Here is a 57,671-nt window from a genome sequence, read left to right as displayed (position 1 = left end):
TTTCTGAAATTTCATGTTCTGCCACGAAATTTTCAATATTCTTTGTATCAAATGTGATGTGTGCCATTGTGCTTCAAACGCTATCCTTAGCTTAAAAAGTTGACCAACCACTGAGTTGTAGAAAGCAGTGTGTTTGTCCAGATTAGCGTATTTCCTCCTTATTCTTTTAAGCGCTTACAAGTTTATTCTATCACAATTTTGACGCAGCTGCGTCATCAATAATTAATGTGACATCGAGATGTTTCTGTAAAATTGAGGCAGGTACTTCCTCAGTTATAGGACCATTAATAGTTGCTGCAATTGCATCAGCTTTATTTTCTCCGTATGCTACTAAGAGAATTTTTTTTGCTGCCATTACTGATGCGATTCCCATTGATATGGCTTGCGTTGGTACCTTTGAAGGGTCCTCAAAAAAACGTGCATTGGCTTCAATTGTTGATGAAGTTAAATCGACAATATGAGTTGTTGAATCAAACGATGTTCCAGGTTCATTAAAACCAATGTGACCATTACGTCCAATACCTAACAACTGCAAGTCAATTGGGTGTTGAGAAAGGATTTGATCATAGTCATGTACCGCTTTATCACGATCTGCTTGTTTCCCATCTGGTACATAAGTTTGTTTGAAATCTTTTTTGTTAAACAAATGCTCATTCATGAAGTAACGATAACTTTGTGGGTCGTTACCATCTAAACCTAAATACTCATCTAAATTAACTGAAACCACATCAGAAAAATCTAAATCACTCGTTGCTAATTTATCATATAAAGCAATTGGCGAGGAGCCTGTTGCTAGTCCCAACACCTTAACACCATTCGCTAAAGCGTTTTGATAAATTTCAAATGATTTATTTGCGCCTTCTGCTGCATTTTTAACTTTAATAATTTGCATATCAGTACCACCTTTATTGGTCTATACCACTTTGGTCTATACCAATATAATAACACATTTATCTGGACTTTGAAAGTCAAATTTGAATGAACTTAATAAAAAGCAGTTCCAAAAAGGAACTGCTTTCATTAATCAAATATTGCTCGCCACGTGCGAACAAACCAATTTGTCCTATTGGTTTGTTCGGTAGCAACTAGTGGTATTGTTTGATTACTCTGTGTTGCATCTGTTAAATATTTAGCCCCCGCTAGGTTTACATGTGCATGCCCTAGCACATCTCCTTTTTTAACAGATTTTCCTTTAACTTTTGTTAATGTAGTTTCCGTTTTAGGTTTTATTTTATTATTGGCCCAAAACGTCTTACTTTTTGACATAACTACCGGCATTTGGTGCGTTTTCATTGTACGTAATTTAATCGTTTTCTGTCCCGCCAATTCATTACCTTTTGTGTAAGTTATAGGTACTTGGTGCTTTAACACATCGTTAACAATATTGATTGTAGATTGATAACGTTGAAGCACATCTGTATAGACACCTGCACCATTAACAACAGTAATAAATTCATGTCCATCTGCATCTTTAATCAGTCCTGTAAATGCAGCGCCTGATTCTGGTGTTGACCCAGTTTTTAAACCTTCGATGACCAATTGATTAGGATTAATTAAATTAGGTAAAACTTCTTTTTGCAATACTAAATAGTCTGTAGGTTCTTTTACGGTGTATTGTGGCGTTAATTTATATGAAATATACTGCATTTCTGACAGGGTCCTAATATTTGGATCCAATTGTACCAAGGTACGTGCCAAAACTGCTAATTGTTCAGCACTAGCCTCGTTCGCTGCTTCATCAGACGCATCTTTGACGCGATGACTAAAGGCATCTTTATTAACCTGTCCGGCAGAATTATACCATTTTGACCCTGTTAAATGCAATTCTGCTGCCCACTGTTTAAGTGCCCCTTGCATTGTCATACCTTTTGGTGTCATGTACTCACCCAAGGCAAAGGCCGCGTCATTAGCTGATAACTTAATCATCGCATTATATAATTCACGAACAGTTAGTGTATCACCTGCTTTAACTGCCAAATGCGAAAACAAATGACTATCTTGCTTAGATAAATCAGCTTTTTTTGTAATAGGGACTTTATCAGTCCACTTAATTTTTCCAGAATTAATGCCACGTAATACAGCATATGCTGTTAACATTTTTGATTGTGAGGCAATTTGTACCATTTTATCAGCATTTTTTTCTGCTAAAATCTGACCTGTCTGAGCATCGACAACAATTGCTGAAGTCACATTTTCTTGCAAAGCTAGCGGTTGTGCCGTATTGTCATTTGCTGAAATCATCACTATTCCTACTAAAAAAGTAATGATACTTGTCACAATAAAATTAATTTTTTTCATTTCCTGCCCCAATTTGTTTTAACGGTAATGTCATAATAACCGATGTTAATTCACTGTTTGATCTTGCAAATACTTCCCCATGATGTTGTTCAATGATGCCTTTAACAATTGCCAATCCCAATCCGGTACCACCGGTTTTGCTATTACGCGAACTTTCAACTCGATAAAAGCGATCAAAGATATCACCAATAGCATCACTTGAAATCGCGACACCATCATTGATGACATGAATTTCCACTTGTGATTCCTTGACTTGTGCTGTTAGTTTAATAAAAGTCGCACCATCACCATATTTGAAAGCATTGGTAATTAAATTCATTAATGCACGTGCCAATTTATCTGAATCACCTTCCAAAATAATTAATTCTGGATTTGTCATTTGTGTCAACTTGATATGTCTGTCTCTTGCTTCTAATTCATAACTCGCTAGCAATTGTGCAAATAAATCACCCAAGCTCAATGTCGTGATATTAAGAACAGCATCATGTGCCTGCGTTTTTGAGAATTCAAATAAATCCTCCACTAATACTTTCATCTGATTAGATTTATCATAAGCCGTATGAATATATTTATTTCGATCAGCAGCACTAATACTATCACCATTCATTTCAACAAGACCTAAATAACCAATAATTGCTGTTAATGGTGTACGTAAATCATGAGAAATATTCGTAATCATTTCATCTTTTGATCGTTCACTTTGACGCTCTTCCTCACGAATCTTGCGTGTATTTTGAGCAATTTGATTTGAAACATTAATCAGTGCTTGTGTTTTTGGAGCATATGGCGCATGCCAATCAATTGTCATATCTGAATTTTGGCTTGCTATCTGTCGCAAATCTCGAATTAATCGTATCAGGCTTTCAGATTGTCGCCATCTCAAATATTGCCAAAATAAAATACTCAAGTTCCCTATAATCAACACTAAAAAAGTTAACCACTGGGTCATAGGCAGCGATAAGGACCATTGTCCACGTAATACTATTATCCCCATGTTCACAACAAAAGTAAAAAGCAGCAGTAACAAAATCGTCACTACCGCAAAATAAATTTTTGTGCGATTACGTCTAAAAAAAACTACTAATCTCTTCATTTATTTTACTTCTATCTTGTACCCAACGCCCCACACTGTTTGAATGACTTGATCTCCACTAGTTGCTTCTTCAATTTTATCCCGAAGATGTGAGACATGAACCATAACTGTTTTAGCTGATACAACAGACTCTTGTTGCCACACACGTTCAAAAATATCATCTGCTGAAAAAACACGATTTGGATGTGAAGCCAATAGATATAAGATACCAAATTCTAGAGCAGTGAGATTGACCAAATCACCATCTGATGTTTTAACTTCATGACTATCTTTATTAATAATTAATGAGCCAATATCCAATACGTCAGGCGCCTGATCTTGCACTGCATTTTCTGCCCGACGCAACAATGAACGTACTCGTGCCATGACTTCTAAAGGATTAAAAGGCTTTGTCACATAATCATCTGCACCAGTAATTAGGCCTTGGATTTTATCCATATCACCCGATTTTGCTGATAACATTAAAATAGGAATCCGACTATCTTTACGAACAACCTTAACAACCTCTAAGCCATTCATATTAGGCATCATGACATCTAAAATCATTAGTGCAATGTCAGGATTAGTATTTAACTTAGAAATGGCTTCTTTCCCATCAGCTGCCATGACAGGATCATATCCTTCATTTTTGAGATAAATTTCGAGTAATTCAGCAATTTCAATATCATCATCTACAACTAATATTTTCATATCCGCACCCCTTATTTCTTATTCCGTGCTTCATCTAATCTTGCTTGTTGCGCTAATTGACTAATAGCGAAGAACCCACCCTTCAAACCAAAGCGCTGACGATTCCAGCGAAATGCTACAAAAGCTAAAATAGCTAGCGCCAGATAAACAACTGGTGGTAGAGTTGGGTTTAATGACTGTGGTAACAATCCTAAAACAGTAAAGCCAACAATCCAGGCGACAACGGCACCTAATAAATAGGCCCATCGGATCCATTTAGCCTCTTGCTTCTGAGCTGCCTTTGGATTAGGAGTTACCTTTAACATTACGCCAGTATATATTGTGCCACCAAGTAGTGCAATTAAGATTAATGACACAATACCACCACCTTGATTGTTCCCATTTTTTGAAAAGAACAAGGTAAACCCAAACACAACAGCAAATAACATAAAAATAACTAAAGTTGTGTCTAATGCTAGCGTCCAAAACTTAAATTCATGCATTCTTTTAGCGGTTTGTTTTGGGTCCAAATACTTTTGCGCTGCTTGAGTTGGTGTCCCAAATAGTTGTGCTGCTGTTTGCCCAGACTTTTGTGCTACACGCAGTTCATCTTCAATTTCTGCAATTATCTCTTCTATTTTTTCAGTAGATAATTTACTGTTTTGCAAAATTATCTTTTTAAAACGAAAAACAAAGTCCTCATTTTTCTTTGTTAGTGAGCGTTTTTCTTCTGACATGTCATCATTCCTCCGAGAATATGTACGCAGAATGTCTCTGCATTAATATATTATTTACAAATCAAATTACACGTTAAATCTAAATTCAATAATATCGCCATCATTAACAATATATTCTTTTCCTTCTGAACGTAGCTTGCCAGCCTCTTTTACCGCTTTAACGGATCCCATTTGATCTAGATCCTGGAAAGCGATTGTTTCAGCGCGAATAAATCCACGTTCAAAATCAGAGTGAATAACCCCCGCTGCTTGTGGTGCCTTCATACCAGCTTTAAACGTCCATGCTCTTGTTTCCTTACCACCAGCAGTGAAAAATGTTCGCAAGTCAAGTAAATGATATGCGGCGCGAATCAATTTATTTAGTCCTGGCTCTTCAACACCAGCCATTTCCAAAAATTCAGCCTTGTCTTCATCTGCCAGTTGTGCAATTTCTTCTTCAGCGCTTGCAGACAAACCAATCACGTCAGCACCTTCAGTAGCAGCAAAATCTTTAATGTCGTTAAAGTGCTTTGATGATTCTGGATCAGCCATGTCATCTTCGGCCAAATTAGCAACGTATAGTACTGGTTTAGCAGTTAACAAAAATAGTCCTTTAACAATTTTTTGATCATCTTCATTGAAATCAATCGTACGAACAGATTTTCCTGATTCAAGCACTGGTTTAATTTTTTCTAGCACGCCAAATTCAGCTTTAGCCTCTTTATCTGGTCCTTTAGCTGCACGAGCAACTTTCGCATATCGTTTCTCAATAGTCTCAAGATCGGCTAAAATCAATTCCGTATTAATTGTATCAATATCATCTAATGGATTAACAACACCGTTAACATGAATAATTTCATCGCCATCAAACGCACGAACTACATGAACAATAGCATTTACCTGACGAATATTTTCTAAAAATTTGTTACCTAAGCCTTCACCTTGTGAAGCCCCCTTAACAATACCCGCAATATCTGTAAATTCAAACGTTGTTGGCACGACCTTATCAGCAGGTTCAATTTCTTGTATACGTGCTAAACGATCGTCAGGTACTTCAACCATGCCAACATTTGGTTCGATTGTCGCAAATGGATAGTTCGCCATCTCCGCCCCTGCTTTAGTAATTGCATTAAATAATGTCGATTTACCAACGTTTGGTAAACCAACAATTCCAGCTGTAAGTGCCATGAATGTAAGTGTGACGGTGTCATTAGGACACCGGAGCACGTTTCCTTTCCTAATTAAAACTAACTAATCAGCCCTATCAGCTGATTTCAAAACTTTCTTCAAACGTTTATTGAAATCAAAACGAGGCATCATAATACCACGACCGCAATTGGTGCAGGTTAATTTAATATCTGCACCAACACGCGTAATTTCCCAAGCGTTTGACCCACAAGCATGTGGTTTTTTCATCTCAACAATATCATGTAAATGATAAACAAGTGGTTCTGCCATATTAATCCACCTCAATATCTATTAAACTTAAAATTCGACCCAAATCTTCATTAGATACATAATTAATTTCAATTTTACCGCTACCTTTTGATCCAGCGTTAACCTTAACCTTTGTACCAAATTTTTCCTCAAGTTGTGTTGCTAGTGCACTAATATATGGTGATACATGTTTTTCGTTTTTGTCTGTATCGCCATTGTTCATCTGTTTAATCAAAGCTTCTACTTGGCGAACATTTAGATCTCGTGCTACCACTAATTTCGCAACATGATCAATCTGATTTTTAGCTTTCAAACCAAGAAGTGCGCGGGCTTGACCCATAGATAGATCTTGGTTCTGCAACAGTTCTTGTACAGCGTCTGGTAATTTTAACAAACGAATCGCATTGGCAACCGTTGCCCGTTCTTTTCCGACTTTTTCAGCCACTTGTGCTTGTGTTAAATGTAATTGCGTCATTAATGATGCATAAGCTTGCGCTTCTTCAATGGCATCCAAATCATCACGCTGTAAATTTTCCACAAGCGCTATGGCTGCCATGGTATCATCATCAACATCGCGAACGATACCGCTAATTGTAGATGCATCTATCAATTGTGAAGCACGCACACGACGCTCACCAGCAATAATTTGATACTGATCACCATATTTGCGGACAATAATTGGCGTTAAGACGCCGTTTTCTTTAATGGAATGAGCTAATTCTTGTAACTTAACGTCATCAAAATGATGACGTGGTTGGAATGGATTTGCTTGAATTTTGTTTAAATCAAGTTTTTCAACACTTTCTGTGTCCGATGCTTTTTTTGTAACTGATTTTGTGTGTTCCAATGCCTGTTCAGTCACGTTGTTGGCATTAAATAACCCGCCAAGACCTTTTCCTAAACCACCTTTTTTATTTGCCATATTGTTTCAAGACCTCCTGAGCAAGTTCAGTATAAACTTGCGCGCCCAATGAACGTGGATCAAAATCAATGATTGCTTGACCATAAGATGGCGCTTCACTCAAACGAACTGAGCGTGGGATCACTGTCGTGTAAACCTTATCATTAAAGTACTGACGTACTTCTGATGATACTTGTTTTGCTAAATTGGTACGCGCATCATACATTGTTAACAAAATACCCGCAATGTCCAAATTATCATTAAATTGTTGTCGTACTAATTCAATAGTATTCAGTAACTGGCCCAGACCTTCTAACGCATAAAATTCAGTTTGTACTGGAATTAAAATTGCATCAGCGGCAGTAAACGCATTGACTGTTAACAAACCCAAAGCCGGTGGGTTATCAATCAATATAAAGTCGTAATCATCATAGACTGATGCGAGTGCATCCTTCAAACGATATTCACGTCGTTCATAACTAGCTAACTCAATTTCTGTACCAGAAAGTTGAATGGTGGCTGGTACTAAATCATAGTTGTCTGTTGGTACAATAACATCTCGTATAGGTGTTGAATCAACAATGACGTCATAGCTATCATGCTCTAATTCAGATTTATCCACACCAGAACCACTCGTTGCGTTCCCTTGTGCATCAATATCAACAAGTAACACACGTTGACCAGATTGTGCCAATGCTGCACCTAAATTAATACTTGTTGTGGTTTTCCCGACGCCACCTTTTTGGTTGGCTAGTGCAATTATTTGTGCCATTTGGTTTAGACGTCCTTTCTAAAAAACATGTTATGTTTACTTAATTAATCGGTTTTTTACTTGGTGTGCCCGCTTGTCTTGGATACTTTTTGGGTGTTTTTTTGTGTTTATCAACCATTTGAATATAACGTACATCACCATTTGGTAATTTAAATTCAAACGACTCACTGACTTCACCACCTAATACGGCTAATGCTTTTTGACCATCAGCCAGCTCTTGTTCAGCTGCTGAACCCTTCATTACTAAGAAACGACCGCCAATTTTTACAAATGGTAACGTATATTCAGCTAATACACTCGTACGGGCTACTGCGCGAGCAGTTGCATAATCAAAGCGTTCACGATAATGTGAATCTTGGCCAATATCTTCAGCACGTGCGTGTACAATTTCAACACCGGATAAATCTAGTGTTGTTACAACTTCTTGCAAAAAATTAACACGTTTTTGCAAGGCATCAACCATCGTAATTTTAATATTTGGGAAAACAATCTTTAACGGTAGTGAGGGAAACCCTGCGCCTGCACCAATATCAATTAAACTTTTATTAGCTAATTGCAAATTCTTTTCATAAAAAGCAATGGTTAGTGAATCATAAAAATGTTTTAAATAAACATCTGGCTGATTTGTAATAGCCGTCAAATTAACGTTCTCGTTCGTAGCAACCAGCATGTTAAAATATTGTTCAAATTGTTGAATTTGTTTTTTTGTTAAAATAATATCAGCTTCTTTTAAGGCTGAAATAAACTCGTCGACTGTCAATTTTTTGCTCCGTTTCAAGTTTGTGCAGCACGAAAAGCGCTAATTACAACTACTATTAGAATACCTGAAAAACCCTTAATTTTCAAGCATTCCAGCAATTATTGACCGATCATCTATTTTGGCTATTTCAAATGAATAATACGTATTAAATGTATCAACTTCAATTCCTGAATTTCTATTAAATATTATCGAACTTTTATTTATTAAGCAAAAAGCACCAACGTAGATTACGTTAGTGCTTTTTGCTTATCTTATGCCGTCGGTGGGAGTCGAACCCACACGGTGTTGCCACCACTGGATTTTGAGTCCAGCGCGTCTGCCAATTCCGCCACAACGGCATTATAATTGTTTTGCTATTTAACTTCATTAAACAACTATATTATAATATCAAAAAATCAGCTATCCGTCAATATGCTTTCATTCATTGGCTTAATGTTTTAGTATATGACCCACGTGTTTCAACGCATTATCCAATAATATCAAAACGTGCGAATCGCTCAAAGCATACAAAACTTCTCGCCCATTTTTCTGTGATTGCACTAATTCAGCCTCTCTTAAAACCATTAGCTGATGTGACACAGCAGATTGTTCCATATTTAAAGAATCAACGATTTCTGACACTGTACGTGGCCTGACACGTAATAATTCAAGAATCGTTAATCGTTGTTTATTACCTAAAATTTTAAAAATATGTTCCAATTCAATATTAATTTCTTTATTCATATTTATATTATAGCAGAGAAATTAAATGTTGGAAGGTACCTGCAACAAACATTATATATATTCCTAAAACCACATATATGATTAATTGCATCATATCGCCATATTTTTCAAAAAAATCATAAACTATTTTTAAATGCGTAACTTGGCGAGCAACAAATATAGTAACTGTTAAAACAACTGCAAACATGATTAAAATAATTGGTAAATATACAAAGTTAGTAGTTGCAAAATAAGGAATATACAATGCTAGATTATCCGCTCCACATGCTACTATTGTCAGCCATACAATATGAAAAATAATTTTTCCAATACCAATTTTGTCTAAATGCTCCGATATAGTTGCACTTTCATTTTTATTTGAAAAATAACCATAAATACCCATGATAACAGGAATAATTCCTAATAAACCAAGTACCCACTCTGACGGTACACGTTTCAAAAAGACAGCAATAACTATTGCAGTACCAATCAGTAGCAGATTACCTAAATATGCGCCAAATATTACTGCACGTGATTCCTCATTTGATCGATATTGTCCAAATACTAGCAACAACACAACAAAATAATCAGAACTAGTACCCAAATACGAAATAAAAGCGGTAAATAATGTTTGTAACATAATTCCTCCTTTTATTTTCGATCTCCTCAATATTATAGCATGCTGACATTTTCATATTTTATACTGGTTTAATCTAGTAACGCTATATTGTAAAAAATAATAAAACAACTGGTCTCAAACAATGATAAATTTCAGGAAGGTAGGACACTTAACACGTTCATATATTATCATTAGGCAATAAAAAAAGCCGTCCGAAGACGACCCATTTTTATTAATAACTCTTACGAGCAACCATTGATGAAATTCTAGCATGACGTGCAATATATGCAGCCTGTGAACCTAACGATTCCCAGAAACCATCACGTGAATGCGCACCAACAATAATGAAATCAGCATTAACTTTAGGTACAACATCTTGCAATAAGGCTTCTCCAGCCTTCGCACCATCTGCAAAAATAGTTACGACATGCTTAACCCCTTGAGACTCTGCATATGCTTTATACCGAGCTAAATTTGCTTCAATTTCTGCACGTTTTTCTTTGATAACACCTAAGTGTAGCGCATCAATCGCAGACAAATCACCCATTTCTAACACTGAAGCAATGATCAAATTAGCATCATCTTCATGTGCTTGATGAACGGCGTTTGTTAAGGCAAAGTAGCCTTGTTCAGACTCATCAACACCAACTACAATATTTTTAAATTGCATTGGTTCAATATCTAAGTTTAATTCACTCATAATTAATCTCCTTTAATAAATTATACTTACTAAATTATGATCCTGATAATTGTTGATAAATACTCATAATATTCAAAACTGTCAAGACGGTAAACGCAATCCAACCTATTATTGTTAACCACTTCGAATTAACAAATTCTTCACCCATAATTTTTTTAGACGAAGTAAAATAAATTAAAGGTGCCATGGTAAATGGTAAAGCAATTGAAAGGAAAACCTGTGATTGTACCATTAAGTCATCGAGTTTCCCCTCTGACCCACCATATATCAAAGTAAAGGCAACAACTGGAATCAAAGCTAAACCACGAGTAATAATACGACGTAACCACATTGGAATTCGTAAGTGCAAGAACCCTTCCATCACGATTTCACCAGTTAAGGTACCTGTAATTGTCGAATTTTGACCAGAGGCCAACAATGCAACAGCAAATAGTGTTGATAATAAAGGTGATGCTACAGCTCCAGCAATCGCATTATTGCCAAGCGCATCATACATCGCACCAAATGTGCCAACGTCATTAGCATGACCAAAGAACAATGCTGCTCCCAAAATTAAGAGTAATGAATTAATGACGAATGCCAATGACAATTGAATGTTTGAATCCCATGTCATAAAGCGGACCGCTTCCTTAATAGCTGATTTATCTTGACGATCAACTTTACGTGTTTGAGATATAGATGAGTGCAAGTATAAGTTATGTGGCATAACTGTAGCACCAATAATACCAAGTGTTAAGGTCAATTGTGACGAACCGCCACCAACGGGAACGTGACCACTCAATGTTTGCAACTGTGGTAAGTACCCACCAAACAATGATGATAATTGTGGGTTTGCCAAGATAACCAAATAAGCAAAAATTACCAAAATGGTGATAATCAGTGTCATGACAATAGCTTCAATCTTACGGAACCCAAACCTCATCAGTAATAGTAACAAAATAACATCAAATGCGGTAGTCATAACTGAAGCGATCATTGACCAACCAAATAGCAAATGCAAGGCAATCGCGCCTCCAATTACTTCAGCGATATCGGTTGCAATCAAAGCTAACTCGGTCATGATCCATAAGATAAAGCCACCGACTTTATTGGTACGATCTCGCGTAGCTTGGGCTAAATCTTCTTGCTTAACAATACCCAGTTTTCCAGCCATATGTTGCAGTATCATCGCAATGATACTCGAAATAAGTACAATCGATAATAATGTATACCGATACTGCGCACCACCGGCAACAGATGTTACCCAATTACCTGGATCCATATATCCCACGGCAACTAACGCGCCTGGACCTGAAAATGCCAACAATTTACGCCAAAATGACCCATCTCTTGGGGCTTCAATTGAGCTATTGACGTCACTCAAACTTAACCTATCACTCGCATCCTCAATGATGTGATGATCCGGTTTCTTTTTAGAATTATCCATTCTAATCTCTCCTTTAGATTTCTCCTCAGGACAAAAACAGCCGAATTTTGACTCAAATTCGTACCCAGTATTCACTTTTACGAGCTGTATGTGCTAAAATATTAGCCAAACACATACTTAAGTGCTAAATAAATTTCATAAAGGATTTCATTCAACTTTGTTGTTGAAAGCTTATGAAAGTTACCTAACTCGGCTATTGATGCCCTAGTACATAATTAATAATACACTTTTTTCTAAATTCGTCAACCACAAAAACACACAAAAATAATTGTGTTTTTATTCACTAATACCTTATGTTATAAAAATGATAAATAGATTTTGTTCTGTAAGCTTTTGTAAACGATTTCATGAGAATGCGGTAATTCTATGCCCTTTTAAATCGAATTACATATTTGATCAAAAACAGCTGTTTCAATTTGAATTGTCACATGATTAATATCAAAATCTTGTCGTAGTGTTTGAGATATATCTTCCAATAAAATTTGTGTATCAACATTATCCTTAACTGATAGATGTACTGTCAAGGCAACTTCTGTTGTTGATAATGGCCAAATATGCAAATCGTGTAAACGATTGACACCTTGATGTGACTGGAGATAATTTAATATTTTCTTTTCATCAATTTTTTCTGGCACACTATTTAATGCTAAATTAAATGTTTCTGCAATTACAGACCACGATGTAACCAAAATAATAACACCAATAATCATCGAGACAATCGCATCAATCACATGCCAACCTGTTAATTGAATTAGCAAACCAGCCACAATCACCCCAACGGAAACACCTGCATCAGCCAATAAATGAATATAAGCTGTTTTGGAATTTAAATCTTGGTCGTGGTGGTGCCCATGCTCATCAGGAGATCCACTAGCTTTAAATAACATTGCTGTAAAGAAATTAATGGCAATACCTACTGCTGCAACGATCATAATCATTGTACCGCTTGTCCGTACATTGCCCGGATTAATAAGATCACTTATCCCTTCATAAAAGATAGTGATCACAGCAAATATTAGTAAAACTGAATTAAAAATACTAGCTAAAATCGACACATTATGCCAACCGTATGTACGTTTACTCGTAGATTTTAATCCGAAAACAATCACTGCTAACCACGCAACGACCAAAGCTAACACATCACTCAAGTTATGAAAAGCATCGGCAAATAAAGCTGTCGAATGTGCTACTCTAGCAAAAACTAATTCGGTTAATACGAAAATGAGATTCAAAGAAATACCAATAATATACGGCATTTGTTTCATCTTTTGTTGTACCATCGTTCTTCCTCATATATCTTATTTTATTTATACGTCTAATATACCACTTTATATGAATTTTGTTTCATGTAATTTGTAAATAAAAAATCATCAATAGCTAACTATTAATGATTTCCTATAATTATTTTGACAAACCTGCAGAAATCTTATCCAAGTTCCACTTCATCATGCCGTAGTAAGTGTCTCCTGCTTGACCTTTCTTAGCTAATGAATCAGTATAAATCTTAGAATAGATTGGTAAGCCAGTTTCCTTTGATACTTTCTCCATCGTCTTAGGCGATACTGAACTTTCCAAAAACAATGATGGTACCTTTGTTGCACGGATTTTAGCTAATACATTTCGCATTTGTTCTGGTGTACCTTGTGACTCTGTATTGATTTCCCAGATGAAAGCTGGTGTAATACCGTAAGCAGCTGAGAAGTACTTGAATGCACCTTCAGATGTCACCAATAATTTCTTATTTTCAGGAATATTGTTGAATTTCGTCTTCGCTGACTTATCTAACTCAGATAATTTGTTAATATATGCCTTGGTACGTTGTTGATATGTTTTAGTATTATCAGGATCCTTGTCAATTAATATTTTTTCAATATTTTTAACATACTTAATACCGTTTTGTATATCTAACCAAGCATGAGGATCCAATTCATTTTCTTTTCCTTTGTCTGTTAAGTGCTTAGCTTGCACACCTTCTGAGACAGAAAATACTTCTTTATTATCGGCTTTACCAGCGTTTTGATACATTTTTTTAAACCAACCGGATCCGCCTGTCTCAAGATTTAACCCATTATGGAACAAAATATCGGCTTCTTGTGTGGCTTGAACATCTTGTGGTCGTGGTTCATATTCATGAGGATCTGTTCCGCGTGGCACAATCGTGTGCAGTGTTACTTTATCGCCAGCAATTTCTTCAACCATATTTCCTATAATTGAATTCGTGGCAACAACTTGAATCTTATCGTGTTGACTTGTTTTACCACCTTGGCTACTGTTAACAAACCAGAATACGCCACCCAAAATAACCGCCACTGCAATAATAATAATACCTAGACGTTTAATCATTTTATTCTCCGCTATTTTCTGCGCTATTGCGCTGGCTTTGATTTTATTTAATTCTCTTTTTGTTTAAATATAATGCCTTGCTTTGGTGAAAAAATAAATGTCACTAGGAAGAACATCGCTGCTGTAAGTACAATTGCTGGTCCTGAAGCCCAGTTAAACGTGAAACTGAAATACAAGCCAATAACTGATGAAATAACAGAGAATGTTGCTGCCAAAACCATCATGTGTGACAACCGATTTGTTAACAAAAACGCTGTTGCTGCTGGCGTAATCAACATGGCAACAATCAAAATAATTCCAACTGTCTGTAAAGCCGTTACTGTAACTAGTGTCAACATCAACATCAATGCATAATGCAACACTTGTGTTTTCAAACCATATGCTTTGGCAAAAGTATTATCAAACGAGGTAATGAGCAATTCTTTGTAAAAGATGACAACAAACAATAAAATGATAGCCAAGACAACAGCCGTTGTAACCAAATCACTGTCAGAAACAGCCAGCACATTACCAAACAAAATATGATGTAAATTCGTGGCGGATTCTGCTAATGAAATTAAAATAAATCCTAGAGCAAAAAACGCCGAGAAAACAATTCCAATTGCCGTATCATTTTTTAGCTTTGACTTCATTGTCACAACACCAATTAGTAAAGCAGCTAAAATTCCAAAAATCGATGCACCAACAAGTAGGTTAATTCCCAACATGTAGGCGACAGCAACACCTGGTAGCACTGCGTGAGAGATAGCATCCCCCATTAATGACATGCCTCTTAAAATAATAAAAGAACCAATTATGCCTGACATAATACCTACTAAAATAGAAGTAATTAAAGCTGTTTGTAGGAAGTTATATTTCATTAAACCATCAATAAATAATTCAATACTATGCATTTTCTGACTCCTTATCTGCGAATAATATCGTTGACAAGTCACCACTGAAAGCATTTGCGATGTTTTCTTTTGTAAAAACATCAGCTGTTGGACCGGCAGCAACAATCCCACGTTTGATAATCACAAGATTATCAAAATACGTCGTAACCTTATTTAAATCATGGTGCACAACAATAATTGTTTTTCCTGCTGCTTGCCAATGCTTCAATATTGCTATAATTTCAACTTCAGATTTCATGTCAATACCAACAAATGGCTCATCTAAGATGATGACATCGGCATTTTGCACAATAGCACGTGCTACGAAAACGCGTTGTAATTGTCCACCAGACAGTGCACCAATTTGTCGCTTAGTAAATTCTGAAAGTTTAACATCGGATAACGCTTTTGTTACCGCTTCATTTTCCTTTGCACCTGGCACACGAAATAGCCCTAAATTAGGGTAAGTCCCTGTCATGACAGTGTCAAATACATTAATTGGAAAACTCAAGTCAAGCGCTGCACGTTGTTCAACATACGCAACTCTCTTTAATTGTTTAGTCACTGGATTATCATCAAGTGTGACTTCTCCAGTCTGTTTACTGATTAAGCCTAACATCGCCTTAATCATTGTTGACTTACCAGCCCCATTAGGGCCAATAATACCCGTAATTTTACCTGGTTCAAACTGAATGGACAGATTCGTAAAGATCGGATTACCACCATAGGTAACCGTCATATCTCGGATATTTATCATTAGTTGTACTCTCCTAATGTCATTTGGCATTAATTCAAGTGCTTTTTAATTTAGAATGCTTTCAGCCAAAACTTTCTGATAACCAAAAAAGGCGCGTTTAAAATTCACAATCGAAATAAGTGCGTCGTAACATTTTATTTTTATATTGACTAACTATCATCTGGTTGTTTCTAGGCTGACACAACTAGATGATAATTACCAATATAGTTTGATATTACCATAATTTTTCTTTAATATCTATATTTTTTCTTATATTAGAACTATTCTATACATGAATCGGATATTAATTTTCATCTTAATTATAACTTAAGCTCGCTAAAAAAGGTGGTCGCATCACCAACAATTTGATTAATTTTAAAAGGTGTATCAATATATTCCAAATTGACTGACATGATATTTGCTTGTTGATTAGCATAGTTTAGTAAACCAGCAAATGGATATACTCGAAAACTTGTACCCACCACCACAATTAAATCAGCCTGTTGCACCCATAAAACAGATTTCTCTATATCAAAGGGCATTTCTTCGTAAAAAGTAATTCGTGGTCTTAATATTGCCCCATCAGAACGTGTCATTGATTGCAAATATGCTGTTACATCAGCCTGTTTATCATCGACAGGCGCATACACATCATATAATGAACCATGAAAACGAATAATACTGTCACTTTTGGGATGAGACTTCATATGCAAATCATCCACATTTTGTGTAATGATTTTAGCTTTATTTTGACGTGTCATCTCCGCCATTTTATCATGAATAATATTTGGCACCGCATCAGGGAAATACATATTATCAATCATAAACTGATATTGACGTTTTGGATCTTCCTGAAACGCTGTCGCTGACAGTAAATACTCTGGTCTCAAACTGACCCCATCATAAATACCTCCTTTCGAACGATAGTCAGGAATACCTGAACGTGTCGAAACACCAGCGCCTGTCATAAAGACAATATTTTTAGCATGATCAAACTGTGCTTGAATATCTGCTGTCACTAACATCTATTTCCCCTTTCATCATCCTGACACTACTATGACTTTAAATTATGACATACGTTCAATGTAAGGCAAGGCCATTTGTTTGAACAAATCGCCAACCTTCATTTTGTATAATGCCTTGAAAAATGTTGCCGAGTCTTGATTCTCTGGCCTTGTGATGACAAAACTATTTTGTGAATCTAACTGACTTAAGCCGACGTAAGCAGTTTTTTTAGTTTGGAAATCTGTCATTTCTGAGTGGAAAATTGTAAAAACTTGACTAACCGGCAAATCTAATTGTCGTTTTGATAGGACACTTGTTAATGTTACATACTCTTTGGCATTAACAGTTGGCTTCCCCCAAGCTTCTAATACCTCATCTACGCCTGAGAATAAAGCTGTAATTTGACGACGAATGTGGCGTGATTGCTTTAAATCAGCATTTAAAATTGGTGCTACCAGTTTTTTAGCAGCAGTAAAGGCTAATGGATACAAGTTAGCTAATTCACTAATATCTAAACCACTAATATCAGCAAATATCAGTGCATCTAATAAGACCAGCAAGCGCCAAAGGCTCTCATCATCTAATTCACCATTTTCCGGTGTTAATTCAGATTTAATACCGGAAAAATAAGCGGTTTTTGTTGTTGAAGTTAAAATCCCTTGCTTTAATAACTCGCGATATGTGATTGCGTGCACAACAACACGCTGCATACGAGTCGCAATTTGAATGAGCTGTTTGTCTAAATCATCATCCTTAAATGTTAACGAAAAAAAGACCTGCGGTGTTACACCATTAAAGGTCAGCAACATTTTTAGTAATTCATTGCCAAACATAAAATCGGTTTCTGTATCTTCTGCTAATTCAAGTAAAATACGGTCACCTAGCATTTCTTGTGAAACACGGTCTATATGTAATTCGCCAGCATCCTCGCCTGATACACGAGTTATCACCGTACCTGGGTACAACTGATTCACTTGATTGAGTAATTCTTTAATTTTGGGATTCATTTTCTTATCTCCGATAATAATTTTGATGCAATAGTAGTATCAACTTGCTTTAACTGATTTAATTTAGCAACCAGAATGGGTACTTCTGACATAGTTGCCCCAACTTGCAAAGCCAGTACACGATATTGCATACGCATGTGTCCACGTTGAATACCACCTGACGCAATAGCCTTTAGAGCAGCTAAGTTTTGTGCTAATCCTGTCGCTAAAATGATTGTACGTAGTTCATCAGCAGAAGTAATCTTCATGATATTTAACACATTTTTAGCCTGTGGCATGGCTGAAATAGCCCCGCCCACAGTACCAACAGAAATCGGCATAGACAACTCCCCAATCAGCTGGTCCTCTTGAATTGTCCATGAAGCTAATGCACGATATTGTCCGTCACGGCTAGCATAGGCGTGACCACTAGCTTCAACAGCACGCCAATCATTGCCCGTCGCCAATACAACTGCACCAATACCATTGAATAGGCCTTTATTTTCTGTTGTTGCACGATAAGGATCATTTTTTGCAAAGTGATTTAATGCTACTATCTTTTGTGCGACATCATGTCCACCCACACTATCAAATGTCATATTAACCTTTACAGTAACAATTTGTTCCAAAGCGTGATTACTTAAAATCACACCTATTAGATGTGTTTCAAATTTAGAAAAAGCGCTTATTTCTGCTTCTAAAATTGTATTGACAATATTAGCACCCATCGCATCTTGCGTATCAATTATAAAATCAACACTCACTTCTGTAGGTGATACTTGCCGTGTTGTAACTGATAATAAACCACCACCACGCTGATAAATTGTTGGTTTTGCTCGCTGGGCAATTGCTAGTAATTCATTTTGATGTGACAACACAAAATCATCTAGCACCGTAATCGGCATATCAACAAACATCATTTGCCCGATCATTGCCGTTCTTTTAGGTAACATTGCCTTAACACCGCCAACTGAATTGATCATTTTAGCACCATTATTAGCTGCTGCTATCACGCTTGGTTCTTCGATGGCCATTGGTACACTGACATGTTGCCCGTTAACTATAATATCATGCAACATCCCCATCGGCACACGAAAATCGCTGATATAGTTTTCAATAATTTGCGCATGCTGTGGTGTTCGATTTTCTTGAAATGCAGTCATTGTTTCTTGCTTTAAATTTAAAGACGCCAAACGTTCATCCGGCGTCAGTTCATAATATTTTTTAGTCATTTTTTAGTGTTTCTGAAATCAGTCCTTCACGCACACCACTTTCTGAAAAAATGACTTTAGGTGCGCTAATCATGTGCATTAAATTCAGCAAAGGTAATAAACCACTGATAATAATATCAGCACGTGATACTTCTAGACCTGCAACATGTTCCCTTTCTTGTCGTGTCATATGGCGGATATCATCAAAAATATTTTCAACCATCGTTACTGACATTTCATAACCGTGAATATGGTTGACTTCAGCCTCGCCTGAATACGTACGTGCCATACGCGCAAGTGAACGATTAGCGCCGCCCAATAAAATAACCGGATCACCAATTTGATGATTTAACCATGATAACGGTGCATATTGCTCACAAATATCCCGATTGGCCAAATTAATATCTACTTGATTAATCTCATTTGCTAAATTATATTTTTCCGATAAACTAACCGCACCAAATGGTAAGCTCACTTCAGCAGTACTTAGCCCATTGTTGACAGCAATGAGTTCCACAGAAGCGCCACCGGTATCTAAAATAACCGCGTTTTGTATCTTTAATGTTGCCATAACACCAAGATAATCATAGTGAGCTTCTTCTTCACCCGTTAAAATTTTAAAGTCAATGCCTACTTCAGATTTTACTCGTCTCAAAAAATCAGCTTGATTAGCTGCCATACGTACTGCTGCTGTCGTAATAGCACGTACTTCTGGATTATATGTTTGATAGCGTGATTGAAAATATTTCAGTACCGCAATCGTACGTACCATAGGTTCTTCCTTTAACATTAATTCAGGACCCATATATTGTGCAATACGTGTATCTTTTTTTTCACGGAGAACTTCCGTATATGTGCCGTCATCATTGAGTTGTTCGACCACCATACGTGCCGAATTACTACCAAGATCGACAATTACTAAATAGCTCATGTAAGATATCCTAGATGTTATTTATTTCTAGTATACCAAAAAAGCCTGAACTACGGGCAAAGAAACATGTTACAATATCATTATGAAAATTATTTATATTCTACTTGGCATAATCAGTTTCGCTGTCGGTACGATTGCAATTTGGATTCCCGGCCTACCAACTACTGGTTTTTACGTATTAACTGCCATTTTATGGTCAAAATCTTCTCATCGTCTTGAAGCATGGTTACACAAAAATAAATACTACATTAAATATGTTGATGAAGCCGTTTTTAATCGTAAATTATCTTTGCGCGGCAGAGTTGTCATCTACTTTATTACCGCTAGCATGATGTCCATCCCTTTTTTCACAACTAATATGCTCTGGTTGAAATTTGTATTGCCACTCACCTCATTAACACAAATTACTGCAATGGAAAGTTACTACCACGGTTATTTATGGCGCAATGGTATTCCGTTTACTCAAAACGTCAAACGTCCAGAGTTAAATGATTGATCCACAATAAATAAAAGCACCAACTATTTAAAATAGTTGGTGCTTTTATTTATTGTGGATCCAATGTTTCATTGATACCATTTAAATTGGTCTCAGCAATACCATATGATATTGCTGGTACAGCACCACCAAATTGTTTTCCTGTTGTCTTTGGCGCTAAATCCAATGACTGACGTAATTTATTGGTAACACGTTGCTTTTCTGTTTCCTTTACCATCTGATAGCTGATACCATTATACATATCGCCTGTACCTTGTATGTTATCAGAAACCTGATTTTTAGTTGCAGACATATATTTTTGTGCTACTTTAATCATCTCATTATAAGATAAATCAGTTTTAACATTTTTTGAAATAGACGCCATGAATTTAGCATTAAGCAGAGTTGACACACTAGCTGACTTTTTTAGTAGTGCTTTTAGAACCATTCGTTGTCGTAACTGACGACCGTAATCACCCTTTGGGTCATCATATCGCATACGAGAAAAGGACAATGCTGCATTACCATTCATAGTGGTATATGTTTTAAAATTTTTGCCATCTTTTGCATATTGAAAACGTTCTTGTCCCTTAACAAACTTGTATGTTGCGGGACTGACATCTTCATCAGCTGTATATGTGAAAGTTAGCGGTGATGCTACTTTTACACCGCCAACTTGGTCGATTAACTTTTCTAGCCCACCCATATTAACCAAAGCATAAAAATCTATTGGCACATTAAGATAGTTCTGTAAAGTCATCATTGCACCACCGACACCGGCAATTGGAAAGGCTGCATTTAATTTTTGAGGAAATGTATGCTCAGCGCCAACTACTGCAACCATAATATCACGTGGAATTGACATCATAGTAGTTTGTTTAGTTTTTGGATTGATCGTGATTAGCATCATCGAATCTGTTAATCCAGTTCGATCACGTTCAAGTGCACCAGTATCAGTACCCAGTACTAAAACTGAAAAAGGCTTACCATCTTTAACAACTTGTTTGACATCACGTGCCTTGGTAATTTTAGCACTTCGTTGCATATTATCAACCGAACGGTGCACATTACTCAACACTCTGCTAAAAACTATACCGCCAATAATCAGTGCAATAAGCAATATCACAAAAATCCAACGCCATATTTTCCTACGTTTACGCGGTTTTTGAGGCTTTTTGGGCCCTCGAGGTTGATTTTGGGTAGCTTTAATTTGTTCATGTCGCGCTCGGCGACTCATACTTTGGTTATCCATATTTCCCCCATTTAATAACAATAATTATACCATTAATTATTATATAGGTGAATAATATTAGACACGTCCGGTGATATGTTTTAACAAACGATATAATCTATATTTTAAAGGATGGACTGGTAAAATAAATCTACCAACTAACTGACGAGCATAGCCTGAAAATGCTGTTTTAAAGCGAAATACACCATCTGTGCCATCAAAGTGTCCCGATATACCATAAAAATTATAGTGGTCAATATTCCCAGCCACAGCTTTTTTAATCATTTCATGTTGAATTTGATAAGGACCATAATAATCCATATACTCTTCATAAGTCCCAGAATACAAATATGTCATTTCTTGAGGTTGTTGAATAAATAAAGCGCCAGCTATCACAACAGTTGGTCGCCCAGCTTTATTCATTTGTTCTGTGGCTTTAGCAATACGTTTAATATGTTGCTGCTTTTGATCATTAAATTCTGCAAACTGACGTTTAAACTTGTCTTGCAATGGATATTTAACAATCTTTTGCTGAATTTTATCTAGTTTTTGATTTAATTCTTGTATTTTTTCAGTTTCTTCAGAAATATATTTTTCAAAATTTAGTTCAGCAAACATAAACGTGGCATCATTACCATAAATATCATACAACATCTCATAAAATGATAAATCCTTATCATGATAATTAAGTCGCTTAGCTGTTGTGGCTGTTAATTTTTTAAAATCTGGTAAATCATTCTTGTCCAACTGACGTAACTGAATACCAAATTGTTTATTCTTTTTGAGATAGTACTGCACATTTTTAGTATACGATTTCAAAATAGATTTTTCGTCAGTCAGACCAGATATTGGTTTCACATATTCCCAGGCCGGTGAACTGTTTGTTGACATGCCAAATTCAAATGGTTGATGTTCAAACCCTTCCCGCGATAATTTCTTTAGAAACTCATCATTGGTTTCTTGCATAAATTGACCTGTATTATCAGTTTTAACATAAGTTACATTAGGTGCCCATTCTATGTACAAAATGCCATGTTTTTTCGCATACTTTTTTGCTTCTTTAACAAAAAAAGATAATAAATTGAGGTCGTTAAAATCTAACAAAGGCCCGCGATCAAATAGAAAAGCTTGACCAAAACGAGTGGACTCCGTTACAACCAATGAACCGGCAATTACTTGCTCATTTTCTTTGACACCTAGCAAGTAAGGATGATGTCCATTTTTTAGTAATAACTCATATTGCAAAATTGACTGTGTATAAGTACCTAATAGATGCTTTGATTCAAATGCTGCATATTCTTGTGGTGAAAGTTCTATAAACTGTAACGTCATAAAATTCAGTCCTCTATTACTATTATACAAAATAAAAAAAGCGTCGTATAGACGCTTCAGTAATTATTAATATTGACCGGCATTTGATTCGGCAACGATTGTACCGCCAACAATACCAAATCCTACTGATGTGGCGCGGGCATTTGCTACCCACATACGATGTCCAGGTGTGCCATTAGTTATCATATTGGTTTCGTTATACCATGCATCAATAACATTTCCGGCACCCCAACCAATGGCAACAACTTCGCCGTTTGTTGCGAAATGATTAGTTGGTAAGCCACCATTGGCAACAGCATTAACCGCACGTGACTGTGCGCGTGCTGACAATCCAGCATCCAATGTCACAGCACCTAAGCCAAGTGAAGCGCGCTTAGCGTTCAATGAGTTCAACATTGTTTGTGCTGCTGAAGAAGCAGGTGCTGCTTGTTGTGCTACTGTATTTACTGTAGTTGCTGTAGCTTTTGAAACTTGTTCTACTTGAACAGGTGCAGACTGTTTTGCTGCAACTGGTGCTTGCTTGTTTCCGCCATTGGCTTTATAAGCATTGTACTCAGCAGTTGTCATAAAGCCATCACGATTTGCATCAGCTGCAGAAATATAACTAACTTTTTCGGCTGCTGGTGCTGATGGTTGCGCACTAGCTGCTTTAACTGGTGTTGTGGCTGCTGGTGCACTTGATGTTGATGCAGCAGGTGTTGATGGTGCTGTGGCTGTTGGTGCACTTGATGTTGACGCAGCAGGTGTTGATGGTGTTGTGGCTGTTGGTGCACTTGATGTTGACGCAGCAGGTGTTGATGGTGTTGCGGCTGCTGGTGCACTTGATGTTGACGCAGCAGGTGTTGATGGTGTTGCGGCTGCTGGTGCACTTGATGTTGATGCAGTAGGTGTTGATGGTGTTGCGGCTGCTGGTGCACTTGATGTTGACGCAGCAGGTGTTGATGGTGTTGCGGCTGCTGGTGCACTTGATGTTGACGCAGCAGGTGTTGATGGTGTTGCGGCTGCTGGTGCACTTGATGTTGATGCAGTAGGTGTTGATGGTGTTGCGGCTGCTGGTGCACTTGATGTTGACGCAGCAGGTGTTGATGGTGTTGCGGCTGCTGGTGCACTTGATGTTGACGCAGCAGGTGTTGATGGTGTTGCGGCTGCTGGTGCAAGATTCAATGTTTGTCCAACCGCAATATAATTAACGTTAGAAATTGAATTAGCAGCAACTAATGCAGCAACAGTTGTTCCATTTGTTGCAGCAATATGATAAAGTGTGTCGCCTGACTTCACTTTATATGAACCAGAGTTAACTGTACTTTTTTGTGTTACAGCAACTTTATTTGATTTTGTAGTTGGTTGAACTTGTAATTGCTGTCCAACAAAAATCAAGTTTGGGTTTTTAATAGCATTAGCTTTTACTAAGTCTGCAACGGTGGTTCCCTTTGCAGCTGCAATTTTACTTAATGTATCCCCAGATTTAATAGTCATTGTATCAGCAGATACAGAAGCAACACCAGCGACAGTAAATGCACCAGCTGCAGTAACAACAGATTTGACAATAGTAGATGATTTCATAATATAGTTAACTCCTTAAAAGTACATTCACTCAGTAAATATTAAATACTAAAGTTGTTTGATATTTTTCTCGACATTGATTAGTTTACCAATATAATGTCACATGCATGTTTTACATAAGTTGCATTTTATTATCAAAATCCCGTTATAAACACAAATGCAACAAAATACGGGTTTTTATGACAAAAAGAATACAAATAGATGTCACTATCAAGTCAAAATACAGTACCAGTAAATGTAGGCAACCAATTTTTATTAAGCATTTGCATTTTGACACGTTTATCATTTGCATCAACTGCAATAAATTGTCCGCCACCAACATAAATACCAGTAGTATAAGGTTGCTCCGGTATACCCCAAAAAAGTAAATCACCCGGATTAGTATTTTCAATTGTGTTTAATTCATATACATCATATGTTAAATCAACCAAATCTGCAGACCATTTGCCAGATTTAACATGCGAATGAACATGGGTTGAATTAAAAATAAACGCAACAAACGCACCTGGAGAATAATATTTATTCCCTAACTGCGCTAGTGCTAAGTCTAACCAATTACTCGTCATAGACTTTTATTTATTAATATTGACCGGCATTTGATTCGGCAACAATTGTACCGCCAACAATACCAAATCCTACTGATGTGGCACGGGCGTTTGCTACCCACATACGATGTCCAGGTGTGCCATTCGTTGTCATATTCGTTTCGTTATACCATGCATCAATGACTTGTCCAGCACCAAAGTCAACGGCAACAACTTCACCATTAGTTGAAAAATGGTTGGTTGGAATACCACCATTAGCAACTGCATTTGCTGCGCGAGACTGTGCATGTGCTGACAATCCTGCATCCAACGTTACTGGTGCCAAACCTAATGAAGCGCGCTTAGCGTTCAATGAGTTCAACATTGTTTGTGCTGCTGAAGAGCTAGGTGCTGATGTATTATTTGTTGAAACTTGTGTAGGTGCAGATTGCTGTGTCGAAGTTTGTGCTTGTGTTGCTGCTGGTTGTACTGCAGTGGGCGCTTGTTTGTTGCCACCATTAGCTTGATAGGCACTGTACTCTGCAGCCGTCATGTAGCCATCATGGTTTGCATCCGCAGCTGCATTATAAGTTACATTTTCACTGACCTGTGCTGCTGGTTGTGCTGTGACTGTTTGTGCTTTTTCAGTTGCAGCTACTTGACCACCATTAGCTTGATAGGCATCATATTCAGCTGTTGTCATAAAGCCGTTTTTGTCTGTATCAGCAGCTGCGATATATGCTACTTTTTCAGTATCAGTAGAAACTGCAACTGGTGCTTGCTCTGTTGCTGTAACTGTTTCAGCAGTATTTTGATTTTTTGGTGCTTCTTTCAATGACAATTCTTGTCCAGTCAAAACAAAATCATGATTTGACAAGTTATTCAAAGATGTCAAGGTTGCAATACTGACACCTGTTGTTTCAGAAATCTTTGATAATGAATCACCAGCTTGAACAGTATACTTCGATCCATCAGCTGAAACAGAAGGTGCTTCTGGTGTTGAAATATTTAATTTTTGTCCAGCAATAATTAAATTCGTATCTGTAATACCGTTGGCTTTTGCTACGTCATCAACAGTTGTATTATTTTTTTGCGCAATGCTATTAAGTGTGTCACCAGACTGAACTTCAACTGAATCAGCTGAAACTGCTGCATGTCCGCCAACTGCAGCTGCGACACCAGCCGCTGCTGCTAATAATATTTTCTTCAAATTATGACTCATAAGATATAACTCCAAATAATTTAATTTTTATTATGTTTATTAATTTTTTGACTTGCTTTTATACAAATCTTAACAACATCATCAAGTATATCCATTTTTTATAACGCACATATTGTTTAGATTTCTCAATCGTATAACATTGTTACAAAAAAATTACAAAAAAAGGATTTACAAATCATTACACTTGTTCCATATTATAGTTCGAGCAAAATACTCCCATAAGTAAACCCTGCTCCAAAACCTGTTAGTAGCACTCTTTTTCCCGTTAAATCAGCAGTTTGATTGAGTTCATCAAAACCAATGGCAATCCCTGCAGATGATGTATTGCCATTGTAAACAACATTTCTCGAAAATTTCTCAAGAGGTTCATTTAATGCGGTTGCAATATACTCAATAAGCCTCAAATTAGCTTGATGCGGAATGAAATAATCAATATCTTTTGTTTCCAAGTCTTTATTAGCTAAAAATGCTTGAATATGTTCTGGAATCAACATGGTGACTTCGTCAAAAACATCTCGTCCAATTTGTGTAAATGCATCTGTTACTGGATAGTTATTTGCAGATAAAGTCGTCAACGGCGCAATTCTACCAGAATGAACAACTTCAGCATTACCAATGGTACACATTTGCTCGCCTTTAACCATATCAATTTGATCATCCGCACTGAGCACGACCGCACCAGCACCGTCACCAAAAAACACCGTACTTGTACGGTCTTTGAAATCCATCATTTTTGAATTGACTTCGGCTGCCACAACTAAAGCTTTGCGATAGGCACCTGAACGAATAAATTTATCGGCTGTACTTAAACCAAATATGAAACCTGCGCAAGCTGTCATAATATCATAAGCCCACGCATTTTTTGCTGATAAATTACGTTGTACAAGTGCTGCGGTTGAAGGTGCTAAACCGTCAGGAGTAAAGGTTGTCACAATGATTAAATCAAGTTCTTCTGGCTTAACCTGCGCTTTAGCTAACGCTATTTGTGCAGCTTTGGTCGCTAAATCACTGGTATTTTCACCTTTTAATGATATATGACGTGTCTTAATACCAGTGTGTGCCTGAATCCAAGCATCACTGGTGTCCATTATTTTAGCCAAATCATCATTGGTGACAACATCCTCAGGTACATAATGAGCACTTGATAAAATTTTAATTCCGGGCATATGCTGTCTCTTTCTAACTTATACTCATACCATTGTAGCGGATTTTAGTGATTACGCAAGTCATTTGCTAATTTCCGACTAAATTATATTACAGTAACAATTAATTAGTTGATACAAAAAATCGATCCAAAATGAACCGATTTTTAATCGTTACTTCGTATTTCTTAATGTATTTAACCGTTCTTCAGTAGCAGATAACTTGGCTTGCCAGTCAGATAACTTCTCTTTTTCAGCCGCCACGACTGCCTCTGGGGCACCATTAGTAAACTTTTTATTACTCAATTTACCGTCAGCACGTTTAACTTCATTTCTGAAATTATTAGCTTCGCCCTCAAGCCGTTTAATCTCATCATCAATGTCAATTAATTCTGCTAATGGGACATAGATTTCTGCGCCAGAAATAACTTGGGACATAGATAACTTAGGTGCTTCAATATGCGCATCAATTTGCAGTGATTTAGGATGAGCAAAACGATTGATGTATTCAGCATTATCATTAAAAATCTGAATCAAATTTTCATCAGATGTTTTAATCAATAAATCAATTGGTGTTGACATTGGTGCACCAGCTTCTGAACGAATATTTCGCACAGCAATAATCAAATTCTGCAATGATTTAAATGACATTTCTGCTTCTGGATCATCTAATTCATCGTGCACCATTGGATAACGGACGATAGCAAAATCAGCATTTTGGTCAACTTGATCTGGCATTTCTTGCCAAATAGCTTCTGTAACAAAAGGCATGATAGGTTGTAAGAGGCGAAGTGTTTGATCGAGGACATATGCCAAAGTCTGTTGGACTGGTGACTTATCACCGTCACTGTTCAACGTTTCTTTGGTCATTTCGATATACCAATCGGCAAAATCAGACCAAATGAAATTATACAGCTCGCGACCAGCTTCGCCAAATTCAAACTTGTCAAAGTTACGTGTCACGTTATCAACCGTTCGATTCAAACGAGACAATATCCACTTATCAGCCAGTGTTAATTTAGCAATATCAGGCAAAGTTGCTGGCGTGTTCTCATCCAAATTCATAATAACATAACGTGAAGCATTCCAAATTTTATTAATAAAGTTCCAAGCTGCGTCCATTTTGTCATAAGTAAAACGCACATCTTGTCCTGGAGTTGATCCTGTAGCCAAGAACCAACGCAAAGCATCAGCCCCATACTTTTCAATAACTTCCATTGGATCAACACCATTACCCAATGACTTAGACATCTTACGTCCTTCACCATCACGAATTAAGCCATGAATTAAGACATTTTTGAATGGTCGCTGTCCTGTGAATTCTTTTCCTTGAAACATCATACGTGCCACCCAGAAAAAGATAATATCATAACCAGTTACTAAAGTATTAGTTGGGTAATAACGTGCAAAATCCCCCGTCATATTTTCAGGCCAACCCATCGTTGAAAAAGGCCACAATGCTGATGAAAACCAAGTATCTAGAACATCTGGATCGCGCTCCCAACCCTCACCTTCAGGCGCTTTTGCGCCAACATATATTTCTTCCTCATCCGTTCCTTTATTCTTGTACCAAGCTGGAATTTGATGTCCCCACCACAATTGACGTGAGATCACCCAATCACGAATATTTTCCATCCAACGCGTAAACGTATCTTCAAATCGTGCAGGAACAAATTCAACTTTTTCATCATCAATTTTTTGCATATCCAAAATTTGTTTCGCCAATGGTTCCATTTTGACAAACCATTGGGTTGACAAGCGTGATTCAACAGGCACTCCTGTACGTTCAGAATGACCCACTGAATGAACAATCGGATCTACTTTGAGCATGAAATCTCCAGCTTCCAGATCTGCTACAATGGCTTTACGTGCTTCAAATCTTTCCATACCATCATATTTTCCAGCCTTATCATTTAGATGTCCATCCTCGGTCATCGTATTAATACGCTCTAAGTCATGACGATTCCCTACTTGGAAGTCATTAGGATCATGCGCTGGTGTGATTTTAACCATACCAGTTCCAAAATCTTTTTCAACATATTCATCAGCAATAATTGGGATTTCACGACCAACCAATGGTACCATTACTTTTTTACCAATGAGATCTTTATATCGTTCATCAGTTGGGTGAACCGCCACGGCCACATCACCAAACATTGTTTCTGGGCGTGTTGTTGCAATTTCAATATAATTTTTGCCATCAAAAGTGGTGCCATCAGTAAATGGATATTTCACATGATAGAATGCCCCTTCGTCATCTTGATAAATCACCTCAATATCTGACAGTGCAGTCCGTGCTTGTGGATCCCAATTAATAATATATTCGCCACGATAAATCAAATCTTTTTTATAGAGGTCAATGAATACTTTATTAACTGCTTTATTCAAACCCTCATCCAAAGTAAACCTTTCTCGATCAAAATCTAAAGAAAGGCCCATTTTCCCCCATTGCTGCTTGATTGTTGTAGCATATTCATTTTTCCAATCCCATACTTGTTCAACAAACTTCTCACGTCCTAGATCATAACGAGAGATACCTTCAGCACGCAAACGTTGCTCAACTTTGGCTTGCGTAGCAATACCTGCATGATCCATACCAGGCAACCACAAAACATCATAACCTTGCATCTTCTTTTGACGAATAATCATATCTTGTAACGTCGTATCCCAAGCATGTCCTAAATGTAACTTCCCTGTTACGTTTGGTGGCGGAATAACAATTGCATAGGGTTCAGGTTCGTTACCTTGAATGACCTTATTTGATTCTGGAGAAAATAATTTTTTTTCTTGCCAGCTATCATACCGTCCAGCTTCAACAGAAGTTGGTTCATATTTTGTAGTCATATTAATATCGCGCATATTACTCTCCTTTATTAATGGCTGTACAAAAAAATCGTCCTAAAAAAATTAATTAGGACGATTTTCACCGTGGTACCACCTGCATTGTTATTGATGTCAGTCATGCATATCAACAACCACTTTGTTTATTCACATTTTTAACACTTAGCAACCTTGGGCATTAACATCACTGATTCACAACACCATCAGCTCTCTTTAACATGCGCTTGCTTAATCCTCTAAGATAATGCTAATAATACTAGAAAATAGTATTTTCGTCAAGCCCTTCTATTTTATCCCTACACTAATGCGTAAAGCATGGGCCACCTGTTGCATTTCCTGCGAACTCGCGTTAATATGGGCAATTTTATCACGCAAACGACGTTTATCGATAGTCCTCACCTGTTCTGCCAAGATAACTGAATCTTTCTTCATACCACCCATATGTGCTGGTAATAAGATATGCGTTGGTAACTTAGGTTTAGATATTTGTGATGTAATTGAAGCAATAATTGTAGTTGGTGAATTAGCATTCCCCACATCATTTTGAATGATTAATACTGGACGAATGCCCGACTGCTCTGATCCAATTCCTTGTTTTAAATCTGCGTAAAAAATATCGCCACGCATGATTATTCGATGTTCATCTGTCATAAAATCTCACTTATTATGTACGCGCCTGAGCGCATTTATTCATATACTCTTGGTAATCTTGAACCAAATATCGTTACAATTTCATGTGGAATTGTGTCTGCATAATGGGCAAAATCTTCAATTGTAATTTCTTCATCACCATCACGCCCAATTAACGTGACTTCTTGACCAACTGGATATTGATGTGCCAACGTAATGACAATTTGATCCATGGTCACACGACCAATAACATGCTCAATATGTCCGTCAACTAGAACCTTCATGCCAGTCATACGACGTAAGTAACCATCCGCATAACCAATTGGCAAAGTAGCAACCCACTGAGGCACTTGCGCTGTATAGGTTGCACCATAACTAACTGACTCACCCGCTTGCAATTGATGTACGGATCCAATTTTTGACTTTAACGTTAATGCTGGTTTTAATGCCATTGGCAATGAGAGAAGTGGGGCACCAGGGTTAAAACCATACAACACTGAACCCACACGAATTGTATTTGTATCAATTTCTCTAGTATGCCAAAGTGCCGAACCAGAATTTGCTAAATGCCAAAATTTTCTAGGAATACCTACAGCCTGAACCCATTTATTAAATTTTTGAACTTGAGAATGATAGTAATTTTGGTTTCCATCATCTGCAGTCGCAAAATGTGTAAAGACACCTGAAAGCAATAATTTATCGTTGGCATTAATAAATTCGTATAAGCGCTTCAATTCAGACTCTGAATTAACTCCCATACGTCCCATACCTGTATCAACAGCTAACTGAAGCGCTAAATTTTCTCCCGCAGGAATCATTGAAACAGCTTCTTGCAGCCATTTTAATGTACCAACCGCAGGTTCCAATTGATTTGATACCATTACTGATACCTGTGACACATCCTGAACCCCTAACAAAATGATACGTACATCTTTATTAATAAAACTTTGACGTAACGTAACACCCTCATCAATTGTTGCCACAGCAAAATCATGAACGCCTACTTCATATAAGGCTTCAGAAACAGCTAAGTCACCATGCCCATAAGCATTTGCTTTGACCACACCAATTAATCTTTTAGCTCCAGTGTACTTTAACATAGTTTGTGCATTTTGCTTTATTGCATCTAGGTTGACTGTAATCCAAGAGGGTCGCGTCAATAATAAATCATTTTCTTTTATCATTATAATACTCCTCGTTTTGGGAAAATCTTCAAACTAATCTTTTCTAGCAAAGTGCGGCGTTCAATAATAACTACAGTATTAACTTGGTCACCACTATGCGTAATTGCCACATAAGTTTTATAAGGAAAATTTTTCACTCGTATAATGGGACGTCCGTTTTTTTCATTCAAAACTTCAATATCTTGCCACTTTACTTTTTCACCAATACCAAATCCAGTAGCTTTAGAAAAAGCTTCTTTTGCTGAAAATCGTCCCGCAACAAATTCGTGATAATGTTTTCCACGCCGTGTTGATGCTTGATCAATTTCTGATGCAGTTAAAATTGAGGTTAAAAACTTATTTTTTTGATCTACAATCTGCCCCACTCGACTAATAGATTCTATATCATTACCAATACCAATTATCATGTCTTTATTGTATCAAAATCTGGCACACTCACCAAATTTTTCTTGTTCTTTACTTTGGTCTACCTTTCCTAAAGTAATATTTAAATCTAAATGAACACCGTAAACCATTAATAAACTCAATAATTCTGTGAACGTTTTATTTTTATACCTAGCCATACCTTTTACCCCATTTATATTTGATAATCAAATTGTAAGATGCTTAAAAGTAAAAAACAATCATTTTGGCATAACTTGTCAATATAGTGGCATAATTGGTTTTAATAACCTGGCTGTTAATTAAAATTACATACTAAAATAAATAAAAGCACAATATCCGAAGATATTGTGCTTTCCTAATGCCGTTGGTGGGAGTCGAACCCACACGGTGTTGCCACCACTGGATTTTGAGTCCAGCGCGTCTGCCAATTCCGCCACAACGGCATATTAAAGCCAAATGGCTTATAGGGCGGTAGAAGGGGATCGAACCCTCGCATGCTGGATCCACAAACCAGTGTGTTAACCACTTCACCACTACCGCCATGGCAGGGATAGAGGGAATCGAACCCCCATCAACGGTTTTGGAGACCGCTATTCTACCGTTTAACTATATCCCTACAATCATAATAATCAGCCATGCTGATATAACATGGTAGGGAATTGCACCCCACTTAACACTGGCTGTTCATGTTCGTCAGTCATATAGCGGTCACAGCGGGGCTCGAACCCGCGATCTCCTGCGTGACAGGCAGGCGTCCTAACCAGCTAGACCATGCGACCAATGGACGCTACAGGGATCGAACCTGTGACCCCCTGCTTGTAAGGCAGGTGCTCTCCCAGCTGAGCTAAGCGTCCATAATGGAGAGGAAGGGATTCGAACCCTCGAAACAATTCCTTGTTTACATGGTTTCCAACCATGCTCCTTCGGCCAGACTCGGACACCTCTCCAAATCTTCCTAACTCTCTACTTCTCTGTTGTAACTTTCGCTACCTATGTACGGCACCGCATCTTCCTATCCTCGCAGCCAGCGATCCGGCAACTACTTTCGGCGTGATAGAGCTTAACTTCTGTGTTCGGGATGGGAACAGGTGTGTCCTCTATGCTATCAATACGACACCTTTGAGTTATTCACTCAAAACTAAATAGTATCAAATTCTTCCTTTAATTAAACCACTCATAATTGCTTTGTGTCTACATTCCTGTAAACTAGACTTTGGTTAAGTCCTCGACCGATTAGTACTAGTCCGCTTCATACATCACTGTACGTCCACTTCTAGCCTATCTACCTCATCATCTCTAAGGGGTCTTACTCTATAAATAGATGGGAAATCTCATCTCGAGGCGAGTTTCACACTTAGATGCTTTCAGCGTTTATCTCATCCAAACATAGCTACCCAGCAATGCTCCTGGCGGAACAACTGGTACACCAGCGGTTTGTTCACCCCGGTCCTCTCGTACTAAGGGCAACTCCTCTCAAATTTCCTGCGCCCGCGACGGATAGGGACCGAACTGTCTCACGACGTTCTGAACCCAGCTCGCGTACCGCTTTAATGGGCGAACAGCCCAACCCTTGGGACCGACTACAGCCCCAGGATGCGATGAGCCGACATCGAGGTGCCAAACCTCCCCGTCGATGTGGACTCTTGGGGGAGATGAGCCTGTTATCCCCAGGGTAGCTTTTATCCGTTGAGCGATGGCCCTTCCATGCGGAACCACCGGATCACTAAGTCCTACTTTCGTACCTGCTCGAGTTGTAGCTCTCACAGTCAAGCTTGCTTATGCCTTTACACGCTACGAATGATTTCCAACCATTCTGAGCAAACCTTTGAGCGCCTCCGTTACCTTTTAGGAGGCGACCGCCCCAGTCAAACTGCCCGCCAGACACTGTCCACGATCACGTTAAGTGACCAGTGTTAGAATGTTCATACAACGAGGGTAGTATCCCACCGTTCGACTCCAACTAGACTGGCGTCCAATTTTCTACGTCTCCTACCTATTCTGTACAAGCAGCACAAACATTCAATATCAAGCTACAGTAAAGCTCCATGGGGTCTTTCCGTCCTGTCGCGGGTAACCCGCATCTTCACGGGTATTTAAATTTCACCGAGTCCCTCGTTGAGACAGTGCCCAGATCGTTACGCCTTTCGTGCGGGTCGGAACTTACCCGACAAGGAATTTCGCTACCTTAGGACCGTTATAGTTACGGCCGCCGTTTACTGGGGCTTCAATTCGTACCTTCGCCGAAGCTAAGCACTCCTTTTAACCTTCCAGCACCGGGCAGGCGTCAGCCCCTATACTTCATCTTACGATTTTGCAGAAACCTGTGTTTTTGATAAACAGTCGCCTGGGCCTATTCACTGCGGCTCATGTTTTACCATGAGCACCCCTTCTCCCGAAGTTACGGGGTCATTTTGCCGAGTTCCTTAACGAGGGTTCTCTCGCTCACCTTAGTGTTCTCCACTCGACTACCTGTGTCGGTTTGCGGTACGGGCAGTGTAATACTTCCTAGAAGCTTTTCTCGGCAGTGTGACATCTCAGACTTCTCTACTTTATTTCGATCCGCATCACAGCTTGTTCTTGTAGATAAAAGCATTTCACTCTTATCAAAACTTACTGCTTGCACGTACATATCCATCAGTACGCTTCTGATAGCCTCCTGCGTCCCTCCATCGGTCAAACGCATTACTACTGGTACAGGAATCTCAACCTGTTATCCATCGACTACGCTTCTCAGCCTCGCCTTAGGTCCCGACTAACCCTGGGAGGACGAGCCTTCCCCAGGAAACCTTAGTCATTCGGTGGACAGGATTCTCACCTGTCTTTCGCTACTCATACCGGCATTCTCACTTGTAAGCGCTCCAGTAGTCCTTACAGTCTACCTTCATTGCCCTTACAACGCTCTCCTATCGCGTGCTTACGCACACCCGCAGTTTCGGTAATATGTTTAGCCCCGGTACATTTTCCGCGCAATGGCACTCGACTAGTGAGCTATTACGCACTCTTTAAATGTTGGCTGCTTCTAAGCCAACATCCTAGTTGTCTATGCACTATCACATCGTTTTCCACTTAACATATATTTAGGGACCTTAACTGGCGATCTGGGCTGTTCCCCTTTCGACGGTGGATCTTATCACTCATCGTCTGACTCCCATTCATACATATCTGGCATTCGGAGTTTATCAAACTTTGGTAACCCGAGATGGGCCCCTAGGCTTAACAGTGCTCTACCTCCAGTATGCTTATAATGAGGCTAGCCCTAAAGCTATTTCGGAGAGAACCAGCTATCTCCAAGTTCGTTTGGAATTTCACCGCTACCCACAGTTCATCCGAGCATTTTTTAACATGCACCGGTTCGGACCTCCAGTAAGTTTTACCTCACCTTCATCCTGACCATGGGTAGGTCACCTGGTTTCGGGTCTACAACATCGTACTATTCGCGCTATTCACACTCGCTTTCGCTACGGCTCCGGTCTTTTCTCCTTAACCTTGCACGATATCGTAACTCGCCGGTTCATTCTACAAAAGGCACGCCATCACCCATTAACGGGCTCTGACTTCTTGTAGGCGTCGTGGTTTCAGGAACTATTTCACTCCCCTTCCGGGGTGCTTTTCACCTTTCCCTCACGGTACTGGTTCACTATCGGTCACTAGGGAGTATTTAGCCTTACGGGATGGTCCCCGCAGATTCCGACCGGATTTCACGTGTCCGGCCGTACTCAGGATCCTGAAAAGAGTGTGCTTTATTTCGCTTACGGGGCTATCACCCTCTATAGCCAAGCTTCCCAACTTGTTCTGCTATAAAACACTTTTGTAACTCTTATATATCAGTCCTACAACCCCAGAATGCAAGCACTCTGGTTTGGGCTCTTCCCCGTTCGCTCGCCGCTACTTAGGGAATCGATTTTTCTTTCTGCTCCTGCTGCTAATGAGATGTTTCAGTTCACAGCGTATTCCGTCTCATATCCTATATATTCAGATATGGACAACTCTTTGCGAGTTGGGTTTCCCCATTCGGAAATCTCTGGGTCATAGCGTACTTACCGCTCACCAAAGCTTATCGTAGTTAGTTACGTCCTTCATCGGCTCCTAGTGCCAAGGCATCCACCACGCGCCCTTATTAACTTAACCTATACAACCGAAGTTGTGGTTCAAGTTTATGAGTTGGTCGTTTTTCAGACCTGCGATTAAACCGTTCTTTTTAAAGAACTTTTTTGTGTTGTTTCTCGGTTCAATTTATAATTAAAAATTATTAAAAGAATTTGTTACTATTCAGTTTTCAATGTACAACCACGACAACTGCTGCCAGTTGCCTATGGAGAATAGCGGGATCGAACCGCTGACCCCCTGCTTGCAAAGCAGGTGCTCTCCCAGCTGAGCTAATTCCCCATAGGTTCATCTTTGACCATGATACCTATAACAGTACCACACTCAAAACTAAACAAAACTTTGAACGTTACGAACTTGACACTGAAGTCACTGTCGTTTTCCGATTATCCTTAGAAAGGAGGTGATCCAGCCGCAGGTTCTCCTACGGCTACCTTGTTACGACTTCACCCCAGTCATCTGTCCTGCCTTAGACGGTTCCCTCCTTACGGTTAGGCCACCGGCTTTGGGCATTACAAACTTCCATGGTGTGACGGGCGGTGTGTACAAGACCCGGGAACGTATTCACCGCGGCGTGCTGATCCGCGATTACTAGCGATTCCGACTTCGTGCAGTCGAGTTGCAGACTGCAGTCCGAACTGAGACGTACTTTAAGAGATTAGCTCACCTTCGCAGGTTGGCAACTCGTTGTATACGCCATTGTAGCACGTGTGTAGCCCAGGTCATAAGGGGCATGATGATCTGACGTCGTCCCCGCCTTCCTCCGGTTTGTCACCGGCAGTCTCGCTAGAGTGCCCATCTGAATGCTGGCAACTAACAATAAGGGTTGCGCTCGTTGCGGGACTTAACCCAACATCTCACGACACGAGCTGACGACGACCATGCACCACCTGTCACTTTGTCTCCGAAGAGAACACTTCTATTTCTAAAAGCTTCAAAGGATGTCAAGACCTGGTAAGGTTCTTCGCGTTGCTTCGAATTAAACCACATGCTCCACCGCTTGTGCGGGTCCCCGTCAATTCCTTTGAGTTTCAACCTTGCGGTCGTACTCCCCAGGCGGAACACTTAATGCGTTAGCTTCGGCACTAAGAGGCGGAAACCTCCTAACACCTAGTGTTCATCGTTTACGGTGTGGACTACCAGGGTATCTAATCCTGTTTGCTACCCACACTTTCGAGCCTCAACGTCAGTTACAGTCCAGTAAGCCGCCTTCGCCGCTGGTGTTCTTCCATATATCTACGCATTCCACCGCTACACATGGAGTTCCACTTACCTCTACTGCACTCAAGTTAACCAGTTTCCAATGCCTTTCCGGAGTTGAGCTCCGGGCTTTCACATCAGACTTAACCAACCGTCTGCGCTCGCTTTACGCCCAATAAATCCGGATAACGCTCGGGACATACGTATTACCGCGGCTGCTGGCACGTATTTAGCCGTCCCTTTCTGGTATGGTACCGTCAGGCTAAGGTCATTCCCTACCTTAACTTTTCTTCCCATACAACAGTGCTTTACGACCCGAAAGCCTTCATCACACACGCGGCGTTGCTCCATCAGGCTTTCGCCCATTGTGGAAGATTCCCTACTGCAGCCTCCCGTAGGAGTTTGGGCCGTGTCTCAGTCCCAATGTGGCCGATCAGTCTCTCAACTCGGCTATGCATCATTGTCTTGGTAGGCCTTTACCCCACCAACTAACTAATGCACCGCGGATCCATCTCTAGGTGACGCCGTAGCGCCTTTTAACCTGGTATCATGCGATACTAAGTTTTATTCGGTATTAGCATCTGTTTCCAAATGTTATCCCCAGCCTTGAGGCAGGTTGTCCACGTGTTACTCACCCGTTCGCCACTCACTTGAAAGGTGCAAGCACCTTTCGCTGTGCGTTCGACTTGCATGTATTAGGCACGCCGCCAGCGTTCATCCTGAGCCAGGATCAAACTCTCAATTTAGAAAATTTGAAGATTGCTCTTCGATTAAACTGACTATATTTCGCTATATCTCTATAACGTAATCCGTTTATTGTTTGTTACGAATTGACTTCGCAAATTTGTTTCGTTATTACTTCTAATAACAACAACAGATTCGTTTGTTCAAAGTTTTGTTCAGTTTTCAATGTGCTACTTGTTGTCGCTGTGACAACTATATTATCATACCACGCTCGGTTTCGTTTGTCAACACCTTTGTTTTGAGAAGTTTCCTCCTCGCTACGCTCGCTCTGACGCCCTGCACCGCTTTCGCTATTTGACAACTATACTATCTTACTGCGTCTTGTTTCACTTGTCAACACTTTTGTTAGCGCTTCTTTCGCACTCACCTGCCACTGACTTGCCCTTAAGACATCTTCTAATATACCAACTTTCTCCCCCTCCGTCAATCTCTTTCTCTCACTCTTTTTCTTTCCCTTACTCTTTCTCCCTAACCCCCTCTTCCGTTCGCTTTTTCTCCCGGTTTCCTTAGTTACCGCTTACTCCCGTTCATGTATTTTGTCAATCTATTCATAGCATCTTGAAGTTTAGACATTGAAGCAGCATAACTCAAACGTACATATCCTTCACCACCTGGTCCAAATGAAGACCCTGGTACGACAGCTAATTGATTTTTTTGCGCTAAATCTCGTGCAAATTTAGTATCATCTTGTTCAAATTTTTCAGGGATTTTTGCAAAAATATAAAATGCTCCAGCCGGTTTTGGTATAGCGAATCCAAGTGATGTCATCGTATCAAAAACAAAATCGCGACGTTCTTTATATTGTTTCTTCATTATAAGGGTATCTTCACGTCCGGCTTCTGTATTTAATGCCTCTGTTGCAGCAGCCATGGATGAATTAGTTACAGTTGTTACTGTGAATTGGTGAATAAGCCCTAGTTTTTTAACAACTTCTGCTGGACCCGCTAAGAAACCAATACGATAACCTGTCATAGCATGTGATTTCGATACACCATTCAATAAAATAGTCTGTTCAGGCAAATATTTTGCCATTGATACATGTGTTGTTTCATAAGTTAGTTCTGAATATATCTCATCTGAAATGACAACAATACTAGTATCACGTAATATGTCAGCTAATGCCTTCACTTCTGCTTCACTGTATGTCACACCTGTAGGATTCGATGGGAAATTTAAAACAATCGCCTTAATACTGTCACCGTGTTCACGGATAGCTTGTTTCAACATTTCCGGACTTAATACAAAATTGTTTGATGATGTATCAACAAAAACAGGTTCCCCACCACCTACTAGTGTTACTGGAATATACAGTGGGAAAATAGGTGATGGCAGCAAAACCTTATCCCCGGAATTCAATAATGAAGTCAAAACCGAATAAATAGCTTCAGTTGCACCAACCGTCACGATAACTTCACTCTCAGCATCATACTGCAACCCATAGCGGTTATTTAAAAAGTTCGTCACGGCTTGTCGTGATGCCAATGTCCCATTCGACGCTGCATAGTGCGAGTCATTTCCCTCAATCGATTGAATTGCTGCTGCCTTAATATGATCAGGCACATCAAAATCAGGTTCACCTAACGTCAATTTTAAAATATTAGGAATCTCACTCACTTCATTATCAAAAGCACGGATAGCGCTTGGTTTAACAAGGTCTAACCTTTTATTAAATGAAGATAGCAGTGTTGTTTTAGCCTTTGGCATATTTTTTCTCCTATTAATTTATGAGTGTAGCTACGAGGAACAATGTAATGGAAAATGAGAATCAATGTTACATTTTGTTGCTTTTTAACCAAAAAAAACACACGACTGAATCGAATGTGCAGAATATCCAGACAACCACTCTTAATATTTAAATGATCTATGTTTAGCTACCAAAACTGTAACTATATTATACGCTGATTATTGTTAAAATATTTAATCGTTTTATAATATTAATATTATGCTTTTATGTATTATATGTCAACGTTTTACCAATGTTTATAATAAAAAAATCATAAATTATGTCTATTTTTTGCCTTTTATTTACCAAGAATAGCTAGGTCAATTTTTCTTTGGTAAACTACGCCCATTCATAATATCATTAACTAATAAATCAAGCTTGATTTTCGTTTTCGACCAATCGTCATTAACTAACTCATAAGCAACGCCATCCAACGGTGTTGGTAAAGTAATGTCTCTTAAAAATTCTGGTGAAGATACGCGCCGCTCAACAGCAGCTGAATCATCCCCACGAACTGTCACACGGTCAATTAAAGTATCAGAATGTGTCACGGTCACAAAAATAATTACCACTTGATCACCCAGTTCACGTGCATATGTAATCGCGCCTGCTGTATCTAAGACAATAGTAATATATGGATTCTTCTCCCATGCCCGTTCTAGTCCTTCATAGGATGAGCCATACTGTGCACCAGCATATTGCACACGTTCTAAATAGTGATTTCGTTCAAATGAGACATCATCTTCAAAATAATATGCTATGCCAGCCTTTTCACGGTCGCGTGGTGAACGAGTCGTATGTGTAATAACGCGCGGCATTTGATAATTTTCTTGTAAATAGCGAGCAATTGTCGTCTTCCCAACGCCTGTGGCACCGGTAATAACAAACACTTTGTTATCTTTCATGATATTTAGTTTCCTTATTATAACTATTGTAACGTATCTTTATATCTGAAGTTAGACATTTAGGGTGTATATTGTTAAAATAATAGTTATATTTAAATTAAAATAGCATTGGAGAATATTCATGTCTGTATTTTCAAGAGCATTCAAAAAAGAGACTGTTAATAATTATTTGGCGGCAGATTCTCATATGAAACGGATACTCACGACACGTGATCTTATTGGTCTTGGTGTTGGTACCGTTATTGGTACTGGTATTTTTATTTTACCAGGACACGAGGCAGCTCAAAACGCTGGTCCCGCCGTTTCCGTCGCATTTTTATTAGCAGCTATATTTTCAGGGCTGTCAGGCATGGCTTTTGCAGAATTTTCTTCAGCAATGCCAGTAGCTGGTTCTGCTTATTCCTATGGTAGTGTTGTTTATGGTGAAATTATTGGCTGGTTACTAGGATGGTCTCTAATTCTAGAATATTTCTTAGCCGTATCAGCTATTTCAACAGGGTTTTCTGCTTACTTTGGTAATTTACTCACGGTATTTAACATCCATCTCCCACCAGCTATCATGTCTGGACCGATGGAAGGCGGTGTGATTAACCTCTTTGCAGTCTTAATCATTTTAATTGTAACAATGATCTTATCTCGTGGCCTTAACACGTCTCGAAATATTGAAAATGGTGCGGTTATACTAAAAGTGGCTATTCTCGGATTATTCATTATTGGTGGCTCATTTTTTATCAAGCACACGAATTATGTGCCCTTTTATCCCAAAGAATTCCGAACAGGATTATTCGGATTACACGGAATCACAGCTGCTACAGCAAGTATCATCTTCGCTTTTCTTGGCTTTGACACAATTGCCGCTCACGCTGCTGAAGTTAAAAACCCTCAGAAAACCATGGTACGCGGTATTATCGGCACAGTACTTATTTCTGCCCTACTGTATGTTTTATTTTCTATCGTACTAACAGGGATGGTTCATTACACAAAACTAGGTGTTGATGACCCGGCAGCTTTTGCTTTACAAGCTATTGGTCAAACACAGTTCTCTGTCATCATTACAGTAGGTGCATTGATTGGTATGTTTACCGCTATATTGGCATTAGTTTACGCTTCATCTCGCCTAACATATTCTTTTGGTCGTGATGGCTTGTTGCCACACAGCTTAGGCAAAATTTCTGCTGGATCGCATTTACCAGTCAACGCATTAATTTTAGCAGTTATTATAGAGTGTGTTTTTGCCGGGCTCATTCCTCTAAACACGCTTGCTAGCCTAATTAATGCTGGTACACTATTGGCTTTCATGTTCATTAATTTCGGTATCTTATTCCTGCGCAAACGAACAGATTTGTCGCATGACGGCTTCAAAGTGCCGGGCTACCCAGTTGTTCCTTTTATAGCTGGTATGCTAAGCCTTTTGTTAATTACCCAGCTACCTAAAGAAACATTGGAAATGTTTCTCATCTGGCTACTTCTCGGTATTATATGGTACTTTGCTTATGGTATTCGCCATTCGAAGTTATCATAAGTTAGGATATTATTTTTCAAAGATAATTTTATATTAACCATGTCTGTTAATTGTGACCTTAGACAATCGTCGTGTTTGGATTGATCAACGCGCTTTTAACTAATTTACCCTTAATAATTATAATAAACAAAAAAACGAATGAACATGATGTTCATTCGTTTTTTTGTTTATTATAATTGTCCTTTGACATCATCCAAACCACGTGACCTTGCTTATCTTGCCCAGAATTCACAAAATTTAACCGCTCTGGTATACGTCGACTAGGTGTATTTTTAAGATCATGACTAATCCAAATGCTATCCAAGTTTATTAAATCAAAACCTATATGCAGCAATTCAGTGACCGCTTCTGCCATATAGCCATATCCTCTCATAGCCGGCGTTAAGACATAACCAATTTCAGCATCATTGTTATCCAAGTTTTGTCGGAAATCAACACCACCTATTAATTGGTTGGTATCGCACAATGCGATACCATATTTCTTAGTATGTGCAATATCGTGCCAAAAATAACCACGAATAGCCTGTTCTTCAACATCAGCAATACTCGCCAATATTTCACCAGACAACCACTTAACAGTTTCCTTATCACCTAACCATTGATACATTGCTGGTGCATCTGCTAATTCAACGCTTCGTAATATTAAGCGTTTTGTCATAACAGTATGATAGTCATCAATTGTTCTCATGTTTTCTCCAATAATACTAAAAAAATCAGCCGAAGCTGATTTTAAAATAGTCTGTTTAATGCTGATCATTTAACACTATTGGTGCTTTATGACGCATATATGAATCAACTAATTTTTGTTGAACACCCGATTCAACACCATCTAAAGCTGGTCCCAAAACCTCTATGGCCTTAGCAAAATTGTAATCACGTTCATAGAACATTCTTGCCTGCTCACTAGCTGCTGCAACACGTTCATTAGAAGCCCGGTAGCGATTTGCATATTGCAATAACTGTTCGGTAATTGATGCTTGATCAACAATATTTTCTGTTTTTTCTTTAAGTGTATCAATATCAGCTGACACGATATTAAGTTGGCGCTGTACTTCATCCATATCAACCAATGTAGCTTGCAATGATTTCGCTAAACGTTCCAGTTCATTAGAAACGGCAAAGAAATATTCGAGATATGTTGCTGGTAATCCTGGCAAATTCAAACGTTCAACAGCGTGCTTAATATTTTCAATCTCTTGTTGGTATTGACTGCCAAACTTTCGTGCTGACCGTTGTGCTTTTTCTAGACCAGAAATTTTCTCCCAAATATCGACTTGCTGTACTTTAATTTCTGTAAAGTGTTGCAAAATAGTCTCTTGTTGCGCAAGTAATTCACTATATGACATTTCTGATGACTCTAATAAATCATCATTATGATTAACTTGTTCTTCAGCTGTATTAATTTGTTCAAGCAACGTACGTCGCGTCTCTAATTCTTTGTGATTAAATTGAAAACTTTGCCCCAATCGGTCTAATTCTATTGCTAAGGCATTATTTTGTTCACGTAATAATAATAATTCCGAAGACAATATCTCTGCATTTTTCTTGACTTCTTTGCGCGCCGTAATCTCTGTTTCCATCGTATCGTATAATGTCTCAATACGGCGTTGTATGTAACCATTTTGTTCAGCAACTTCTTTTAACTTCAATTCACTCAATAGACGCAAAACTGCCTGGCGCTGAGTATCAATAGAATTGAGTTCATGCTCCACTGTATCATTGGGGAAGACATATCCTTGAGCAACCAAATCGGCATGCCCTTGGATTAATTCATTGAGTTGTTCGATATAAACAGTGTCCAGCTTTTCAAATAACTCAGGAATATCTCCCATCATGTTTTCCATTTGAGTTGTTTCCATGGCCAACTGTTCATAAATATCCGAGGCAGTAGCATGATCACCAGTTTCAGTTAAACGAGTGAATTCATCATAATCTGTTTCAAGTTGTTCTAAAAACTTATTTAAAGCTGGATTGGCTGGTCCAAACTTGAAGTTTTCCGCCAGAAGGCGTTTGCGCAAGCCATCATACTTCTTTTGTAATTCGTTAATGGCATCACGATGAGTTTCATTGATCTTTTTCAATTCACTCAACCCGCTACGCACTTCATTGATAGTAGACTCAATACCAGTCACCATTTCTTCCAAGCGTACCATTTCATTACGTGTTTTAACAAAATTAATACCACGAGCTTCAAATAATACAAGATTAGCTTGCTGATCGATTTTTAAAAACTTATTATTTTTTACATCATTATAATCGTTTTCCAAGCTTTGATAATTTTTCAAAGACTGGCCCGTCAATGATAGCTTACGACCTTCAACGAGTTCATCATGTACTTTCAACGACTCAAGTTGTTCTTTTTTTGCTTTGATGTCATTCACTCTTTTAACAGTTGTACGTTGCATGACAAAAATAGCCAAGTACGCAATAATGACGATCACTAAAATAATTGCTAATATAGTAAAATTCATGTGTTTTTATCCCAGTTTCATTGATACAACTATTCTATCACTCATAATCAAAAATTATTACTTTTTGATTTAGCTTTTGACAAATCTCAAAGCGTTTACACCTTTCTTAATAACTTGCTATCCATTGATATTTCTGGTATAGTGTAAAGAGTTGTAATTGAGTAGCAGTAAGTAAAGAAGCGCGTCAACAACGTCCCAAATCGTTAGTAAGACCATAGCTACTGGTTCTGAGAAACGTCAAGATAGACGCTGCACGCATCTGGTGCTTACCCTCAAATGTACGACAAACTACATTTTGGAGGACATATATATGTCACGTTATACAGGTCCAAAGTGGCGCATTTCACGTCGCTTGGGTGTTTCATTGTCTGGTACTGGTAAAGAATTGTCACGTCGTGCATACGCACCTGGTGACCACGGTGCCGGTCGCCGCGCTAAAATTTCTGAATATGGTATGCAATTGCGTGAAAAGCAAAAGTTGCGTTTCACATACGGTTTGACAGAACGCCAATTCCACTCTTTGTTCAACAAGGCTGGTAATATCCGTAAGGGTACTCATGGTACTAACTTCATGATCTTGTTGGAACAACGTTTGGATTCATTAGTTTACCGTCTTGGATTGGCTACAACACGTCAACAAGCGCGTCAATTAGTTAACCATGGTCATATTGTAGTTGATGGTCGTCGTGTTGACATCCCATCATACAGTGTTCAACCAGGTCAAGTGGTTTCAGTTCGCGAGAAGTCAAAGAACATTATCCCTATCCAAGCAGCTATCGAAGCAGTTGTGGCACGTCCACAATTCGTTTCATTTGATAATGATAAGTTGGAAGGTTCATTAGTTCGTTTGCCAGAACGTGAAGAATTAGATGCTGACATTAACGAAGCATTAATCGTCGAATACTACAACCGTTTGGGTTAATATCTTAATTCAAATTTGGTTGAAACGTCACCTTTTGGTGGCGTTTTTTGTATAAATTATCAATTCAACAATAATTACAGTATAATAGAGCTACTAACAACGTATCGGAGAAAATTATGAACCTCAATGAACGCTTGCAACAAGAACAACTTGGTAACGGTACCCAAAAAATCAATCCTGACGAACAGAGCCGCTATCTAGGCACATTTCGTGAGCGCGTAATTGTTGCTGTAAAAGTTTCACAGTTAGGAAATTCAGATATTCAATCAGCCTTTGCAGCATCACTCAAATCACATAGTATTGGCAAGGTACTAATTGATCAAAATTTGGCAGCAAATTACTTCACAACTTACGTTGGTTTAGCCACCCAAAGCAAACACCCTTTTACACTTTTGTCTGATACCACGAAACATCACCATCAAGATGACCCCATTGCTGTTTTATTGGCCGCCAATACTGCTGTCAATGTGGATAATATTTATTTAGGATAAACTCTTATGCAACAACCATTGGCCTATCGTATGCGGCCCACTAAAATTGAAGAGATTGTTGGTCAACAACATCTTGTTGGTAACGGCAAGATTATTTGGCGTATGGTGGCAGCCAAGAGATTAAGCTCAATGATCTTATACGGCCCACCTGGCACTGGAAAAACTAGTATTGCTTCTGCCATTGCCGGCTCATCAAAATATGCTTTTCGTATGTTAAACGCTGCAACCGATACCCAAAAAGATTTACAAATTGTGTCTGAAGAGGCTAAAATGTCTGGCACAGTTATTTTGTTGTTGGATGAAATTCATCGTCTCAACAAAGTAAAACAAGATTTTTTACTACCACATTTGGAATCTGGGGCTATTATTTTAATCGGCGCAACTACTGAAAATCCCTATATTAATGTTACACCAGCTATTCGTTCACGTACGCAAATTTTCCAAGTTGAGCCGCTCACAGAAGCAGATATTAAGTCAGCAATAGAACGATCGCTGACTGATAAAAAAAACGGTCTCGGAAATTATTCAGTAATAATTGATGATAATGCGATGACACATTTATCACGCGCAACTAATGGTGATTTACGTAGTGCGCTCAATGGTCTCGAAATCGCTGTCTTATCAACCCCAGTTTCTGATGACGGTATCATCCACCTGACATTACCAATTATTGAAGAAACAATTCAGCATAAAGCACTATCAGCTGATAAAGACGGTGATGCTCACTATGATGTGATTTCAGCCTTACAAAAATCAATACGTGGATCAGATGTTGACGCAGCATTACATTATGCAGCCCGAATCATTGAATCTGGTGATTTAGCCATTTTAACTCGTCGCTTAAGTGTTATTGCTTATGAAGATATCGGATTAGCAAACCCAACAGCTGCTGAGCATGCCATAACAGCAATCCAAGTAGCACAAACACTTGGTTTCCCAGAAGCTCGTATTCCATTGGCCAATGCAATTATTGAACTCGCGCTCTCACCAAAATCAAATGCAGCATATACTGCCATTGATATGGCAATTAGCGACGTCCAGCATGGTAAAGTATCAGATATCCCTGATCATTTAAAGGATTCCCATTATAAAGGTGCAGCTGAACTAGGTCACGGTGTATCATATATTTATCCGCACGACTTTGACAATGATTGGGTACCACAACAATACTTACCAGAGTCAATAAAAGACAGCCATTATTTCCTACCCAAGGGCAACTCACAAATTGAACAATCATTTAAAGAAATATATCAATCTTTAAAAAAACAACAGAAAAAAGGATTACAATAAACGTCCTTTTATCTATTATTATAACAAGGCGTTCATCTATGTCATTAGTCAAAAAGTCAAGACTGGTTATCAAATTTTTTTCACGTTATAATATATATGAATTCCTTAGATATACGCATTGCTACATCATCAGTTTTTTCCTTACAACCTTTAATTTCGGTTAGGAATTCTTGACTTAGAAGATTTGCCCTTTCATTCGGTAATCTGACAATCTTGATGAATTAACCACCTCGATAAATTCGAGGAAAATCTGCGTAGCGGTTAACGGTATCATGAGTGTTCCAGGCTTTGTCCTGTGCGTTCACACTAGTGAACGCTTTTTTTATTAAAACAATTTGTGAATAATATTAAATAGTGCTTTTAATTTGTGGATGTAAGCGTTATACTTAGAGTATAGATAAGCTTAAGGAGAATTCTTATGATAGCAAATTATAGTAAAATTTTAGTACCAATGGATGGTTCAAAAGAAGCCGAATCTGCGCTTGCTCGTGCTATTGAATTAGCTTCAGAAGCAGGTGAGAGCGGTGTTCTATCAATTTTGAACGTCATCGACACACGTGCTTTCCAAAATGTAGCTAGCTTTGATGATACCATGGTGGAAGCTGTCTCACAAGAAACACGTAGGAGTCTCGAGAAGTATAAGCAACAGGCTATCGACGCCGGTATTAAAAATGTCGATTACTTGATTGAATATGGCTCACCGAAAACTCTGATTGCCAAAGATGTCCCAAATGAAGTTGACGCCGACCTAATTGTTATTGGTGCAACAGGTTTGAATGCCGTTGAACGTTTAGTTATTGGTTCAGTTACTGAATTCGTGACTCGTACAGCAAAAGTTGATGTATTAGTAGTTCGTGAAGAAGCATAATTTTATAAAAGACTAAAAGAAATACATAATAAATATGTATTTCTTTTTTATTTGATCAAAAAAGCAACATACCAGTTACAAAACTTGGTATGTTGCTTTTTACTACTGCACTACTTTTAAAAATTTACTATATCTTTTTCTGACAGACGTGTTGCCATATCCTCGTGATTTGTAAGATACGCCGCTACATGAGCAATATGTATTTGACGATTGGTTTCTTGAATATTACCACGTTGCTTTTCAACATCAGATAGCAGCTCACTCAAATCCGATACCCAGAACAAATCAGCACGTTGACGTAATGCTTGAAGTGCTTCTGTTAAAATATCAGCGGCTTTATCAAGTTCATTTTGTGCGATCAAAAATTCAGCGTATGCTTTACGTCCCTGCAAAGCACCATGAAATTCCAATTCACTTGCTGTGAATAAATCCGGTTCTAAATCATAAGCTAGTTTAAATTTTTCTTTAGCTGTTTCAATATCACCATTTTCATAACAACAAACACCCATGCGATTATAAGAATAAAAAAGGTAAAAATCACCTAGTGATGGGGTATTTCTATCAACAGCCTTTTCCGCATAATATACACCATTAGCAAAATCATGTTGATTATGTGCATCAGATGCTTTTAAAATATAATATGCTTGTAACGTTGGTGAATTTTGACTTAAAGCTTTTTCGAATTCATGAAATTCTTCTATGGCATTGTTATCCCTCTGTAAAACAACTCTTGCCAGTAATTTTTTGGCTTTTTGTGTTAGAAAATCACCTGACACAAATTGAGATATATCGAGGTTCAGCCGATCTAAAATAGCTAATAAGACATCGGCATTTGGCACACGGTCCTGGTTCTCAACTAAAGAAATAGTTGCTTGCGTCGTAATACCTTCTGCTAACTCAACTTGTGATAAATGCATCTTCTTACGCGCATCACGGATAACTTGACCATCGAAGCTATCACTTTTATTCTTTTTTAACATTAATTAAATTTCCCTACTTTTTCTGTACCCAATGCAACAAACTGATAACTAAGTTGTGTATTTTTTTCAAATTCTTCAAATCCATATGTAATTAACAGATCAACTAACTGGGCATTACTGATATTTGAATAATCCCATAACCGCTTAAATAATGACATATTTGTAAATCCTGGCAATGTATTGGGCTCCCCCAAGTAAGGTACATTATTTTCATCTAACAGAAAATCCATTCGAGCCTCACCACGCAAATTCAACACCTTATAAGCATTAAGTGCCATTTCTTTGACTTCCTGCGTCACTTTAGCCGATAGCTTAGCAGGTATTTCGAATTGTACTTCTGAGTTATCTACAAATTTGTTTTTATAATCATACCAACCATCACCATCACCTTGATTAGGTACAGTATGCGCACCAATTTCTGATACTAGCGGTTCATCGTTACCAATGACACCGACTTCTAATTCCTGTGGTCCTTTAACTGCTTGTTCAATTAAAACCTTATAGTCATATTGGAATGAATCCAGCAATGCAGCCGAAAATTCCTCTGCATTCGTTGCACGAGAAATGCCAACAGAAGAACCTTGATTAGCAGCCTTAACAAAAACGACATCTCCAAATTCAGCAACAACCTGGTCCCATGTCCAATTCTGAGCTGTTTGTTGATCAACTACAACATATTTAGTATTACGAATACCATTTAACGTTAATAATTCTTTGGTCAATGCTTTATCAAAACTTACTGCGTGACCACGCAATGGTGCGCCCACGTAAGGCTTGTTCAATAATTTAAATAATCCTTGCAATGTACCATCTTCACCCAAATTACCATGAACAACAGGAAAGAAAATATCAAAATCGCCCCCATTACGTAAAGCATTAATACGGGCTAAAGGATCCATTTGATCAATAGACGCCATAAAAGTATCTACAATAGGCTGTTCATCTTCTAAGGCTAAGACTCGTTTTGAACTTTCAGGATCTAAAAAGAAACCATTTTGTGCAATGGCAAAAACTGTCACATCATATTTTCCCGTAGCAATAATTGCATCATAAAAGTTTTGCGCAGAACGTTTAGAAACATCATGTTCTGACGAGTTTCCACCAAATAGTAAAGCAACATGTTTTTTAGTCATTATATTTTACTCCGAATTTTATTATATCAAGATGGGTCAATATTTAGCAAGATTGTCTATACCAAGTAATCTTTAGTTTGATCAACATACCTATATATTTCGCTAGGTACCTCTTCTTTACCACATAGGATAATGGCATTAAAAAACCGCGATCGGTTATATAATTGATGCCAGTGTGCTTCAGTTTGCTTCGGTTGCTGAGTAACAATATCTTTACGCCAAATTTTTAATGTAACAAGAAGATAATCCGCATATAATTGATGTTGGTTAGCTAAATGAATAACTACTTCAACTAATCTGTCTGTTTCTCCCATGACCAACGGTTGCTTTAATTCACGATAACCAGCTAAAATGCTAGCTAATAAAAATAATTTATCCGCTCTCATCAACCGAGGCATTAAAAATAATTCAGCGATAGCATTACTAATGTGCGTAAACGCATGTGCCCATCCATTAGTGCCAATAAAGCCGCGTGTATCTCTTTCTAATGCCGCATACAAGGCTACCTGTTCAATCACTTCATCAACTTCTTTTACACCCAAAAAAGGGGTTTTTGTACGTTGAACAAATAAAAGTAATGATAAAATCAGCATGCTAAATGCTCTTTGATAGACAGCATCATTTTCTGGTTCTAAAATATGAGCAAATAATTGTTCATCTGAAATCAGATATTTTGTCAGCCATCGCAATTGTTCTGCCGATACCATATCGTTTTGGATGACATAACTCAAGAAAAAGAAAGCGCCAGTATCACGATATTGGGGTAATGGATTAGCAAGTTGTGCCACTACTTGCTGTAATAGTTCAATTGAAATATTCTCTTCTGGTACACTATCTTCTAAATCATCACTATAGGCTTTTATCTTCTCTAAAACGGTTTCACCATCATCTGGTAAAGCAACTGTAGTAGCCGCTTGAGGCGCTGCGCGGCTCAGTATATCTGCCATCAAATCGCCCAATGATTGAAATAAGTCACCCTGCCTTGTTTTTTGGTGTAATAAATGAAATTCTTGGTGTAATCTATCTAATTGCGTCATCAAATTGAAAATCCTGTCGATTCGGTAAAGGTTGATTTCTTTTGTTGGTAACCAATTGACAGAATAAGACCAACACCAATCAAGTTACCTAACAAAGAAGAACCACCTTGTGAAATAAATGGTAAGGGAATACCGGTTAATGGTAACAGCCCGATACTCATACCGATGTTTTCAAAAACATGAAAAAGTACCATCATCACAACTCCTGTAGCAATATAAGCATAAAAAGCATTTTGGGCTTTAAATGTTGCACGGATCAACATGTAGATCAAGCCAAAGTACAACCCGATAAGCAACGTACCACCAATAAAGCCAAAGCTCTCACCAATAACTGAAAAAATCATATCTGATTCACGTACCGGTACATAAACCGTTAAATTACCAAAACCGTTACCTGTTAATTGACCAGATCCGATCGCTTTTAAACTCTGGTATGTTTGATAACCCGAAGCAGAGGTATCTTGATCAGGATGTAACCACGTTTGTATACGAGCAAATTGGTACAACTTAAATCCAAGTGCATCCAAAATCATCTTCCCAGCTGTTGATGTCACCAGTGCTAGCAATGTTGCACCAACGGCTGCAACTACAGCAATCATGGGGGCTAAAATACGCCATGTTACACCGGAAACTAATGCCACACCACCAAAAATAGCAATAAACACTAAGAGCGTCCCAAGATCATTTTGTAAAGCGATTAATGCTGCTACCGGTAAAAACCATAGTGCCATTTTTCCCAATAATAACCAATCTTTAGCTGTATCATGTTGCTGGTATAAACGATTATGTTGTGCCACAACACGACTTATCATTAAGATAAAAGCCGGTTTCACAACTTCTGAGGGTTGAAAAGAAATTGGACCAAAAATGAACCATGACCGCGCACCAGTTAAATTAGCCATTTGCCGATTATAAAAAATCAACACTGCAATCAACAGAAAAATCCCAAATCCATAAGCTACAAGTGCTAATCGCCATAGTTGCGATGCATCAAAACGCAATAAAAACGCAATAATCACAGCACCTATAATCCAAAATACGCCCTGAATTATGGTAGCACGTATCGCCGACTGCATCGTACCGTATTGCGCATGCAATGACGCCTGAAAAACCGAGCTCAAGCCAATGATCATAAATAGTAGAAGGGCTAAAATAATTCCCCAGTCCAATTCCGATCCTGATGTACGATTACTCATTTGTCTTGATGACGTGCGTTGCATGACATTCCCTCATTTATGTACAAACCCTTATCACAAATTATGATAAGGGCTTTTTGTGACTTATTTTACTGATATAAATTAAAGCTAGCCAAAACGGCTTGTAAAGCCTCATCTTGTGTTTTGGCTTGATTAATAATTGCTTGCTGACCAAAATAGCCAACAAAACCTCGATCAGCTTTTTGGATATACCCAACTTGCTTTTGATTAATTAAAACTTGTGTTTGATTATCTTCTTCAACAATCTCAACATCAAAGTTTTGGTTTTTCTTACGCATAATTAGAATCCTCTACGGTTTGACTTCATGTGTTCAAGCAAAGCACCAGCACCTTTGGCAACATTATCTAATGGTGAATCTGACACAACTACGGGCACTTCCAAAGCATCCGACAAAAGTTGATCCATACCATGTAACAAGGCACCACCGCCAGTTAGCATAATACCACGATCAATAATATCAGCAGCTAATTCAGGAGGTAGTTTGGCTAATACTGAGTGTGTTGCACGGACAATTTGTTGCAAAGTGTCATGTAATGCTTCTTCCACTTCATTGGAATCAATTGTGATCGTCTTTGGCATGCCTTCAAAGTTATCACGTCCACGTACTTCCATGGTAATAGGTTCATCTACAGGTAGCGCTGATCCAATTTGAATTTTAATCGTTTCGGCCGTACGTTCCCCAACAATTAAGTTATGGCGACGTTTCAAGTAACCCACAATATCAAAGTTCATTTTATCACCAGCAACACGGATAGACTCTGATACCACAATATCTCCTAATGATAACACTGCAATATCTGAAGTACCACCACCCATATCAATAACCATTGAGCCGATAGGCTTAAAAATATCTAATCCCGCACCAACAGCTGCAACTTTCGGCTCATATTCTAGATATACTTTTGCGCCACCAGCTTTTTCGGCAGCTTGGATAATAGCTTTACGCTCAATTTCAGTAATATTGGTAGGTGCACAAATCATAATATTAGGCTTTGACATAAAACCTTTAACATTTAATTTATCCACGAAATAAGTCAACATGGCTTCTGTGACATCAAAATCCGAAATAACGCCATCTTTCAATGGCCGAACGGCACGTATATTTCCAGGTGTTCTGCCCACCATACGGTAAGCTTCCGAACCAACTGACAAAACACGATCTGTTTTGTCGTCCACTGCGACAACAGAAGGCTCATTTAAAACAATACCTTTACCTTCTACATAAATGAGAACATTGGCTGTTCCCAAGTCAATGCCAATATCTTTTGCCATGTATTTTCTCCAAATTTTTATTTCTATAAACGGGCACTAATGTGCCAACTTGTCTACATAATCTTCTCAATTATACCATATTTACCATAGGTTTTTCGGTTACTTTTTAAAGACTGCTGCTGGCATATCGATCACCCATCCAGCTGCTGAAATGAAGAAACTAGCCAATAAATAACCCATAATGATCGCCAAAATAACTTTTAAAAAACGGGCTTGGACTGGCGTAAATGGCATCAACCGAGCAAAATTGATTGGGCGAATTATCCAAAAGGCAAAATAAATAGCTAATAGATTAAGGCTCAAAGTAAATATTGGACTCATTATTGTCCTCCTCGATTTAATAATAATATTGATTAGCTAGCGTTCAGTTTAATAGTACTATTATATCAGTTAACAAATGTTTTTATATTAATATAAAAACATCACTCATAAAGTGATGTTTACACTAAATATTCAACGGTGTTGCTCCAAGTCAACATCCTCTAATTTAATCATCTTAGTTTTGTGTGTTATTTTATACCAAACAAATAAGACAATAAACAGCGGCACTGACAAATAAGTAATCGCAATTTTTTCAAGATTCAAATTTGTGAAACTAGCAGGATCTTGTCCAATGATCACCCCAATTGAGATAATCAAAGCAAATATTGGCCCAAATGGGAACCATTTTGCTTTATATTTCAAATCATTCAAGTCTTTACCTTGTGCCACATAAGCACGTCGGAAACGATAGTGAGATATTGCAATACCTACCCAAGCTATAAAGCCTGTCAAACCAGAAGCATTAACAAGCCAAGTATAAGCAACTGAACCACCTTTTGTATTAGAAATAAAAGCTAATAGTCCAATCAGTGTTGTCAAAATCAGAGCAAATACAGGCACACCACGAGTTGATAACCTAGAGAATATTTTTGGTGCATCGCCTTTACGTGCCATAGCGTACAGCATGCGTGTTGAAGCATAAGACCCTGAATTAGCTGAAGAAACAATTGATGTTAAAATGACAGCATTCATCAAACTTGCAGCAAAAGCAATTCCTGCATTTTTAAACACGATGGTAAAAGGTGAAACAGCAATATTTTCTGTTGATGAACTCAATAAACGCGGATCTTGATAATAAACTAAAGCAGAAATAACAAAAATTGCTAAAATATAAAATAGTAAAATACGCCAAAATACTTGGTTAATGGCCTTGGGCACTGACTTGTCAGGATCCTTAGCTTCACCAGCCGTAATACCAATTAATTCAGTGCCTTGAAATGAAAATCCCGCGACAACAAAAACTGATAAAATAGCCTGTGGCCCACCGACAAAGCCATGATTACCAACAGATAAGTTCTTCATCACATCAATATTTGAATGAATAACACCAAAAATTGTCGCAATACCGATAATCAAAAACGCGATAATCGTAATCACTTTGATCATAGATAACCAAAATTCAGTTTCGCCGAAAGCACCCACTGAAAATAAATTGATCAAAAAAATGAGTACCAACGCGATTGATGAAAAAATCCATCCAGGTGTATTTGGAAACCAAAATTTTGTTACTAACCCAACGGCAACAATATCAACAGCTAAAGTAATCGCCCAGTTAAACCAATAATTCCAACCCATGGCAAATCCTAAAGCTGGGTCAACATATTTACCGGCATAGTCAGAAAATGACCCAGATGTTGGTGCATATGTTGCCATTTCACCTAAACTCGTCATTAAAAAATACACCATCACACCAATTGCTAAGTAAGCAACGATTGCACCTAATGGCCCTGCTTGTGCCACAGTAGCACCTGATGCAACAAACAGTCCTGTTCCAATTGATCCACCTAAGGCAATCATTGAAACATGACGTGTCTTCAAATTACGTTTTATACCAGCATTTTCTTCAGTCATGAAACTCTCCTTGTCGAGGCAAATAAAAAAACCTCTGTCTATGGTTAGAAAAAGGTTTCGTTCAAAAAGTCAGTTTAAAATTAACTTTCCAAAGCGCACCACGTTTCCGTGACAGTCTAACAACTATTAATTGTCAGCCCAATTTCATTATGCCATAAATGAAATTTCGGCAACCGCTCCTTTTACATAAGTTCACTGTCTTTGGCAGACTAGCTTATATGACTAATATTGGTTGCATCCTCTTTGATAACTAGGATATTATAGCACTTTTTAAAATAGTGTGTCAATAAAACGAAACATTTGACCAGCTACCTCATACCATGATAATTTAGTTCCTATGCCTTTGTCCAAAACTAAAGCATTATAATATAATATCTTTTAAAATATTTAACTTTATTTTTATACTAATCAGTTATACTAGTATATAGTTGCTTTTTATTTTAATAACTACTATTCATACTACATTAGGAGCTCTTTCCGCATGGATAATAATACACAGACGCCGACGCGTGCTGAAAAAAATCAAGTAAAAAAACATCGTGTTCGTAACACTATTTTAGTTTTACTAGCTATTATCATCCTTACTGCTGGTGGTTTATCTTGGTGGGCTTTTAAAAACACTAAAGGTGCTATCGATGAATCTTATGCTGGAACTGGCGTAAATAAATCACGTAATGTATCTAATGTGGTTAAAAGCGGACGTCCAATCTCTATCTTACTATATGGGACAGATACTGGGGAATTGGGACGTACCTACAAGGGACGCACTGACTCAATGATGTTATTGCTAGTTAATCCTGAAACACAAAAAACAACAATGATATCCTTAGCACGAGATGCTATGGTTTCGATTGTTGGTTATGAAGATACTTTCCCTCAAAAGTTAAATGCTGCCTATGCCTATGGCTCAACTTCTACTTCAATTAAAACTGTTGAATCTTTTTTGAACATTCCAGTTGATTTCTACGCTTTGGTCAATATGTCCGGATTATCCAAGATGGTTGATCAAGTTGGTGGTATTTCAATTAAATCACCGATTGACTTTGTCTACAGTCAAGAAACTGCACATGCTTATGGCCCTAATTTATATCGTTTCCATAAAGGTGAGACAAAATATGAACACTCTGATGATAATGGCAAAACATGGTCAAAATCAAGAACAGTCATGGATGGCGATGCTGCTCTAGCTTTCT

Annotated in this window: 53 protein-coding genes, 8 tRNA genes, 3 rRNA genes and 1 riboswitch (2 of these 65 only partly in view); of the genes, 7 read left to right on the top strand and 57 right to left on the bottom strand. The window is 38.2% G+C overall.

Features of this window, described 5'->3' with window-relative positions; genetic code table 11:
• The 24 genes from FGL89_RS06080 to FGL89_RS05965 all read right to left on the bottom strand — a co-directional run.
• A protein-coding gene (locus FGL89_RS06080; RefSeq protein ID WP_014974864.1) for a glucose-6-phosphate isomerase crosses the window boundary here: on the bottom strand, positions 1-67 show its start. The gene continues 1,286 nt to the left of window position 1, outside the view; only the first 67 of its 1,353 coding nucleotides appear in the window; its start codon is at positions 65-67; its stop codon lies beyond the left edge, outside the window.
• Positions 68-190: 123 nt separating this feature from the next.
• Positions 191-892: a glucosamine-6-phosphate deaminase gene (gene nagB / locus FGL89_RS06075; protein ID WP_014974865.1), complete on the bottom strand. Its 702-nt coding sequence runs from the start codon at positions 890-892 to the stop codon at positions 191-193.
• A 128-nt stretch (positions 893-1,020) separates the two neighbouring features.
• Positions 1,021-2,298 carry a D-alanyl-D-alanine carboxypeptidase family protein gene (locus tag FGL89_RS06070; protein ID WP_014974866.1) on the bottom strand — a complete coding sequence of 426 codons (1,278 nt, stop codon included), beginning with the start codon at positions 2,296-2,298 and terminating at the stop codon, positions 1,021-1,023.
• A complete protein-coding gene (locus FGL89_RS06065) occupies positions 2,285-3,391 on the bottom strand; it encodes a sensor histidine kinase (protein WP_014974867.1) in 1,107 nt (368 codons plus the stop codon). Before FGL89_RS06065 ends, FGL89_RS06070 begins: the two co-directional genes overlap by 14 nt.
• A complete protein-coding gene (locus FGL89_RS06060; RefSeq protein WP_014974868.1) occupies positions 3,392-4,081 on the bottom strand; it encodes a response regulator in 690 nt (229 codons plus the stop codon).
• 11 nt (positions 4,082-4,092) lie between these two features.
• A complete protein-coding gene (locus tag FGL89_RS06055) occupies positions 4,093-4,797 on the bottom strand; it encodes a DUF1129 domain-containing protein (protein ID WP_014974869.1) in 705 nt (234 codons plus the stop codon).
• 66 nt (positions 4,798-4,863) lie between these two features.
• On the bottom strand, positions 4,864-5,964 hold the full coding sequence (gene ychF, locus FGL89_RS06050; protein ID WP_014974870.1) for a redox-regulated ATPase YchF: 1,101 nt from the start codon (positions 5,962-5,964) through the stop codon (positions 4,864-4,866).
• Positions 5,965-6,027: 63 nt separating this feature from the next.
• Positions 6,028-6,234, bottom strand: a complete 207-nt coding sequence (locus FGL89_RS06045) for a DUF951 domain-containing protein (RefSeq protein ID WP_014974871.1) — start codon at positions 6,232-6,234, stop codon at positions 6,028-6,030.
• Between the two features lies 1 nt (position 6,235).
• Positions 6,236-7,135: a ParB/RepB/Spo0J family partition protein gene (locus tag FGL89_RS06040; RefSeq protein ID WP_014974872.1), complete on the bottom strand. Its 900-nt coding sequence runs from the start codon at positions 7,133-7,135 to the stop codon at positions 6,236-6,238.
• The gene (locus FGL89_RS06035; RefSeq protein WP_014974873.1) at positions 7,125-7,886 is read right to left on the bottom strand and encodes a ParA family protein; all 762 of its coding nucleotides are present in this window, start codon (positions 7,884-7,886) and stop codon (positions 7,125-7,127) included. The genes FGL89_RS06040 and FGL89_RS06035 overlap by 11 nt, the downstream gene beginning before the upstream one ends.
• 40 nt (positions 7,887-7,926) lie before the next feature.
• Positions 7,927-8,646 carry a 16S rRNA (guanine(527)-N(7))-methyltransferase RsmG gene (gene rsmG, locus FGL89_RS06030; RefSeq protein WP_014974874.1) on the bottom strand — a complete coding sequence of 240 codons (720 nt, stop codon included), beginning with the start codon at positions 8,644-8,646 and terminating at the stop codon, positions 7,927-7,929.
• Between the two features lie 254 nt (positions 8,647-8,900).
• Positions 8,901-8,984, bottom strand: a tRNA-Leu gene (locus FGL89_RS06025).
• Positions 8,985-9,075: 91 nt separating this feature from the next.
• Entirely contained in the window at positions 9,076-9,369 is a 294-nt protein-coding gene (locus FGL89_RS06020) for an ArsR/SmtB family transcription factor (protein WP_014974875.1), read from the bottom strand.
• A 7-nt stretch (positions 9,370-9,376) separates the two neighbouring features.
• Positions 9,377-9,988: a cadmium resistance transporter gene (locus FGL89_RS06015; protein ID WP_014974876.1), complete on the bottom strand. Its 612-nt coding sequence runs from the start codon at positions 9,986-9,988 to the stop codon at positions 9,377-9,379.
• Positions 9,989-10,199: 211 nt separating this feature from the next.
• Positions 10,200-10,667 (bottom strand): universal stress protein, encoded by a 468-nt coding sequence (locus FGL89_RS06010; protein ID WP_014974877.1) that lies wholly within the window; start codon positions 10,665-10,667, stop codon positions 10,200-10,202.
• A gap of 34 nt (positions 10,668-10,701) precedes the next feature.
• Positions 10,702-12,093 carry an Nramp family divalent metal transporter gene (locus FGL89_RS06005; RefSeq protein WP_014974878.1) on the bottom strand — a complete coding sequence of 464 codons (1,392 nt, stop codon included), beginning with the start codon at positions 12,091-12,093 and terminating at the stop codon, positions 10,702-10,704.
• Positions 12,094-12,467: 374 nt separating this feature from the next.
• Complete coding sequence (locus tag FGL89_RS06000; protein WP_014974879.1) at positions 12,468-13,373, bottom strand: cation diffusion facilitator family transporter; 906 nt, start codon at positions 13,371-13,373, stop codon at positions 12,468-12,470.
• 121 nt (positions 13,374-13,494) lie between these two features.
• Positions 13,495-14,433, bottom strand: coding sequence for a metal ABC transporter substrate-binding protein (locus FGL89_RS05995; protein WP_186727202.1), 939 nt, complete (start codon positions 14,431-14,433; stop codon positions 13,495-13,497).
• Positions 14,434-14,483: 50 nt separating this feature from the next.
• The gene (locus FGL89_RS05990; RefSeq protein WP_014974881.1) at positions 14,484-15,329 is read right to left on the bottom strand and encodes a metal ABC transporter permease; all 846 of its coding nucleotides are present in this window, start codon (positions 15,327-15,329) and stop codon (positions 14,484-14,486) included.
• On the bottom strand, positions 15,322-16,065 hold the full coding sequence (locus FGL89_RS05985) for a metal ABC transporter ATP-binding protein (RefSeq protein WP_014974882.1): 744 nt from the start codon (positions 16,063-16,065) through the stop codon (positions 15,322-15,324). Before FGL89_RS05985 ends, FGL89_RS05990 begins: the two co-directional genes overlap by 8 nt.
• Positions 16,066-16,364: 299 nt before the next feature.
• A complete protein-coding gene (locus tag FGL89_RS05980; protein WP_014974883.1) occupies positions 16,365-17,069 on the bottom strand; it encodes an NAD-dependent protein deacylase in 705 nt (234 codons plus the stop codon).
• 42 nt (positions 17,070-17,111) lie between these two features.
• On the bottom strand, positions 17,112-18,056 hold the full coding sequence (locus FGL89_RS05975) for a hypothetical protein (RefSeq protein ID WP_014974884.1): 945 nt from the start codon (positions 18,054-18,056) through the stop codon (positions 17,112-17,114).
• A complete protein-coding gene (locus FGL89_RS05970; protein ID WP_014974885.1) occupies positions 18,053-19,267 on the bottom strand; it encodes a hydroxymethylglutaryl-CoA reductase, degradative in 1,215 nt (404 codons plus the stop codon). Before FGL89_RS05970 ends, FGL89_RS05975 begins: the two co-directional genes overlap by 4 nt.
• Complete coding sequence (locus tag FGL89_RS05965; RefSeq protein ID WP_014974886.1) at positions 19,260-20,177, bottom strand: Ppx/GppA phosphatase family protein; 918 nt, start codon at positions 20,175-20,177, stop codon at positions 19,260-19,262. Before FGL89_RS05965 ends, FGL89_RS05970 begins: the two co-directional genes overlap by 8 nt.
• 82 nt (positions 20,178-20,259) lie before the next feature.
• Here FGL89_RS05965 and FGL89_RS05960 point away from each other — a divergent pair, with 82 nt between their 5' ends.
• Complete coding sequence (locus tag FGL89_RS05960) at positions 20,260-20,673, top strand: YbaN family protein (protein ID WP_014974887.1); 414 nt, start codon at positions 20,260-20,262, stop codon at positions 20,671-20,673.
• Positions 20,674-20,722: 49 nt separating this feature from the next.
• Here the strand turns inward: FGL89_RS05960 and FGL89_RS05955 are convergent, their stop codons facing one another.
• The 23 genes from FGL89_RS05955 to FGL89_RS05850 all read right to left on the bottom strand — a co-directional run bounded on the left by FGL89_RS05955 (position 20,723) and on the right by FGL89_RS05850 (position 41,381).
• A complete protein-coding gene (locus tag FGL89_RS05955) occupies positions 20,723-21,904 on the bottom strand; it encodes an LCP family glycopolymer transferase (RefSeq protein WP_014974888.1) in 1,182 nt (393 codons plus the stop codon).
• A 57-nt stretch (positions 21,905-21,961) separates the two neighbouring features.
• Complete coding sequence (locus FGL89_RS05950; RefSeq protein WP_014974889.1) at positions 21,962-23,215, bottom strand: peptidoglycan bridge formation glycyltransferase FemA/FemB family protein; 1,254 nt, start codon at positions 23,213-23,215, stop codon at positions 21,962-21,964.
• Between the two features lie 66 nt (positions 23,216-23,281).
• Entirely contained in the window at positions 23,282-24,589 is a 1,308-nt protein-coding gene (locus FGL89_RS05945) for a LysM peptidoglycan-binding domain-containing protein (RefSeq protein ID WP_420844351.1), read from the bottom strand.
• A 404-nt stretch (positions 24,590-24,993) separates the two neighbouring features.
• Positions 24,994-25,344 carry an NlpC/P60 family protein gene (locus FGL89_RS05940; protein WP_014974891.1) on the bottom strand — a complete coding sequence of 117 codons (351 nt, stop codon included), beginning with the start codon at positions 25,342-25,344 and terminating at the stop codon, positions 24,994-24,996.
• Positions 25,345-25,357: 13 nt separating this feature from the next.
• A complete protein-coding gene (locus tag FGL89_RS05935) occupies positions 25,358-26,524 on the bottom strand; it encodes a LysM peptidoglycan-binding domain-containing protein (RefSeq protein WP_147000468.1) in 1,167 nt (388 codons plus the stop codon).
• A gap of 194 nt (positions 26,525-26,718) precedes the next feature.
• Positions 26,719-27,690: a beta-ketoacyl-ACP synthase III gene (locus tag FGL89_RS05930; protein WP_014974893.1), complete on the bottom strand. Its 972-nt coding sequence runs from the start codon at positions 27,688-27,690 to the stop codon at positions 26,719-26,721.
• Positions 27,691-27,840: 150 nt separating this feature from the next.
• Complete coding sequence (locus FGL89_RS05925) at positions 27,841-30,525, bottom strand: valine--tRNA ligase (RefSeq protein WP_014974894.1); 2,685 nt, start codon at positions 30,523-30,525, stop codon at positions 27,841-27,843.
• Between the two features lie 267 nt (positions 30,526-30,792).
• Positions 30,793-31,158, bottom strand: coding sequence for a type II toxin-antitoxin system PemK/MazF family toxin (locus FGL89_RS05920; RefSeq protein WP_014974895.1), 366 nt, complete (start codon positions 31,156-31,158; stop codon positions 30,793-30,795).
• Between the two features lie 35 nt (positions 31,159-31,193).
• Positions 31,194-32,321, bottom strand: a complete 1,128-nt coding sequence (gene alr / locus FGL89_RS05915) for an alanine racemase (RefSeq protein WP_014974896.1) — start codon at positions 32,319-32,321, stop codon at positions 31,194-31,196.
• Positions 32,321-32,728 carry a holo-ACP synthase gene (gene acpS, locus FGL89_RS05910; protein ID WP_014974897.1) on the bottom strand — a complete coding sequence of 136 codons (408 nt, stop codon included), beginning with the start codon at positions 32,726-32,728 and terminating at the stop codon, positions 32,321-32,323. The genes alr and acpS overlap by 1 nt, the downstream gene beginning before the upstream one ends.
• Positions 32,729-32,740: 12 nt before the next feature.
• Complete coding sequence (locus FGL89_RS08645; RefSeq protein ID WP_019040535.1) at positions 32,741-32,884, bottom strand: hypothetical protein; 144 nt, start codon at positions 32,882-32,884, stop codon at positions 32,741-32,743.
• A gap of 180 nt (positions 32,885-33,064) precedes the next feature.
• Positions 33,065-33,148: transfer RNA gene (locus tag FGL89_RS05905), tRNA-Leu, on the bottom strand.
• Between the two features lie 24 nt (positions 33,149-33,172).
• Positions 33,173-33,245: transfer RNA gene (locus tag FGL89_RS05900), tRNA-His, on the bottom strand.
• 2 nt (positions 33,246-33,247) lie between these two features.
• Positions 33,248-33,321: transfer RNA gene (locus FGL89_RS05895), tRNA-Trp, on the bottom strand.
• Between the two features lie 89 nt (positions 33,322-33,410).
• Positions 33,411-33,484, bottom strand: a tRNA-Asp gene (locus tag FGL89_RS05890).
• A gap of 2 nt (positions 33,485-33,486) precedes the next feature.
• Positions 33,487-33,559, bottom strand: a tRNA-Val gene (locus tag FGL89_RS05885).
• A 4-nt stretch (positions 33,560-33,563) separates the two neighbouring features.
• Positions 33,564-33,652, bottom strand: a tRNA-Ser gene (locus tag FGL89_RS05880).
• Between the two features lie 52 nt (positions 33,653-33,704).
• Positions 33,705-33,821, bottom strand: a 5S ribosomal RNA gene (rrf, locus tag FGL89_RS05875).
• 97 nt (positions 33,822-33,918) lie between these two features.
• Positions 33,919-36,833: ribosomal RNA gene (locus tag FGL89_RS05870) — 23S ribosomal RNA — on the bottom strand.
• 185 nt (positions 36,834-37,018) lie between these two features.
• A tRNA-Ala gene (locus tag FGL89_RS05865) sits at positions 37,019-37,091 on the bottom strand.
• Positions 37,092-37,205: 114 nt separating this feature from the next.
• Positions 37,206-38,755 (bottom strand): 16S ribosomal RNA (locus FGL89_RS05860).
• Together the 16S, 23S and 5S rRNA genes with 7 tRNA genes alongside form the textbook arrangement of a ribosomal RNA operon.
• Before the next feature lie 508 nt (positions 38,756-39,263).
• Positions 39,264-40,457: an aminotransferase class I/II-fold pyridoxal phosphate-dependent enzyme gene (locus tag FGL89_RS05855; RefSeq protein WP_147000467.1), complete on the bottom strand. Its 1,194-nt coding sequence runs from the start codon at positions 40,455-40,457 to the stop codon at positions 39,264-39,266.
• 339 nt (positions 40,458-40,796) lie between these two features.
• On the bottom strand, positions 40,797-41,381 hold the full coding sequence (locus tag FGL89_RS05850; protein ID WP_014974900.1) for a nucleoside/nucleotide kinase family protein: 585 nt from the start codon (positions 41,379-41,381) through the stop codon (positions 40,797-40,799).
• A gap of 121 nt (positions 41,382-41,502) precedes the next feature.
• On the opposite strand from FGL89_RS05850, the gene FGL89_RS05845 reads away from it, so the two are divergent.
• Positions 41,503-42,903 (top strand): APC family permease, encoded by a 1,401-nt coding sequence (locus tag FGL89_RS05845; protein WP_014974901.1) that lies wholly within the window; start codon positions 41,503-41,505, stop codon positions 42,901-42,903.
• Between the two features lie 151 nt (positions 42,904-43,054).
• On the opposite strand, the gene FGL89_RS05840 is transcribed toward FGL89_RS05845, so the two are convergent.
• Together FGL89_RS05840 and ezrA are read right to left on the bottom strand one after the other, a co-directional pair.
• Positions 43,055-43,591 carry a GNAT family N-acetyltransferase gene (locus tag FGL89_RS05840; RefSeq protein WP_147000466.1) on the bottom strand — a complete coding sequence of 179 codons (537 nt, stop codon included), beginning with the start codon at positions 43,589-43,591 and terminating at the stop codon, positions 43,055-43,057.
• A gap of 55 nt (positions 43,592-43,646) precedes the next feature.
• Positions 43,647-45,374 carry a septation ring formation regulator EzrA gene (ezrA, locus tag FGL89_RS05835; protein ID WP_014974903.1) on the bottom strand — a complete coding sequence of 576 codons (1,728 nt, stop codon included), beginning with the start codon at positions 45,372-45,374 and terminating at the stop codon, positions 43,647-43,649.
• A 310-nt stretch (positions 45,375-45,684) separates the two neighbouring features.
• Here ezrA and rpsD point away from each other — a divergent pair, with 310 nt between their 5' ends.
• The 4 genes from rpsD (at position 45,685) to FGL89_RS05810 (ending at position 48,945) form a co-directional block, all read left to right on the top strand.
• Positions 45,685-46,296, top strand: coding sequence for a 30S ribosomal protein S4 (gene rpsD / locus FGL89_RS05830; RefSeq protein WP_014974904.1), 612 nt, complete (start codon positions 45,685-45,687; stop codon positions 46,294-46,296).
• 116 nt (positions 46,297-46,412) lie between these two features.
• Entirely contained in the window at positions 46,413-46,787 is a 375-nt protein-coding gene (locus tag FGL89_RS05825) for a DUF1694 domain-containing protein (RefSeq protein WP_014974905.1), read from the top strand.
• A 6-nt stretch (positions 46,788-46,793) separates the two neighbouring features.
• Complete coding sequence (locus FGL89_RS05820; RefSeq protein ID WP_014974906.1) at positions 46,794-48,077, top strand: replication-associated recombination protein A; 1,284 nt, start codon at positions 46,794-46,796, stop codon at positions 48,075-48,077.
• 418 nt (positions 48,078-48,495) lie between these two features.
• Positions 48,496-48,945 carry a universal stress protein gene (locus FGL89_RS05810; RefSeq protein WP_014974907.1) on the top strand — a complete coding sequence of 150 codons (450 nt, stop codon included), beginning with the start codon at positions 48,496-48,498 and terminating at the stop codon, positions 48,943-48,945.
• A gap of 116 nt (positions 48,946-49,061) precedes the next feature.
• On the opposite strand, the gene FGL89_RS05805 is transcribed toward FGL89_RS05810, so the two are convergent.
• The 8 genes from FGL89_RS05805 to FGL89_RS05770 all read right to left on the bottom strand — a co-directional run bounded on the left by FGL89_RS05805 (position 49,062) and on the right by FGL89_RS05770 (position 56,478).
• Positions 49,062-49,925, bottom strand: coding sequence for a helix-turn-helix domain-containing protein (locus FGL89_RS05805; protein ID WP_014974908.1), 864 nt, complete (start codon positions 49,923-49,925; stop codon positions 49,062-49,064).
• Positions 49,925-51,058, bottom strand: coding sequence for a D-alanine--D-alanine ligase family protein (locus FGL89_RS05800; RefSeq protein WP_014974909.1), 1,134 nt, complete (start codon positions 51,056-51,058; stop codon positions 49,925-49,927). Before FGL89_RS05800 ends, FGL89_RS05805 begins: the two co-directional genes overlap by 1 nt.
• Before the next feature lie 56 nt (positions 51,059-51,114).
• Entirely contained in the window at positions 51,115-52,095 is a 981-nt protein-coding gene (locus tag FGL89_RS05795; RefSeq protein ID WP_014974910.1) for a DUF2785 domain-containing protein, read from the bottom strand.
• On the bottom strand, positions 52,095-53,315 hold the full coding sequence (locus FGL89_RS05790) for an FtsW/RodA/SpoVE family cell cycle protein (RefSeq protein WP_014974911.1): 1,221 nt from the start codon (positions 53,313-53,315) through the stop codon (positions 52,095-52,097). The genes FGL89_RS05795 and FGL89_RS05790 overlap by 1 nt, the downstream gene beginning before the upstream one ends.
• A 65-nt stretch (positions 53,316-53,380) precedes the next feature.
• Positions 53,381-53,590 (bottom strand): DUF2969 family protein, encoded by a 210-nt coding sequence (locus tag FGL89_RS05785; protein ID WP_014974912.1) that lies wholly within the window; start codon positions 53,588-53,590, stop codon positions 53,381-53,383.
• A 2-nt stretch (positions 53,591-53,592) separates the two neighbouring features.
• Complete coding sequence (gene mreB, locus FGL89_RS05780) at positions 53,593-54,585, bottom strand: rod shape-determining protein (protein WP_014974913.1); 993 nt, start codon at positions 54,583-54,585, stop codon at positions 53,593-53,595.
• Positions 54,586-54,684: 99 nt separating this feature from the next.
• The gene (locus FGL89_RS05775; protein WP_014974914.1) at positions 54,685-54,906 is read right to left on the bottom strand and encodes a DUF1146 family protein; all 222 of its coding nucleotides are present in this window, start codon (positions 54,904-54,906) and stop codon (positions 54,685-54,687) included.
• Positions 54,907-55,038: 132 nt separating this feature from the next.
• Positions 55,039-56,478, bottom strand: a complete 1,440-nt coding sequence (locus FGL89_RS05770) for an amino acid permease (RefSeq protein WP_014974915.1) — start codon at positions 56,476-56,478, stop codon at positions 55,039-55,041.
• Positions 56,479-56,561: 83 nt separating this feature from the next.
• Positions 56,562-56,730: riboswitch (Lysine riboswitch) on the bottom strand.
• 229 nt (positions 56,731-56,959) lie between these two features.
• On the opposite strand from FGL89_RS05770, the gene FGL89_RS05765 reads away from it, so the two are divergent.
• Positions 56,960-57,671: the 5' portion of an LCP family protein gene (locus tag FGL89_RS05765; protein ID WP_014974916.1), read on the top strand. 509 nt of this gene lie beyond the right edge of the window; only the first 712 of its 1,221 coding nucleotides appear in the window; its start codon is at positions 56,960-56,962; its stop codon lies beyond the right edge, outside the window.

It is taken from the genome of Leuconostoc carnosum (assembly GCF_007954525.1).
Taxonomy (GTDB): Bacteria; Bacillota; Bacilli; order Lactobacillales; family Lactobacillaceae; genus Leuconostoc; species Leuconostoc carnosum.
The sequence above is the reverse complement of the archived record's forward strand: the minus strand, read 5'-3'. Positions and strand labels throughout refer to the sequence as shown.

Bases quoted from the DNA above. Each gene is read 5' to 3' on its own strand.
- FGL89_RS06015 (WP_014974876.1), bottom strand. From the start codon at position 9,988: ATGTTACAAACATTATTTACCGCTTTTATTTCGTATTTGGGTACTAGT.
- FGL89_RS06045 (WP_014974871.1), bottom strand. From the start codon at position 6,234: ATGGCAGAACCACTTGTTTATCATTTACATGATATTGTTGAGATGAAA.
- FGL89_RS05825 (WP_014974905.1), top strand. From the start codon at position 46,413: ATGAACCTCAATGAACGCTTGCAACAAGAACAACTTGGTAACGGTACC.
- FGL89_RS05795 (WP_014974910.1), bottom strand. From the start codon at position 52,095: ATGACGCAATTAGATAGATTACACCAAGAATTTCATTTATTACACCAA.
- FGL89_RS06055 (WP_014974869.1), bottom strand. From the start codon at position 4,797: ATGTCAGAAGAAAAACGCTCACTAACAAAGAAAAATGAGGACTTTGTT.
- FGL89_RS08645 (WP_019040535.1), bottom strand. From the start codon at position 32,884: ATGGCTAGGTATAAAAATAAAACGTTCACAGAATTATTGAGTTTATTA.
- FGL89_RS05850 (WP_014974900.1), bottom strand. From the start codon at position 41,381: ATGAAAGATAACAAAGTGTTTGTTATTACCGGTGCCACAGGCGTTGGG.
- FGL89_RS05970 (WP_014974885.1), bottom strand. From the start codon at position 19,267: ATGACTAAAAAATATTATGAACTGACGCCGGATGAACGTTTGGCGTCT.
- FGL89_RS06065 (WP_014974867.1), bottom strand. From the start codon at position 3,391: ATGAAGAGATTAGTAGTTTTTTTTAGACGTAATCGCACAAAAATTTAT.
- FGL89_RS05935 (WP_147000468.1), bottom strand. From the start codon at position 26,524: ATGAGTCATAATTTGAAGAAAATATTATTAGCAGCAGCGGCTGGTGTC.
- ezrA (WP_014974903.1), bottom strand. From the start codon at position 45,374: ATGAATTTTACTATATTAGCAATTATTTTAGTGATCGTCATTATTGCG.
- FGL89_RS05800 (WP_014974909.1), bottom strand. From the start codon at position 51,058: ATGACTAAAAAACATGTTGCTTTACTATTTGGTGGAAACTCGTCAGAA.
- FGL89_RS05980 (WP_014974883.1), bottom strand. From the start codon at position 17,069: ATGTTAGTGACAGCAGATATTCAAGCACAGTTTGATCATGCTAAAAAT.
- FGL89_RS06005 (WP_014974878.1), bottom strand. From the start codon at position 12,093: ATGGATAATTCTAAAAAGAAACCGGATCATCACATCATTGAGGATGCG.
- FGL89_RS05820 (WP_014974906.1), top strand. From the start codon at position 46,794: ATGCAACAACCATTGGCCTATCGTATGCGGCCCACTAAAATTGAAGAG.
- FGL89_RS05840 (WP_147000466.1), bottom strand. From the start codon at position 43,591: ATGAGAACAATTGATGACTATCATACTGTTATGACAAAACGCTTAATA.
- nagB (WP_014974865.1), bottom strand. From the start codon at position 892: ATGCAAATTATTAAAGTTAAAAATGCAGCAGAAGGCGCAAATAAATCA.
- ychF (WP_014974870.1), bottom strand. From the start codon at position 5,964: ATGGCACTTACAGCTGGAATTGTTGGTTTACCAAACGTTGGTAAATCG.
- FGL89_RS05845 (WP_014974901.1), top strand. From the start codon at position 41,503: ATGTCTGTATTTTCAAGAGCATTCAAAAAAGAGACTGTTAATAATTAT.
- FGL89_RS06000 (WP_014974879.1), bottom strand. From the start codon at position 13,373: ATGGTACAACAAAAGATGAAACAAATGCCGTATATTATTGGTATTTCT.
- FGL89_RS06035 (WP_014974873.1), bottom strand. From the start codon at position 7,886: ATGGCACAAATAATTGCACTAGCCAACCAAAAAGGTGGCGTCGGGAAA.
- FGL89_RS05985 (WP_014974882.1), bottom strand. From the start codon at position 16,065: ATGATAAATATCCGAGATATGACGGTTACCTATGGTGGTAATCCGATC.
- FGL89_RS05950 (WP_014974889.1), bottom strand. From the start codon at position 23,215: ATGACGTTACAGTTTATAGAACTTTCACCACAAGAATATGCAGCATTT.
- FGL89_RS05920 (WP_014974895.1), bottom strand. From the start codon at position 31,158: ATGACAGATGAACATCGAATAATCATGCGTGGCGATATTTTTTACGCA.
- FGL89_RS05990 (WP_014974881.1), bottom strand. From the start codon at position 15,329: ATGCATAGTATTGAATTATTTATTGATGGTTTAATGAAATATAACTTC.
- FGL89_RS06070 (WP_014974866.1), bottom strand. From the start codon at position 2,298: ATGAAAAAAATTAATTTTATTGTGACAAGTATCATTACTTTTTTAGTA.
- FGL89_RS05790 (WP_014974911.1), bottom strand. From the start codon at position 53,315: ATGCAACGCACGTCATCAAGACAAATGAGTAATCGTACATCAGGATCG.
- FGL89_RS05960 (WP_014974887.1), top strand. From the start codon at position 20,260: ATGAAAATTATTTATATTCTACTTGGCATAATCAGTTTCGCTGTCGGT.
- mreB (WP_014974913.1), bottom strand. From the start codon at position 54,585: ATGGCAAAAGATATTGGCATTGACTTGGGAACAGCCAATGTTCTCATT.
- FGL89_RS05805 (WP_014974908.1), bottom strand. From the start codon at position 49,925: ATGTTAAAAAAGAATAAAAGTGATAGCTTCGATGGTCAAGTTATCCGT.
- FGL89_RS05955 (WP_014974888.1), bottom strand. From the start codon at position 21,904: ATGGATAACCAAAGTATGAGTCGCCGAGCGCGACATGAACAAATTAAA.
- FGL89_RS05975 (WP_014974884.1), bottom strand. From the start codon at position 18,056: ATGAATCCCAAAATTAAAGAATTACTCAATCAAGTGAATCAGTTGTAC.
- FGL89_RS05770 (WP_014974915.1), bottom strand. From the start codon at position 56,478: ATGACTGAAGAAAATGCTGGTATAAAACGTAATTTGAAGACACGTCAT.
- FGL89_RS05855 (WP_147000467.1), bottom strand. From the start codon at position 40,457: ATGCCAAAGGCTAAAACAACACTGCTATCTTCATTTAATAAAAGGTTA.
- FGL89_RS05775 (WP_014974914.1), bottom strand. From the start codon at position 54,906: ATGAGTCCAATATTTACTTTGAGCCTTAATCTATTAGCTATTTATTTT.
- FGL89_RS05785 (WP_014974912.1), bottom strand. From the start codon at position 53,590: ATGCGTAAGAAAAACCAAAACTTTGATGTTGAGATTGTTGAAGAAGAT.
- FGL89_RS06040 (WP_014974872.1), bottom strand. From the start codon at position 7,135: ATGGCAAATAAAAAAGGTGGTTTAGGAAAAGGTCTTGGCGGGTTATTT.
- FGL89_RS05930 (WP_014974893.1), bottom strand. From the start codon at position 27,690: ATGCCCGGAATTAAAATTTTATCAAGTGCTCATTATGTACCTGAGGAT.
- acpS (WP_014974897.1), bottom strand. From the start codon at position 32,728: ATGATAATTGGTATTGGTAATGATATAGAATCTATTAGTCGAGTGGGG.
- rpsD (WP_014974904.1), top strand. From the start codon at position 45,685: ATGTCACGTTATACAGGTCCAAAGTGGCGCATTTCACGTCGCTTGGGT.
- FGL89_RS06060 (WP_014974868.1), bottom strand. From the start codon at position 4,081: ATGAAAATATTAGTTGTAGATGATGATATTGAAATTGCTGAATTACTC.
- FGL89_RS06020 (WP_014974875.1), bottom strand. From the start codon at position 9,369: ATGAATAAAGAAATTAATATTGAATTGGAACATATTTTTAAAATTTTA.
- alr (WP_014974896.1), bottom strand. From the start codon at position 32,321: ATGATAAAAGAAAATGATTTATTATTGACGCGACCCTCTTGGATTACA.
- FGL89_RS05940 (WP_014974891.1), bottom strand. From the start codon at position 25,344: ATGACGAGTAATTGGTTAGACTTAGCACTAGCGCAGTTAGGGAATAAA.
- FGL89_RS05965 (WP_014974886.1), bottom strand. From the start codon at position 20,177: ATGAGCTATTTAGTAATTGTCGATCTTGGTAGTAATTCGGCACGTATG.
- FGL89_RS05810 (WP_014974907.1), top strand. From the start codon at position 48,496: ATGATAGCAAATTATAGTAAAATTTTAGTACCAATGGATGGTTCAAAA.
- FGL89_RS05925 (WP_014974894.1), bottom strand. From the start codon at position 30,525: ATGCGCGATATTAATATGACTACAAAATATGAACCAACTTCTGTTGAA.
- FGL89_RS06010 (WP_014974877.1), bottom strand. From the start codon at position 10,667: ATGAGTGAATTAAACTTAGATATTGAACCAATGCAATTTAAAAATATT.